The 56,180-nt window shown below is 69.1% G+C and carries 58 protein-coding genes (2 of these 58 cut by a window edge); 19 read left to right on the top strand and 39 right to left on the bottom strand.

Annotated elements, in window-relative coordinates; all coding sequences use genetic code 11:
- On the bottom strand, positions 1-292 hold the start of the coding sequence (locus tag OG555_RS31945; RefSeq protein WP_329476261.1) for a VOC family protein. It extends 689 nt beyond the left edge of the window; 292 of the gene's 981 nt are visible here — the first part of the coding sequence; its start codon is at positions 290-292; its stop codon lies off the left edge, out of view.
- A gap of 211 nt (positions 293-503) precedes the next feature.
- Here OG555_RS31945 and OG555_RS31940 point away from each other — a divergent pair, with 211 nt between their 5' ends.
- On the top strand, positions 504-1,151 hold the full coding sequence (locus OG555_RS31940) for an alpha-ketoglutarate-dependent dioxygenase AlkB (RefSeq protein WP_329476260.1): 648 nt from the start codon (positions 504-506) through the stop codon (positions 1,149-1,151).
- Positions 1,152-1,176: 25 nt separating this feature from the next.
- Here the strand turns inward: OG555_RS31940 and OG555_RS31935 are convergent, their stop codons facing one another.
- Positions 1,177-1,629: a hypothetical protein gene (locus tag OG555_RS31935; protein WP_329476259.1), complete on the bottom strand. Its 453-nt coding sequence runs from the start codon at positions 1,627-1,629 to the stop codon at positions 1,177-1,179.
- 142 nt (positions 1,630-1,771) lie between these two features.
- Between OG555_RS31935 and OG555_RS31930 the strand changes: the two genes are divergently transcribed.
- The 3 genes from OG555_RS31930 to OG555_RS31920 all read left to right on the top strand — a co-directional run bounded on the left by OG555_RS31930 (position 1,772) and on the right by OG555_RS31920 (position 4,965).
- On the top strand, positions 1,772-3,049 hold the full coding sequence (locus tag OG555_RS31930) for an MFS transporter (RefSeq protein ID WP_329476258.1): 1,278 nt from the start codon (positions 1,772-1,774) through the stop codon (positions 3,047-3,049).
- Positions 3,049-3,687, top strand: coding sequence for a pyridoxamine 5'-phosphate oxidase family protein (locus OG555_RS31925; RefSeq protein ID WP_329476257.1), 639 nt, complete (start codon positions 3,049-3,051; stop codon positions 3,685-3,687). Before OG555_RS31930 ends, OG555_RS31925 begins: the two co-directional genes overlap by 1 nt.
- A gap of 78 nt (positions 3,688-3,765) precedes the next feature.
- Positions 3,766-4,965, top strand: coding sequence for a sensor histidine kinase (locus tag OG555_RS31920; RefSeq protein ID WP_329476256.1), 1,200 nt, complete (start codon positions 3,766-3,768; stop codon positions 4,963-4,965).
- Here OG555_RS31920 and OG555_RS31915 read toward each other — a convergent pair.
- The gene (locus OG555_RS31915; RefSeq protein ID WP_329476255.1) at positions 4,912-6,123 is read right to left on the bottom strand and encodes an alpha-hydroxy acid oxidase; all 1,212 of its coding nucleotides are present in this window, start codon (positions 6,121-6,123) and stop codon (positions 4,912-4,914) included. The two genes, OG555_RS31920 and OG555_RS31915, sit on opposite strands and share 54 nt — an antisense overlap.
- Before the next feature lie 245 nt (positions 6,124-6,368).
- Here OG555_RS31915 and OG555_RS31910 point away from each other — a divergent pair, with 245 nt between their 5' ends.
- A complete protein-coding gene (locus OG555_RS31910) occupies positions 6,369-7,067 on the top strand; it encodes a FadR/GntR family transcriptional regulator (protein ID WP_329476254.1) in 699 nt (232 codons plus the stop codon).
- On the opposite strand, the gene OG555_RS31905 is transcribed toward OG555_RS31910, so the two are convergent.
- Positions 7,064-7,201 carry a DUF6069 family protein gene (locus OG555_RS31905; protein ID WP_329476253.1) on the bottom strand — a complete coding sequence of 46 codons (138 nt, stop codon included), beginning with the start codon at positions 7,199-7,201 and terminating at the stop codon, positions 7,064-7,066. The genes OG555_RS31910 and OG555_RS31905 overlap by 4 nt on opposite strands.
- Positions 7,202-7,285: 84 nt before the next feature.
- On the opposite strand from OG555_RS31905, the gene OG555_RS31900 reads away from it, so the two are divergent.
- The 3 genes from OG555_RS31900 to OG555_RS31890 all read left to right on the top strand — a co-directional run bounded on the left by OG555_RS31900 (position 7,286) and on the right by OG555_RS31890 (position 9,854).
- A complete protein-coding gene (locus tag OG555_RS31900) occupies positions 7,286-8,434 on the top strand; it encodes a sensor histidine kinase (RefSeq protein ID WP_329476252.1) in 1,149 nt (382 codons plus the stop codon).
- A gap of 76 nt (positions 8,435-8,510) precedes the next feature.
- Positions 8,511-9,167 (top strand): response regulator transcription factor, encoded by a 657-nt coding sequence (locus OG555_RS31895; protein ID WP_329476251.1) that lies wholly within the window; start codon positions 8,511-8,513, stop codon positions 9,165-9,167.
- Positions 9,168-9,188: 21 nt separating this feature from the next.
- Positions 9,189-9,854 carry a response regulator transcription factor gene (locus tag OG555_RS31890; protein ID WP_329476250.1) on the top strand — a complete coding sequence of 222 codons (666 nt, stop codon included), beginning with the start codon at positions 9,189-9,191 and terminating at the stop codon, positions 9,852-9,854.
- A 3-nt stretch (positions 9,855-9,857) separates the two neighbouring features.
- Here OG555_RS31890 and OG555_RS31885 read toward each other — a convergent pair whose 3' ends face one another.
- On the bottom strand, positions 9,858-10,442 hold the full coding sequence (locus OG555_RS31885; protein WP_329476249.1) for a GNAT family N-acetyltransferase: 585 nt from the start codon (positions 10,440-10,442) through the stop codon (positions 9,858-9,860).
- Positions 10,443-10,540: 98 nt separating this feature from the next.
- Here OG555_RS31885 and OG555_RS31880 point away from each other — a divergent pair, with 98 nt between their 5' ends.
- On the top strand, positions 10,541-11,449 hold the full coding sequence (locus tag OG555_RS31880) for an ABC transporter ATP-binding protein (RefSeq protein ID WP_329476248.1): 909 nt from the start codon (positions 10,541-10,543) through the stop codon (positions 11,447-11,449).
- Positions 11,439-12,284 carry an ABC transporter permease subunit gene (locus OG555_RS31875; protein WP_329476247.1) on the top strand — a complete coding sequence of 282 codons (846 nt, stop codon included), beginning with the start codon at positions 11,439-11,441 and terminating at the stop codon, positions 12,282-12,284. The genes OG555_RS31880 and OG555_RS31875 overlap by 11 nt, the downstream gene beginning before the upstream one ends.
- On the opposite strand, the gene OG555_RS31870 is transcribed toward OG555_RS31875, so the two are convergent.
- The 4 genes from OG555_RS31870 to OG555_RS31855 are packed head-to-tail and all read right to left on the bottom strand — an operon-like array spanning position 12,277 to position 17,628.
- Complete coding sequence (locus OG555_RS31870) at positions 12,277-13,563, bottom strand: glycoside hydrolase family 125 protein (RefSeq protein ID WP_329476246.1); 1,287 nt, start codon at positions 13,561-13,563, stop codon at positions 12,277-12,279. The two genes, OG555_RS31875 and OG555_RS31870, sit on opposite strands and share 8 nt — an antisense overlap.
- A complete protein-coding gene (locus OG555_RS31865) occupies positions 13,560-14,804 on the bottom strand; it encodes an ROK family transcriptional regulator (protein WP_329476245.1) in 1,245 nt (414 codons plus the stop codon). The genes OG555_RS31870 and OG555_RS31865 overlap by 4 nt, the downstream gene beginning before the upstream one ends.
- Positions 14,805-14,815: 11 nt before the next feature.
- A complete protein-coding gene (locus OG555_RS31860) occupies positions 14,816-16,387 on the bottom strand; it encodes a hypothetical protein (RefSeq protein ID WP_329476244.1) in 1,572 nt (523 codons plus the stop codon).
- Positions 16,388-16,425: 38 nt separating this feature from the next.
- The gene (locus tag OG555_RS31855) at positions 16,426-17,628 is read right to left on the bottom strand and encodes a cysteine desulfurase-like protein (RefSeq protein WP_329476243.1); all 1,203 of its coding nucleotides are present in this window, start codon (positions 17,626-17,628) and stop codon (positions 16,426-16,428) included.
- A 129-nt stretch (positions 17,629-17,757) separates the two neighbouring features.
- Here OG555_RS31855 and OG555_RS31850 point away from each other — a divergent pair, with 129 nt between their 5' ends.
- Positions 17,758-18,714: a DMT family transporter gene (locus OG555_RS31850; protein ID WP_329476242.1), complete on the top strand. Its 957-nt coding sequence runs from the start codon at positions 17,758-17,760 to the stop codon at positions 18,712-18,714.
- A 354-nt stretch (positions 18,715-19,068) separates the two neighbouring features.
- Here the strand turns inward: OG555_RS31850 and OG555_RS31845 are convergent, their stop codons facing one another.
- The 4 genes from OG555_RS31845 to def are packed head-to-tail and all read right to left on the bottom strand — an operon-like array spanning position 19,069 to position 22,965.
- Positions 19,069-20,058: a DMT family transporter gene (locus tag OG555_RS31845; protein ID WP_329476241.1), complete on the bottom strand. Its 990-nt coding sequence runs from the start codon at positions 20,056-20,058 to the stop codon at positions 19,069-19,071.
- Between the two features lie 47 nt (positions 20,059-20,105).
- Positions 20,106-21,491, bottom strand: coding sequence for an RsmB/NOP family class I SAM-dependent RNA methyltransferase (locus tag OG555_RS31840; RefSeq protein WP_329476240.1), 1,386 nt, complete (start codon positions 21,489-21,491; stop codon positions 20,106-20,108).
- On the bottom strand, positions 21,488-22,420 hold the full coding sequence (fmt, locus tag OG555_RS31835; RefSeq protein ID WP_329476239.1) for a methionyl-tRNA formyltransferase: 933 nt from the start codon (positions 22,418-22,420) through the stop codon (positions 21,488-21,490). The genes OG555_RS31840 and fmt overlap by 4 nt, the downstream gene beginning before the upstream one ends.
- Positions 22,417-22,965, bottom strand: a complete 549-nt coding sequence (gene def / locus OG555_RS31830) for a peptide deformylase (protein WP_329476238.1) — start codon at positions 22,963-22,965, stop codon at positions 22,417-22,419. Before def ends, fmt begins: the two co-directional genes overlap by 4 nt.
- Positions 22,966-23,160: 195 nt before the next feature.
- Here def and OG555_RS31825 point away from each other — a divergent pair, with 195 nt between their 5' ends.
- Positions 23,161-24,459 carry a hypothetical protein gene (locus OG555_RS31825; protein WP_329476237.1) on the top strand — a complete coding sequence of 433 codons (1,299 nt, stop codon included), beginning with the start codon at positions 23,161-23,163 and terminating at the stop codon, positions 24,457-24,459.
- Positions 24,459-25,589, top strand: a complete 1,131-nt coding sequence (locus tag OG555_RS31820; RefSeq protein WP_329476236.1) for a hypothetical protein — start codon at positions 24,459-24,461, stop codon at positions 25,587-25,589. The genes OG555_RS31825 and OG555_RS31820 overlap by 1 nt, the downstream gene beginning before the upstream one ends.
- 9 nt (positions 25,590-25,598) lie before the next feature.
- Here OG555_RS31820 and OG555_RS31815 read toward each other — a convergent pair whose 3' ends face one another.
- From OG555_RS31815 to OG555_RS31805, 3 genes are read right to left on the bottom strand one after another with little or no spacing between them, the layout of a single operon-like run.
- Positions 25,599-26,141 (bottom strand): DUF1707 SHOCT-like domain-containing protein, encoded by a 543-nt coding sequence (locus OG555_RS31815; RefSeq protein WP_329476235.1) that lies wholly within the window; start codon positions 26,139-26,141, stop codon positions 25,599-25,601.
- Positions 26,142-26,154: 13 nt separating this feature from the next.
- Positions 26,155-26,772 (bottom strand): HAD family hydrolase, encoded by a 618-nt coding sequence (locus OG555_RS31810; RefSeq protein ID WP_329476234.1) that lies wholly within the window; start codon positions 26,770-26,772, stop codon positions 26,155-26,157.
- Between the two features lie 47 nt (positions 26,773-26,819).
- Positions 26,820-28,034, bottom strand: coding sequence for an MDR family MFS transporter (locus OG555_RS31805; RefSeq protein WP_329476233.1), 1,215 nt, complete (start codon positions 28,032-28,034; stop codon positions 26,820-26,822).
- Positions 28,035-28,106: 72 nt separating this feature from the next.
- On the opposite strand from OG555_RS31805, the gene OG555_RS31800 reads away from it, so the two are divergent.
- Positions 28,107-29,096 (top strand): ArsR/SmtB family transcription factor, encoded by a 990-nt coding sequence (locus OG555_RS31800; RefSeq protein ID WP_329476232.1) that lies wholly within the window; start codon positions 28,107-28,109, stop codon positions 29,094-29,096.
- A 20-nt stretch (positions 29,097-29,116) separates the two neighbouring features.
- Here the strand turns inward: OG555_RS31800 and OG555_RS31795 are convergent, their stop codons facing one another.
- On the bottom strand, positions 29,117-29,716 hold the full coding sequence (locus OG555_RS31795) for a TetR/AcrR family transcriptional regulator (protein ID WP_329476231.1): 600 nt from the start codon (positions 29,714-29,716) through the stop codon (positions 29,117-29,119).
- Between the two features lie 107 nt (positions 29,717-29,823).
- On the opposite strand from OG555_RS31795, the gene OG555_RS31790 reads away from it, so the two are divergent.
- Positions 29,824-30,984, top strand: a complete 1,161-nt coding sequence (locus tag OG555_RS31790; protein WP_329476230.1) for an FAD-dependent monooxygenase — start codon at positions 29,824-29,826, stop codon at positions 30,982-30,984.
- A 170-nt stretch (positions 30,985-31,154) separates the two neighbouring features.
- Positions 31,155-31,397, top strand: a complete 243-nt coding sequence (locus tag OG555_RS31785; protein ID WP_329476229.1) for a hypothetical protein — start codon at positions 31,155-31,157, stop codon at positions 31,395-31,397.
- Between the two features lie 66 nt (positions 31,398-31,463).
- Here OG555_RS31785 and OG555_RS31780 read toward each other — a convergent pair whose 3' ends face one another.
- The 11 genes from OG555_RS31780 to OG555_RS31730 all read right to left on the bottom strand — a co-directional run bounded on the left by OG555_RS31780 (position 31,464) and on the right by OG555_RS31730 (position 42,095).
- On the bottom strand, positions 31,464-33,497 hold the full coding sequence (locus tag OG555_RS31780) for a primosomal protein N' (RefSeq protein WP_329476228.1): 2,034 nt from the start codon (positions 33,495-33,497) through the stop codon (positions 31,464-31,466).
- A gap of 62 nt (positions 33,498-33,559) precedes the next feature.
- Positions 33,560-34,753, bottom strand: a complete 1,194-nt coding sequence (gene metK / locus OG555_RS31775) for a methionine adenosyltransferase (RefSeq protein WP_329476227.1) — start codon at positions 34,751-34,753, stop codon at positions 33,560-33,562.
- Positions 34,754-34,932: 179 nt separating this feature from the next.
- Positions 34,933-36,042: a winged helix DNA-binding domain-containing protein gene (locus tag OG555_RS31770; protein ID WP_329476226.1), complete on the bottom strand. Its 1,110-nt coding sequence runs from the start codon at positions 36,040-36,042 to the stop codon at positions 34,933-34,935.
- A gap of 243 nt (positions 36,043-36,285) precedes the next feature.
- Positions 36,286-37,224 (bottom strand): type IV toxin-antitoxin system AbiEi family antitoxin domain-containing protein, encoded by a 939-nt coding sequence (locus tag OG555_RS31765; protein WP_329476225.1) that lies wholly within the window; start codon positions 37,222-37,224, stop codon positions 36,286-36,288.
- Between the two features lie 298 nt (positions 37,225-37,522).
- Complete coding sequence (gene coaBC / locus OG555_RS31760; protein WP_329476224.1) at positions 37,523-38,815, bottom strand: bifunctional phosphopantothenoylcysteine decarboxylase/phosphopantothenate--cysteine ligase CoaBC; 1,293 nt, start codon at positions 38,813-38,815, stop codon at positions 37,523-37,525.
- Positions 38,816-38,851: 36 nt separating this feature from the next.
- Positions 38,852-39,154, bottom strand: a complete 303-nt coding sequence (gene rpoZ, locus OG555_RS31755; RefSeq protein WP_325039561.1) for a DNA-directed RNA polymerase subunit omega — start codon at positions 39,152-39,154, stop codon at positions 38,852-38,854.
- A 3-nt stretch (positions 39,155-39,157) separates the two neighbouring features.
- Positions 39,158-39,796, bottom strand: a complete 639-nt coding sequence (gene gmk, locus OG555_RS31750) for a guanylate kinase (RefSeq protein ID WP_405072269.1) — start codon at positions 39,794-39,796, stop codon at positions 39,158-39,160.
- 44 nt (positions 39,797-39,840) lie between these two features.
- Positions 39,841-40,155 carry an integration host factor, actinobacterial type gene (mihF, locus tag OG555_RS31745; RefSeq protein ID WP_329476222.1) on the bottom strand — a complete coding sequence of 105 codons (315 nt, stop codon included), beginning with the start codon at positions 40,153-40,155 and terminating at the stop codon, positions 39,841-39,843.
- Positions 40,156-40,271: 116 nt separating this feature from the next.
- Positions 40,272-40,646 carry a hypothetical protein gene (locus tag OG555_RS31740; protein WP_328520041.1) on the bottom strand — a complete coding sequence of 125 codons (375 nt, stop codon included), beginning with the start codon at positions 40,644-40,646 and terminating at the stop codon, positions 40,272-40,274.
- A gap of 100 nt (positions 40,647-40,746) precedes the next feature.
- Positions 40,747-41,115 (bottom strand): hypothetical protein, encoded by a 369-nt coding sequence (locus OG555_RS31735; RefSeq protein WP_329476221.1) that lies wholly within the window; start codon positions 41,113-41,115, stop codon positions 40,747-40,749.
- An 8-nt stretch (positions 41,116-41,123) separates the two neighbouring features.
- Positions 41,124-42,095 carry an EamA family transporter gene (locus OG555_RS31730; RefSeq protein WP_329476220.1) on the bottom strand — a complete coding sequence of 324 codons (972 nt, stop codon included), beginning with the start codon at positions 42,093-42,095 and terminating at the stop codon, positions 41,124-41,126.
- A gap of 68 nt (positions 42,096-42,163) precedes the next feature.
- Here OG555_RS31730 and OG555_RS31725 point away from each other — a divergent pair, with 68 nt between their 5' ends.
- Entirely contained in the window at positions 42,164-43,033 is an 870-nt protein-coding gene (locus OG555_RS31725; protein WP_329476219.1) for a LysR family transcriptional regulator, read from the top strand.
- Here OG555_RS31725 and OG555_RS31720 read toward each other — a convergent pair.
- The 9 genes from OG555_RS31720 to pyrR all read right to left on the bottom strand — a co-directional run bounded on the left by OG555_RS31720 (position 43,006) and on the right by pyrR (position 53,750).
- A complete protein-coding gene (locus tag OG555_RS31720; RefSeq protein ID WP_329476218.1) occupies positions 43,006-43,968 on the bottom strand; it encodes a DUF4037 domain-containing protein in 963 nt (320 codons plus the stop codon). The genes OG555_RS31725 and OG555_RS31720 overlap by 28 nt on opposite strands.
- A 112-nt stretch (positions 43,969-44,080) precedes the next feature.
- Positions 44,081-44,917, bottom strand: a complete 837-nt coding sequence (gene pyrF, locus OG555_RS31715) for an orotidine-5'-phosphate decarboxylase (RefSeq protein ID WP_329476217.1) — start codon at positions 44,915-44,917, stop codon at positions 44,081-44,083.
- Positions 44,918-44,940: 23 nt separating this feature from the next.
- Positions 44,941-45,981, bottom strand: coding sequence for a quinone-dependent dihydroorotate dehydrogenase (locus OG555_RS31710; protein ID WP_329476216.1), 1,041 nt, complete (start codon positions 45,979-45,981; stop codon positions 44,941-44,943).
- Positions 45,974-49,279, bottom strand: a complete 3,306-nt coding sequence (gene carB, locus OG555_RS31705) for a carbamoyl-phosphate synthase large subunit (RefSeq protein ID WP_329476215.1) — start codon at positions 49,277-49,279, stop codon at positions 45,974-45,976. Before carB ends, OG555_RS31710 begins: the two co-directional genes overlap by 8 nt.
- Complete coding sequence (gene carA, locus OG555_RS31700) at positions 49,279-50,400, bottom strand: glutamine-hydrolyzing carbamoyl-phosphate synthase small subunit (RefSeq protein WP_329476214.1); 1,122 nt, start codon at positions 50,398-50,400, stop codon at positions 49,279-49,281. Before carA ends, carB begins: the two co-directional genes overlap by 1 nt.
- On the bottom strand, positions 50,397-50,888 hold the full coding sequence (locus OG555_RS31695) for a PH-like domain-containing protein (protein ID WP_328520032.1): 492 nt from the start codon (positions 50,886-50,888) through the stop codon (positions 50,397-50,399). The genes carA and OG555_RS31695 overlap by 4 nt, the downstream gene beginning before the upstream one ends.
- Positions 50,885-52,177 (bottom strand): dihydroorotase, encoded by a 1,293-nt coding sequence (locus OG555_RS31690; protein ID WP_329476213.1) that lies wholly within the window; start codon positions 52,175-52,177, stop codon positions 50,885-50,887. Before OG555_RS31690 ends, OG555_RS31695 begins: the two co-directional genes overlap by 4 nt.
- Entirely contained in the window at positions 52,174-53,115 is a 942-nt protein-coding gene (locus OG555_RS31685) for an aspartate carbamoyltransferase catalytic subunit (RefSeq protein ID WP_329476212.1), read from the bottom strand. The genes OG555_RS31690 and OG555_RS31685 overlap by 4 nt, the downstream gene beginning before the upstream one ends.
- Positions 53,115-53,750 carry a bifunctional pyr operon transcriptional regulator/uracil phosphoribosyltransferase PyrR gene (pyrR, locus tag OG555_RS31680; RefSeq protein WP_329476211.1) on the bottom strand — a complete coding sequence of 212 codons (636 nt, stop codon included), beginning with the start codon at positions 53,748-53,750 and terminating at the stop codon, positions 53,115-53,117. Before pyrR ends, OG555_RS31685 begins: the two co-directional genes overlap by 1 nt.
- 205 nt (positions 53,751-53,955) lie before the next feature.
- Between pyrR and bldD the strand changes: the two genes are divergently transcribed.
- A complete protein-coding gene (gene bldD, locus OG555_RS31675) occupies positions 53,956-54,468 on the top strand; it encodes a transcriptional regulator BldD (protein ID WP_134119831.1) in 513 nt (170 codons plus the stop codon).
- A 222-nt stretch (positions 54,469-54,690) separates the two neighbouring features.
- Here bldD and nusB read toward each other — a convergent pair whose 3' ends face one another.
- Both nusB and efp read right to left on the bottom strand, forming a co-directional pair.
- Positions 54,691-55,101 (bottom strand): transcription antitermination factor NusB, encoded by a 411-nt coding sequence (nusB, locus tag OG555_RS31670; protein WP_329476210.1) that lies wholly within the window; start codon positions 55,099-55,101, stop codon positions 54,691-54,693.
- Positions 55,102-55,127: 26 nt separating this feature from the next.
- Positions 55,128-55,661, bottom strand: a complete 534-nt coding sequence (efp, locus tag OG555_RS31665) for an elongation factor P (protein WP_328526983.1) — start codon at positions 55,659-55,661, stop codon at positions 55,128-55,130.
- Between the two features lie 165 nt (positions 55,662-55,826).
- Between efp and OG555_RS31660 the strand changes: the two genes are divergently transcribed.
- Positions 55,827-56,180 carry the start of a hypothetical protein gene (locus tag OG555_RS31660; protein WP_329476209.1) on the top strand. Its footprint extends 366 nt past the window's final position, so only the first 354 of its 720 coding nucleotides appear in the window; its start codon is at positions 55,827-55,829; the stop codon falls past the right edge of the window.

The following is a 56,180-nucleotide window of genomic DNA, read 5'->3' as shown; positions in this document are numbered from 1 at the left end:
GGTCGACCGACGTACCGACGACCTTTGCGGCCTCGTCGAGCACCACGCTCACGAGTGCCTGTCCACGGTTGCCGACCAGGACGACGCGGACCATGTGGTCGTTGACCTGCCGCGCGCTGCTCACCGTCCGGTCCGAACCCGCGAGCTCTTCCACATCTGGCTGCCACGCCTCGGCGATCCACGGACCTGGATCCCATCCGAGGAGACCGCTGACCACGTTGGCCGCTGGTACGTCCGCTTGCTCCAACGCGTCGACCCAGCGGCATGCGACTTCGACGAGGTCACGCGGCATCTCCGTAGTTTCATGCCGGCGGGCCACCCGATCAAGACTCGGCCGGCCCGGGGGTGCTGGACCTGGGCTAGCGAATTGGTCGGCGGTCTCGCGACATGGAACCGGACGTCAGGGGCGGTTTCGAACCGCCGATCTCCGCTTTTCAGACCTCGGGATCACAGCATCTGATCTTAAGGGAACGGGTGTTCGAATCCCGGGGTATGGTGGGGGCATGGGTGCTGACCTTCAGGGCTCGTTGCTGGATGCGTTCGAGGATCCGGCGTTGGGGTCTTTGGATGGGCTCGGGCGGACCGAGCTCGGGCGCGGTGCGTGGATCGATGTCCTGCCGGGATGGTTGACCGGGGCGGATCAGGTGTACGAGCGGCTGGCGCGGGACGTGCCGTGGCAGGCGGAGCGCCGGCAGATGTACGACCGGGTGGTCGACGTGCCGCGACTGCTCTGCTTCTACGGCGAGAACGAGGACCTGCCGCTGCCGATCCTGGACGAGGCCCGGGATGCGTTGAGTGCGCGCTACGCCGAGGAGCTGGGCGAGCCGTTCCGGACGGCGGGGTTGTGCTTCTACCGGGACGGCCGGGACAGCGTCGCGTGGCACGGGGACCGCATCGGGCGCGGGAACCACGAGGACACGATGGTGGCGATCCTGTCCGTCGGTGAGCCGCGGGTGCTCGCGCTGCGGCCGCGACCGGGTGGTGGTTCCACCGGGCCGGTGGGGTCGACTGTCCGATATCCGCTCGGGCACGGCGACCTGATCGTGATGGGCGGCTCGTGTCAGCGCACCTGGGAGCACGCGATCCCCAAGACGTCGGGACGGGTAGGTCCGCGGATCAGCATCCAGTTCCGCCCCCGCGGCGTGCGCTGACGGCCTCGCCTCAGCAGGCGGCCGGTCAGGCGGCTGCCGACGCTCGCACGGCTGGTTGGTAGATGTGGGTGGCTGAGGCTATGTAGAAGCCGAGGAGGCGGACTTCGGCCGCGGTACAGATGTGGGTGGCGGCTTCGGCCCATTCGGTGTCCAGGTCGGGCCAGACCGCCGGGCCGGGGCGGCCCAGAGCCAGGATGAGGGCGGCGCCGGGGGTGGTCCGGAGGGCGGGGATGATCGGGCTCAGGGCCGAGCCGCAGAGGCCATCGCTCCGCAGGGACGGCTCGAGGTGCTCGAACTCGGACGGCAGGTCGATGGCGACCGTGGCGATGTAGCGGTCGTCGTGGTCGCACAGCACGGCGGTGAACGTGCCGCTCCGGCGATCGCCGAGGCTGACCATCAGGTCGACGACATCGGTGGCGAGCGCGGGGTCGGAGAGGGGTTGAGTGGCCCAGGTCGGTGCCAGGTTCTGGAAGCTCATACTTAACAAGGTGCCGTGATTCCGACCCCGGATCTGAGTTGTCCACAGACCAATGTGGCCCATCATCTGAGGGTGAAAGTGGACCTGCCCGCTGGGCCGCCACGCTCCTAGGCTCGAGATACACCGAGCCGAGGGAGACCCGATGAGCCTCACCGCCGACCGCATCCGCAGCAAGCGTGACCGCGGGCCTTCCAGCATCCTGCCGCCGGCCGGAGCGGCCCGGGACCTGGCGATGGCGCAACTGGCGAACTCGGTGGGCGACGGAGCCTTCATCGTCACCTCAGCGCTGTTCTTCACCCGTGTGGTCGGGCTGTCGACCGCCGAGGTCGGACTCGGACTCACGGTCGCCTGGTTGATCGGCTTCCTCACGGGTGTCCCGCTGGGCAACCTGGCCGACCGGAAGGGCGCCCGTGGGGTCGCGGTCGCGCTGGCGTTGACCACGGCAGTCTCGGTCGGCTCGTTCCTGTTCGTGCGAAGCTTCCCGTTGTTCCTGGTTGCGGCGATCACCTACGCAAGCAGTCAGACCGGACTGACCGCCGCGCGCCAGGCACTGCTCGCAGGGCTGGTGCAGCCGGCCGAGCGCACCCGGATCCGCGCGTTCCTCCAGTCCACGGTCAACGGCGGACTCGCGGTCGGCGCCGCGCTCGGCGGTATCGCGCTCCGCTTCGACACCTCAGCGGCGTACCTGACGGTCTTCGCGATCGACGCGGTCAGCTTCCTGATCGCGGCCCGCCTGATCCACCGCGTCCCGCCGGTCGCGGTCAGCACAAGGGTCAAGGGCGAGCCCCGTCTCGCCGTACTGCGGGACCGGCCGTACGCCGTCCTCGCGCTGCTGAACGCGATCATGTTGCTCTTCATGCCGCTGCTCAGCCTCGTCGCCCCGCTGTGGATCGTCTCGCACACCGATGCGCCCAACTGGGTCGTCGCCTCGCTGCTGATCGTCAACACGGTGGGAGTCACACTGTGCCAGGTGCGGATCGCCAAGCGCGTGACGGACCTCCACACCGCTACCCGCTCGGTCCGGTACGCCGGAGTCGCCATGCTGGCCGCCTGCGGGGTCTTCGCGATCTCCGCCGCCAAGATGAGCGCGGCGACGGCTGCCGTCGTACTGGTGCTCGCCGCCACTCTGTTGACGCTCGGAGAGATGAAACTGGCGTCCGGTGCGTGGGAGATCAGCTTCGGTCTCGCACCGGCCGACAAGCAGGGCCAGTACCAGGGCTTCTTCGGCACCGGCCCCGCGATCGCCCGCATGCTCGGCCCGGCGCTGCTCACCACCGTCATCCTCGGTTGGGGTCCGATCGGCTGGATCGTCGTCGGTGCACTGTTCCTGGGGACCAGTTGCGCAACTGGTCCCGCCGTACGATGGGCAGCACGGACGAGGGCCGTCCAGCCGTTGCCGGCAAAGGAGAACGCCGCCTGATGGAGATCCCCGGACTGGTTGAAATCACATCCCACGACGAACTGCGGGACGTGGTTCCGCAGCCGCTGGCCGCCGCGGCCGGCAAGGCCCGCAAGGAGTTGCACGACCTGGACCGGCAGTGGCTGACCGCGTCGCCGTTCTGCCTCATCGCCACGTCGGCCGCCGACGGCAGCTGCGACGTCTCGCCGAAGGGCGACCCGGCGGGGTTCACCAAGGTCTTCGACGACACGACGATCGCGATCCCCGAGCGCGCGGGGAACCGGCGGGTCGACGGGTTCACCAACATCCTGAGCAACCCGCACGTCGGGCTGATCTACTTCATCCCCGGCCGCGGCGACACGCTGCGGATCAACGGACGGGCCCGGATCGTGAAGGAAGCGCCGTTCTTCGACGAGATGATCGTGAAGGGAAACCGCCCGCAGCTGGCGCTGCTGGTGGAGATCGAGGAGATCTTCCACCACTGCTCGAAGGCGTTCCTGCGCTCGCAGCTCTGGAAGCCCGAGACCTGGGAGCCGGACGCGATGCCGAGCCGCGCGCAGATCTCCAAGACGCTCGAACGGCAGGACACCGACCTGACCGAGCTCGAGCAGTACTACGGCAAGGCCTATGAGGAGAAGATCTATAACGTCAAGTACTGAACTACCGCGCAGGGAGCAGGTCGGGATACTCCGTGGCGACGATGACACCTGCCCCGCGGACCTCTACGGTTTCGTACTGTGAGCACGACTGAGCCGATCGCCGCACCCACCGTCGGGTCCCGGGTGCGCCGGCTCGCGCTGCCGCTGTTCCTGGCTGTTTTCCTGGTCGTCGGCTCGTTCGGAGCGGCCGACGGCCAGCCGGATCGCCGGCCGGCCGACTGGTTCATGGTGCTGCTGCTCCTGAAGGCGTCGCTGGCGCTGTACTGGCTCCGGACCCACCCGATTCCGGTGCTGTGGGCAACTGTCGTCGCGACGCTCGTCTACATGCTGATGCAGTACCCGTGGGGTCCGGTCATCCTCCCGTTCGTCATCGCCGTCTTCACGAGCATCCGGCTCGGGTATCGGCTCGCGGGCTGGTCGGCCCTGGCCGGTCTGTACCTCGGGCACGTCGGCGGGCGAATGGTGCTCGGCATCAACCACGACGGCGTGTACCAGGTCCTCCTGGTCGGCGCGTGCTTCATCGTACTGGGGTTCGTGGCGGAGCTCTTCCGCGCACACCGCGACCGGGTGATGGCGGCGGCACGGACCCGGAAGGAAGCTGAGCTGCGGCAGGCCGGTGAGGAGCGGCTGCGGATCGCCCAGGAGCTTCACGACGTGGTGGCCCACCACATCTCGCTGATCAACGTGCAGGCGTCGACCGCGCTGCACCTGGTCGATCGGCAGCCCGAGCAGGCCGGCCCGGCACTGTCGGCGATCAAGGACGCCAGCAAGGAAGCGCTGGTCGAGCTACGGTCGATCGTCGGGATCCTGCGGCAGTCCGACGAGTCGGCGCCCCGGCAGCCGGTCACCGGGCTCGATCGGCTGGAGCACCTGGTCAGCCGGACGTCCCGGGCCGGCCTCGAGGTGCACACGATCGTGCACGGCGACCCCGAGCCGCTGCCGATCGGGCTGGACCGGGCCGCGCTCCGGATCATCCAGGAGTCGCTCACGAACGTCGTACGGCATGCCAGGGCGACCGAGGCGACGGTGCGGATCCAGTACGGCGACGAGGCGCTCGTACTCCAGGTCGACGACGACGGCCAGTCGCTCACCGGCCCGCCGGCGGAAGGCAACGGCATCGTCGGCATGCGGGAACGCGCCACCGCTCTCGGCGGCACCCTCACCGCGACCCGCAGGCCGACCGGCGGGCTGCGGATCATCGCGACGTTGCCGCTGCCCGAACGGTCAGGGCAGGCGGACGTGGGACGGGTTGAGGTCGGCGACCCGGGACACGCCTAGCAGAGCCATCGTCCGCCGGACCTCCTTGGTGAGGATCTCAGCGGACCGGGCCACGCCACGCTGACCGCCGGCCATCAGACCGTAGAGGTAGGCGCGGCCGACCAGGCAGGCGTCGGCGCCCAGTGCGATCGCGGCGACGATGTCCGCACCCGACATGATCCCCGTGTCGAGGTAGATCTCGGCGTCAGTGCCCACCGCCTTGCGGACGTCGGGGAGGATGCGCAGCGGCGTCGGCGCCCGGTCGAGCTGACGGCCACCGTGGTTCGACAGCACGATCGCGTCGGCGCCGGCGTCGACCACCCGGCGGGCGTCCTCGACGGTCTGGATGCCTTTGACAATCAACGGCCCGGACCAGATCGAGCGCAGCCAGGTCAGGTCGTCGATCGTCATGGTCGGGTCGAACAGCTTGTCCAGCAGCTCGGCGACCGTACCGTGCCAGGTGGACAGCGATGCGAAGGTCAGCGGCCGCGTGGTCAGCAGGTTCGCCCACCAGGCCGGGTGCAGCGACGCGTCGAGCACAGTCTTCGCCGTCAGCGACGGCGGGATCGTGAAGCCGTTGCGTACGTCGCGCAGCCGCGCCCCCGCAACCGGTACGTCGACCGTCAGCATCAGCGCCTCGTACCCAGCGGCCGCGGATCGCTTGACCAGGTCCTCCCCCGCGTCCCGGTCCTTCCACACGTACAGCTGGAACCACTTCCGCGCGTCCGGCGCGGCCGCCGCGACGTCCTCGATCGACGTGGTGCCCATCGTGGACAGCGCGTACGGGATCCCGATCTGCTCGGCGACCTTGACGACCGCGCTCTCGCCCTCGTGGTTCATCATCCGGGTGAATCCGGTCGGCGCGAACGCGAACGGCAGCTCCGAGCGCCCGCCCAGGATCGACGTACCCAGGTCGATCTCGGAGACGTTGCGCAGGATCGACGGCTGCAGCTCCATCTCGGCGAACAGCCGGCGGGCCCGGCTCAGGCTGATCTCCGCCTCGGCGGCGCCGTCGGTGTAGTCGAACACCGACCGCGGCGTCCGGCGCTTGGCGATCGCGCGCAGATCCGCGATCGTGAGCGCCTTCTCCAGCCGGCGGTCGGTCGGGTTCGCCGTGATCGGCTTCGGCCGCAGCAGCGGCTTCAGCTCGGACCATTTGGGCAGCTGTCGATCGGTCATCAGTACTCCGGAACGGCCGGCGGAGACCAGGCGCGGTACGGCGAACCGCCCGACCTGATCTGTGGTCGGACCACAGCATAGCCTGTGGTCCGACCACACAGTAGAGTCGTCCAAGTGCACAACAACCCACCTCCCTCCCTGGCGTGGAGGCCGCGGGCTTCGGGGAGGTTTTCTGCCCGAATCGGGGGTAAAACCCTCCCCGAACCCCGCAGGAATCCTGCCCGCACCGGGTTGGGGTGGTGGGCGTGAAGAACTACGAGTTGGTGTTGCATCGGGTTGAGGCGGATCTCGCGGCCGGGCGGCTGCGGATCGGAGGGCGGCTGCCGGGCGAGCGGGTGCTGGCCGAGCAGCTCGGGATCAGCCGACCGTCGGTGCGGGAGGCGGTCCGGGTGCTCGAGGCGATGGGCGTGGTGCGGACCGCGACCGGGTCCGGGCCGGAGGCCGGTGCGGTCATCGTGGCGGAGCCGGTGTCGCCGCTGACCGCCGTACTGCGGTTGCATCTGGCAACAAATCATCTGCCGATGGGGGATGTCGTCCAGACCCGCCTGCTGCTGGAGTCATGGGCGGCCCGGGAGGCGGCTGGGCGGCAGGCGGAGCCGAGTGAGCTCGAGGTCGCCGAGGCGTTGCTCGACCGGATGGATCGCCCAGGCTTGTCACCCGAGGAGTTTCATCTGCTCGACGCGGAGTTCCACGTCGCGCTCTCGGGGCTGGCCGGGAACGTGCTGATCGCGGCGGTGATGGCGTCGCTGCGGTCGGCGATCCACGAGTACGTGCTGGCCGCCGTACCGAATCTGCCGGACTGGGAGGCGACCGCGGTCGGACTCCGCGCCGAGCATCGCGCGATCCTGACCGCGGTCCGCACCGGTCAGCCGGACAGCGCGGCCGAGTTGGTGACCGCGCATATCCGTGGCTTCTATCAGGCCGCCCAACTCCAGTTCCCTTAGCAGCGTTCGATGGCGGTGAGGGCGGTACGGCGGAGTCCGACGATCACCGCGGCGCCGACGACGAGGTGGAGCGAGGCGAGGCCGAGCTTGGCCTCGACGCCGATGCCGTTCAACAGCGGGCTGCCGAGGGACACGATGCAGGTGAGGTGGTCCGAAGTCGGCCAGGCATCGACTTTGGTCGGTGGTGACGGATGAGGGCAGGGCCTAGGGTCGGCGGCATGGTGAGTTGTCTGCCGGAGCGGCGCAATCTGGCGGCCGAGGTGTCAGGCGTCGCCGCGATCGGGTTGCTGTCGGCGCTGACGATCGTCGGCCGGATGTCCGATCCCGCGCACCACAAGTGGCTCGCGCTGGACATCGTGGTCGGCGTCGTCGCCTGCGGGCTGATGCTGGGGTTGCGCCGCCACCCGATACCGACAGCGATCGCGCTGGCAGTACTGGCCGCTGTCTCCCCGGCCGCGACGCCACCGTCGACGGCCGCCACGCTGACCGTCGCCCTGCGATTCCCCTTGCGTACGGCGGCCCCCGTCGCCCTCTTCCAGGCCACGGCGCACCTCGTCCAAGGTCTGTTGTGGCCGATCGGCAATCTCCCGTTCCTGTGGTTCGCCGTACTCGACTTCGCCGTCCACGCCGCATTGCTCGGCTGGGGTCAATGGGTCCAGGCCCGGCAGCAACTCCTCTCCTCGCTCCGGGAGCGGGCGCAACGGGCCGAGGCCGAGCAGGGCCGCCGGGTCGCCGAGGCGCGGACCCTCGAACGGACGCAGATGGCCCGCGAGATGCACGACGTACTCGCGCATCGCCTGTCCCTGCTCGCGACGTACGCCGGTGCCCTCGAGTATCGCCCGGATTCGTCGCCGGAGAAGCTCGCCAAGGCGGCCGGCGTGATCCGCACCGGCGTGCACCAGGCGCTCGACGAGTTGCGTGAGGTGATCAGCGTGCTGCGCGACACCGAGTTCGACGATCTCCCGGGCGGCCGGCCGCAGCCGACGTTCGGCGACCTCCGGGCGCTGGTCGAGGAGTCCCGCGAGGCCGGTACGGCGATCTCGTACGACGATCGTGTCGCCGACGCCACGTCGTTGCCGCCGGCAACGGGGCGGACGGCATACCGGATCGTGCAAGAAGGGCTCACCAATGCGCGCAAACACGCGGCCGGGCATCCGGTCACGCTGACGGTGGCGGGCCGGCCGGGTGACGGGCTGCGGATCGAGCTGACCAATCCGGCGTCCAATGGGACGCCGCTCACCCCCGGCAGCGGGACCGGGCTGGTCGGCCTGACGGAGCGGGTGCAACTCGCCGGCGGCACGCTGGACCATAGGCGGGTGCCCGGTGGCGGCTTCCGGCTCGAGGCCTCGCTACCGTGGCCCCCATGAGCGAGCGGAGCGAGTTCATCATCAAGCACAGGGCGACTTGTGCCTCAGCCGCGCCCGGAGCGAAGCGAGGACGCGGATGAGTGAGACGACCATCCGGGTCCTGGTGGTGGACGACGACGCGTTGGTCCGGGCGAGCCTGGAGATGATGCTCGACGGCGCGAACGGGATCGCCGTGGTCGGCCAGGCCGCCGACGGCGACGAGGTACCGGCCGCGGTGGACGCGCATTTTCCGGACATCGTGCTGATGGACCTGCGGATGCCGAGGGTGGACGGGATCGTCGCGACGCGGCGGCTGCGCGCGCGGACCGATCCGCCGGAGGTCGTCGTCCTCACGACGTTCGACACCGACGAGAACGTGCTGCACGCGCTCCGCGCCGGGGCTAGCGGCTTCCTACTCAAGGACACGCCGCCCGCCCAGATCGTCGAAGCGGTACGGCGGGTGGCCGCCGGCGACCCGATCCTGTCACCGGCGATCACCCGGCGACTGATGGACCAGGCCGCGACCCAGGCCGACGCGCACACGATCGCGCAGACGTCGCTCAAGCGGCTGTCACCCCGCGAGTACGACGTGATGCTCGCGGTCGCCCAGGGGAAGGCGAACGCGCAGATCGCGGCGGAGCTCTACATGAGCGTCGCGACAGTGAAGGCACACATCTCGCACATCCTCACCAAGCTCGAGCTCGGGAACCGTACCCAGATCGCGCTGCTGGCGCACGACGCGGGCTTGGCCTGACCGATGCTCTAGCGTGAGCGCATGATCAGGGTGCTGCTGGCGGACGATCAGGCGTTGGTGCGGGCCGGGTTCCGGTCGTTGCTGAATGCCGAGGACGACATCACGGTGATCGGCGAGGTGGCGGACGGAGCCGAGGCGGTCACAGCGGCGCGGGCCGAGAAGCCCGATGTGGTGCTGATGGACATCCGGATGCCTGGCACCGACGGGCTGGAGGCGACGCGGCAGATCGGCGCCGACGCGGAGCTGGCCGATGTGCATGTGGTGATCCTGACGACGTTCGACCTCGACGAGTACGTCTTCGAGGCACTGCGGGTCGGGGCCAGCGGGTTCTTGGTGAAGGACACCGAGCCGGTCGAGCTACTGCAGGCGGTCCGGGTGGTCGCGCGCGGCGATGCGCTCCTGTCCCCCGGGGTCACGCGCCGCCTGGTCGCGGAGTTCGCCTCCCGCAGCCGCCAACCGCACGCCAGCAAGGAACTCGACGTCCTCACCGAACGCGAGAAGGAGATCGTCGCCCTGGTCGGCGAAGGCCTCTCGAACGACGAGATCGCCGAGCGCCTCGTCCTCAGCCCGGCAACAGCGAAGACCCATGTCAGCCGCGCAATGATCAAACTCGGCGTCCGCGACCGCGCCCAGCTGGTCGTGGTCGCCTACCAGACCGGCTTGGTCCGGCCTGGTTGGCTCGGCTGAAGCTCAGTCCGGGGTGACCGTGCGGGCGACGACCCAGCGGTGCGGGGAGATCGGCCGGACCCGGGTGAAGCCGTGGGACTCGAAGGCGGGCATCGGGCCGGTGTGGAGGAAGGAGCCGGAGACCTTCCGGTCGTCGGTTTCCTCGGGGTAGCCCTCCACGGTGCCACCGCCATACTGGGCGATCTGGGCGAGAGCGCCCGCCAGGGCCGCGTCGGCGACACCGCGGCCGCGGTGCCCTTTGCCGGTGAAGAAGCAGGTGATGCGCCAGTCCGGAAGGTCGGTCAGGCCCTTCTCGTACAGGCGTTTGCTCTTGACTTCGGGCAGCTCCTCAGGCGTGCCGAACTGGCACCAGCCGACGCACTGGTCGCCGTCGAAGACCAGCGCGGCGTGGGTGCTCCCATCCCGGACGCGTTGCTCCTTCTCGGCGCGGTTCTGGGCCGCGGTGCGTCCCTTTCCCAGCTTCACATGGAAGCCCATGCACCAGCATCCACCCCAGACACCGTTGTTCGCCTCGACCAGCGCGGCGAACGCCGGCCAGGTCTCAGCGTCCAGCGGCCCGACCGACAGCACTGCTTCTCGACGCTCCACGATCACTCAGTATGCTCGGCAGTACTCCGAGTGGGGTAGCTGCGGTCACTCCTCCTGGGCGACGCGGTCGGCAGGCCCGCACCGGCACGCTCTGGGGTATGGATGCGCTAGTCGAGGTCCGCGGGCTGACGAAGAGGTACGGCGACACCCTCGCGGTGGATCGTGTCGACCTGACGGTTCTGCCTGGGGAGGTCTACGGGTTCCTCGGGCCGAACGGGGCTGGGAAGACGACCACGCTCAGGATCCTGACCGGGTTGATCGCGCCGACGAGTGGTGACGTCCGCGTGCTCGGCGGTCATCCTGGGCAGGCCGACGTACTGGGCCGGACCGGGTCGATGATCGAGTCGCCCGCGTTCTATCCGTACCTCTCCGGCTTGGACAACCTGCGTCTGCTGGCCGAGTACGCCGAAGTGCCACGACAGCGGACCGACGAGGTCCTGGAGCAGGTTGATCTCGCCGAGCGGGCGAAGGACCGGTTCTCGACGTACTCCCTGGGGATGAAGCAGCGGCTCGGCGTCGCGGCCGCGTTGCTGAAGGATCCGGAACTCGTGATCCTGGACGAGCCGACCAACGGGCTCGACCCGGCCGGGATGCGCGACATGCGGCGGCTGATCCGCGAACTCGGCTCAGACGGCCGGACCGTACTGCTGTCGAGCCACCTGCTCGGCGAGGTGCAGCAGATCTGCGACCGGGTCGGGATCATCAACTCCGGCCGGATGGTTGCCGAGCACAACGTCGACGAGTTGCGCGGCGAGCAGGAGCTGGTCGTCCGCGCCACACCGCGCGACGCCGCGCAATCGGTCCTCACCGGCTTCCTCGGCACCGGCACCGTGCACCTGTACGACGACACGCTCAGGGTAAAGGTGGACCCGGGCCGGGCCGCCGAGGTGAACCAGGTGCTGGTCCAGGCCGGGATCGCGGTGTCCGAACTGCACAGTACCGAACGAGCTCTCGAGGACATCTTCTTCGAGCTCACCACCAGCGGGAAGAAGACGGATGCTGGGTAGCTATCGAGCGGAGCTGCTGAAGCTCCGCAAGCGATCGGCCGTCTGGGTCCTGTTCGGTGCCGGGCTGGTGCTGAGCCTGATCTTCGGCTACCTGCTGCCGTACCTGGGCTACGCGACCGGCGACGACAACCCGCAGACCAGCGGGATCCCGCGCGCCGAGATCCTCCGCGGCATGCTGCCGGAACGCGTCCTGGACAACACGATCGGCGGCTACCCGATCTTCGCCGGCGCGCTCGCCCTCGTGCTCGGCGCGATCGTGATCGGTGGCGAGTACACCTGGGGAACGCTGAAGACGATCCTCACCCAGCGACCCGGCCGCGGCGCCGTACTCGCGGCGCAGTTCCTCGCACTCGCCACAATGATCGCGATCTGGGTGCTCGCCATCTTCGCGGCCTGCGCGCTCTGCAGCATCGGCATCGCGGCCGCCGAGGGCAGCGCGATGAACTGGCCCGGCCCGCTCGACCTGCTGCGAGGTCTCGGCGGTGGCTGGCTGGTGCTGATGATGTGGTGCCTGGCCGGCGCGGTCCTGGCCGTTGCCTTCCGCAACGTCGCGTTGCCGATCGGCCTCGGCGTGGTGTGGATTCTCGGCATCGAGACCTTGGTGGCCGGCGTGGTCAGCAGCCTGCTGCCGGATCTGAAGTTCCTCGCCAACGTGTTGCCCGGCACGAACGCGGGCTCGCTGGTGTTCAGCGTCACCGGCATGGCAGCCGACGACGCACCGCCTGGAGTCCGTGATGCGGTCGGTGGTGGGCGCGCCCTGCTGACCTTGATCGCCTACTGCGCGATCTTCGCCGTACTCGCGGTCTGGACGACGCGGCGCCGGGACGTCACCTGATCCCGGCGTGCACCAGCGCGAGCTCGCAGAACATCGCGTTCGCCCACGAGAACCACTCGCGGGTGAAGACGGCTGGATCCTCGACGTGGAACGACTCGTGCATGAGACCGGTGCCGCCCGTGGTGTCGCGGAGAAGCTCCAGCAACCGCTGGCGCTCCTCCGCCGACGTGCTCGTCAATCCCTGCACAGCAAGGGCAATCGGCCACACCTGGTTCGGCGGGGTGTGCGGGCTGCCGATGCCGGCGGCGTGCGTACCGCTGTAGTAGTACGGGTTCTCCGGGCTCAGCAGCAGCCCGCGAGTGGCGACGTACGTCGGATCGTCGGCCGCGGCGTACCCGGTCAAGGGGATCCCCAGCAGGCTCGGCATGTTCGCGTCGTCCATCAGCAGCGTCGCCCCGGCGCCGTCGACCTCATAGGCGTAGACGTGACCGCGTTCCGGATGATCGATCGTGCCGTGCCGTGCGATGCCGTCGTCGATGTCGGCCTTGAGTTCCTTGGCTCGCGCGGACAGCGGCTCGTCGTCCAGCACCTCGGCCGCGATCTCCTGCAGGTAGCCGAGGACGACGGAGGCGAACATGTTGCCGGGCACGTTGAACCCGAGCTCGGTCGCGTCGTCACTCGGCCGGAACGCGCTCCACGACATCCCGGTCGGCCGGGTCAGCCGGCCCCGCCCTTCGCGGACCAGCGTGTCCGACGGCAGCATGTCCGGCTCGTCCCGCTGGAACCGGTACGGCGACCTCGCCTCGTGATCCTGCTCGACGGTCCAGAGCTCGATGATCGCCGAGGCCGCCGCCCGGAAGCGCTCGTCGATCACGTCCGCCCGACCGGTGATCCGCCACAGCCGGTATGCCAACTCGAGCGGGAAACAGAGTGAGTCGATCTCGTACTTGCGCTCCCACACCCACGGCGACATCTCGGTCTCGTCGGTGGTGTGACCGGCGCCGTTCGCCCCGCGGTTGAACGCGTTGGCGTACGGGTCGAGGACGACGTACTCCAGTTGCCGGTGCAGGACGCCGATCAGGACCGCCTGCAGGCCCGGATCGTCCTTGCACAGCAGCAGGTACGGCCGGAGTTGGGCGGCGGAGTCGCGCAGCCACATCGCCGGGATGTCGCCGGTGAGCACGAACGTCGTCCCGTCCGGCAGCCGTTCGGCGACGGCGGGCAGGTTCTCGGCCATCGAGCGCCGGAACATCTCCGCGATCGTCTCGTCGCCGGTCGCCCGGTGGACCGCCGCGGTAGCCCGGGCGAGGACCTCGGGATCGATTATCAACACAGTCACCTATCTGCCACGAGTTCGCGGCTCTGCAACAGTACCGAGGGGTTCGGCGAGAAGGTCTGGTCGAGGACCAGGCTGGCCGCGCCGATCGCGCCGACGTCGACGCCGAGCGCCGTACCGGCGACTTCGAAGGGGTGGACGGAGCGGACCAGGAATCGTCCGTCCAGGGCGGCCCGGACCGCGTCGCCGAACAGGGGCGCGAGCCGCTCCCAGTGCGGGCCGCCGAACACCACCCGCTCCAGGTCGAGGAGGTTCGCGATGTCCTCGACCACCTTGGCGATCCGGACGGCCAGTGCGGCAACGATCTCCCGGGCCGGCCCGGGATCCGCCGCGGCCAGCGAACACAGCCGGGCGAACGCCGCGTCCACGGCCTTCCGGTCGTCCAGATCGATGCCTGAGGCAAGCACCCCGGCCCGGACCGCCTGCTGCACCAGGTACCGCGGCTGACTCGCCTCGCCGACGCAGCCGCGCCGCCCGCAGTAGCAGACCGGCCCGTCCGGATCGACGATGACGTGACCGATCTCGCCCACGTTGCTGGACGAACCGCGGACCACCTCGTCACCGATCACCAGGCCGGCCCCCACGCCGGTGCCCAGGTAGAAGAACACGAAGCTCCCACCTCCGCCGGCCCACTTCTCGGCCGACGCCGCAGCGGTCACATCCTTGTCGAGGAGCACCGGCAGCCCGGTCCGCTCGTGGAGCTCGTCCCGGATCGGGACCAAATGCCAGGCCGCCAGGTTGGGTGGGTCGACCACGAAACCACGCTCGGCATCGATCGGCCCGGGTGCGGCGATTCCGACACCCACCACGCGATCTCGTGGCGCGGCGGCGAGAGTCATGACGTCCTCGATCGTCGCCGCGATTCCGGCGATCAGTACGTCGGGATCGTCGGCGTACGGCGTGTCCACCCGCCGGCGAGCGACCACATCGCCGGTGAGGTCGAGCAGCACCACGGTCACGACGGCGGGGTCGAGGTGAACGCCGACGGCGTACTGGCCGGTGGGTTCGAGCTCGAGCAGAGTGCGCGGCTTGCCCAGGCCCGCGCTGCGCTGGCGGCCGGCTTCGCGGACGAGACCGGCGTCAAGGAGGCGGCGGGCGATGTTGGAGATCGCCTGACCGGACAGGCCGGTGACCTCGGCGAGCTCGACCCGGCTCAGTTGCTCGCTCCGGCGGATCGCATCGAGCACGACAGCGTCATTGAAACCGCCGACACGATCCAGGTTCGTGCCCCGGCGTACAGTCACAACTCCCCCACTCAGTCGGAGATCGGGTCCGCACCCCACGGACGTGACCAGTCGAACTGGATCGTCTCGGCGCCCGAGCGCCAGGAGGTCGGGGTCGTGTTCGTCAGCCAGTCCAGCGGCTCGATCCCGGACGCGTCACCACCACTGAGCGCCAACCGTATACCGTCGCTCAGCGCGCGGTCCGACCGCTCGGTGCGGGCTTGTGGATCGATCGACACGAACAGCGCCGTACCCGACCGTGCGACCAGATCCAGGAACCGCCGGTTCAGCTCCCACGGCGTCTGCGGCGTACACGGGACGCAGTCGGCGTCGACGGCGAAGAAGCGGTTGTGCTGCGGCAACCGGAATGCGAGCGTGTTGACGCCCATCTTGCGGGTCCGCTCCCAGTCCCGTCCGGACGTGTCGTCGCCGGTCCGCTGCACGTCGACCAGCCCGGCCGCGAGGTGCCCGACGGTGTTGCAGCCGATCAGTACGACGTCGTCCGCGGCCGCCCGGATCTCGCGATAGAACGCGAGCACGATCTCCGCCGTCGTCCGGGACGGATCATGCAACTGCCAGCCGCTGCTCGTCAGCCGCGATCCCATCGCGGGCCCGAACCGGCCGAACACGTCGTACGTGCTGAAGTCGTGCTTCACCAGCTCGAAGCCCCAGTCCTTGAACCGCCGCAGATCGGCGCGGACCAGGTCGAGCACCTCCGGGTACGACGGATCGAGCGCGCGACCGGGTTTGTCGTGCGGCCCGGGGCGACCCCACGGACCGGCCTCGCGAACCAGGAGCGGGCGGAACCACAGCCCCGGGCGGGCGCCGATCGCCGTGATCGCCGCGGCCGTGCCGGCCATGTCGTCGAAGACTCCCGGCGCACCCGTGTCCCACGGACCGCCCGACGCGATGCCGCCCGGGTACCAGCCGTCGTCGACGACGCTGAACGGCTTGACCGGGTGACCGTCGGCGAGCTCCACGATCGTCGCGGCGTCGACCTCTACTGCTTTCTGGTCGAAGTTCTCGCCGTACGCGTAGTACCAGTTGTTCGCCCCGACCACCGGCGCGGGCTCAGGTCGCGCCGGTAGCCGGGTGCTCATGGTGGCGACCGCTGCGTGCAGCGTCAGCCAGGGCGAGCCGGCGTCCTCGAACCGACGGACAGTCGCTGCGGCCAGCGTACGTCCGTTCAGCTGGGTCGGACCCCCGCCGTTGCGGAGATCGAGCCAGAGCGTGAACCCGTCGGCGTCGACGGTCCACGAGCAGAATGCGTTCGGCTGCACGTCGACGCCTGCGCCGGTCGTCGCACCGGTCTGCGGGTCGTGGGAGAGGAAGTACCACGGCAGCAGTCGCTCCGGTTGCTGGTGACGCCACTGCAGGTCGCCGTACGAGCGTTCCCAGGCGTCGCCGAGGATCAACGCGTCGGCGGGGAGCCGTTCGGACCAGCGGAGCGCGACGCGCGAGACGGTCGGCCCGGTGACGTCGATGGCGCCGTCCGACCAGCCGACATCGATGCCGTCGGCCGACCAGGTCGCGCCGGTCCGGACCGTGCTGGACAGCCCGTCCGAGAGTCCCGCCTGGACGAAAACAGCGTTCGGTTCTCTCACCTGACTCCCTCGGCGGCGAATTTCCCCACGGACTTTAGTTAATGGTCAGAAGAACCGTCAAGGCTCTCCACCGCCGCGACGAGACGGTCGATGTCGGACTGGTCGGAGTACGGCGCGAGGCCGGCGCGGACGGCTCCGGCAGCCCCCAGGCCCAGGTGGCGGGCGGCCTCGTAGGCGTAGAACGAGCCCGCCGGAGCGTTGACCCCGGCGGCGGCCAGATGCTCGGCCACCGCGGCCGGCGGATGGCCCTCGACGGTGAAGAGCAGGGTCGGCGTACGGCGAGCCGCGTGGCCGTAAAGGGTGACGCCCGGGATGGCGGCCAGCCGAGACTCGAGATCCTCACGCAGGCCGTCCTCGTACTCCTCGACCAGCTGCATCGAGCTGAGCAGGCGCTCGCGTCGCGTGGCTCCAGTCCCGCCGAGACCGGCAACGAAGTCGACGGCCGCGGTTGTGCCGGCCAGCAGCTCGTACGGGAGCGTGCCGAACTCGAAGCGCTCGGGTACGGCGTCCGACGACGGGAGCAGCTTGTCCGGCCGGAGCGTCTCCAGCAGCTCGGGCTTGGCGGTCAGCACCCCGAGGTGCGGCCCGAAGAACTTGTACGGCGAGCAGACGTAGAAGTCGGCGTACGCCGCATCGACCGGAGCGTGCGCGGTCAGGTGCACCCCGTCGACGTAGATCAGCACACCGGCCGCGTGGACCTGATCCGCGATCCGGGCGACGTCCGGACGGGTGCCGAGCAGGTTGGATGCGCCGGTGACGGCGACCAGGCGAGTCCGGTCGGTCAGGAGCGGCGCGATGTCGTCCAGCTCGGAGGTCCCGGGGTCGAAGCCGAGCCACTTCACGGTCGCGCCAACGGCCTCGGCGGCCTGCACCCACGGGCGGACGTTGGCGTCGTGGTCGAGGCGGGTCACGACGACCTCGTCGCCCTCGGACCAGGTCTTGGCGAGCGTGCGGGAGAAGTCGTAGGTCAGCTGAGTCATGCTGCGGCCGAAGACGATGCCATTCGCCTGAGTGCCGAGCAGATCGGCCATCGCCTCCCGCGCTTCGATGACGATCTCGTCGGCCCGGCGGTCGGCAGTCGTGAGTCGGCCGCGGTTCGCCAGCGCCGACGTCAGGGTCCGGGCCACCGCGTCGGCGACCACATGCGGGGTCTGCGATCCACCCGGACCGTCGAAATGCGCCGCACCCTCGTCGAGCGCGGGGAACTGCTTGCGGACGGACACGACCTCGAAGGCACCCATGGCTGTCATCCTCCCCCGGCGACCGCACTCGCTGCCATCGGTTGTCCATTTCTCACCAGGTTTGCCCGATCCCGGATAAAAATCTTCGGAATGTCGCAGCGGTAGTGCAGGATGTCAGGAGTGAGCACGGTGACGACTACTGACACGGCCGCCCCGGTGCGGGGCTGGCTTCCGACGATGCTGACCCTGGCCGCCATCTGGGGTTGCAGCTTCCTGTTCATCTCGGTCGGCGTGCGCGAGCTTCCGCCGCTCTATCTGGCACTCGGCCGCGTGATCGCGGGCTCCGTCGTCCTGCTGGTGATCCTGGCGGTGAAGCGCGAGCCGTTACCTCGCGACCGGCGGCTGTGGCTGCACTCGTTCGTGCTCGGCGCGATCGGCTCCGCGATCCCCTGGACGCTGTTCGGGTACGGCGAGCAGCGCATTCCGTCCCTCCTGGCGGGGATCTGGAACGGGATCACGCCCCTGGTCGTGCTGCCGATCGCCGTGCTCATTTTCCGCACCGAGACGTTCTCGCTGCAGCGGGTGCTCGGGCTGATCATCGGGTTCGCCGGCATGCTCGTCGTACTCGGTGCTTGGCATGTCGACGCCGGAGCGGATCTGACCGGGCAGGCGCTGTGCATGCTGGCCGCGGTCTTCTACGGGTTGGCGATTCCCTACCAGAAGCGGTTCATCGCCGGGACCACGCTGTCCGGGACGGCGCTGTCCGCGAGTTTGTTGCTGTGCGCAACGGTCCAGCTCGCGATCGTGGCGCCGATCGTCACCCGGCAGGCGCCGCCGGCCCCGTGGTCGCTGTCGATCGAGGTCGTGCTCAGTGTGGTCGCGCTGGGTGCGCTCGGCAGTGGGCTCGCGTTCGTGCTCAGCCTGCGGAACATCCGGCTGATCGGGGCCAGCCGGTCGTCGATGGTGACCTACCTGATGCCGGTCTTCTCGATCGTGGTCGGCGTGCTCGTGCTGCACGAGCACATCACCTGGTACCAGCCGGTCGGCGGTCTGGTCGTGTTGCTCGGGGTCGCCGTCTCGCAAGGGTTGCTGCGTCCGCCGCGGCGCAAGCCGATCGTCGCGGCCGAGGCGCCGGCGACGACCTAGCGCCGCGCCTGGTCGTCGCCGGCGCCGTCACTCCCCCGGCACACCAGTGGAGAACGGACCTCCAGGCCATCACAATCACCGAGACGTCGCGACCGCCCGCGGGAGGCCATCGTCCTCGCCTCGTTGTGATGGCCTGGCGATCCGGTCGACGGCATGGGCAACACCCACCGAACCGACCGGAGCGCCGGGTATCCCCGCGCGGAGTGTTGAGGGTTATCCCTGCGTGGTGCTGGTGCAGATGGACAGGAAGTGTCGGCTCGGGTCCGGCCTCACCCGGCCGGGTTCACGCCTGCGCACACCGCCCGACCACCACCCGCGGACCGACACCTCCTGTCGAACTGCACACCAACGGGACTAGCGGCGGAGGTTGGGGACGGCGGCGATCACCACGGCGGCGAGGGCCAGCACGGTCCCGGCGACGACCGGGAACGTGACCGCCTTGTCCGCGGCCGGGAGGAACAGGTCGATGAACAGGCTCGCGATCAACTGACCGGCGATGGTCCCGAGACCGAGCACGAACACGCCGACCACCCGAACCACGGCCGCCGCCGCGCTGATGAAGATCACACCGCACGCGCCACCGAAGTACAGCCACGGGTTGCTCGGCAGGTGATGCGGCGCACCCCGTAGCGCGAGGTCGGCGAGGAACACCACCAGCAACGCGGCGAGCCCGACCAGGAAGTTGACCACGCCGGCCGCGACTGCGCCGTACGCGTCCGGTGACGCGGTGCGCGCGACGCGTCCGTTGATCGCCTGCTGGACCGCGGTGAAGACGCCTCCGAGCGCGGGCAGTACAGCGAGGAGCAGGCCGGCGGGGTGATTCAGTTGGTCCGACACCGCGAGTACGACGGCCACCAAAGCGATGAGCGCGCCGACGACGCGCAAGCTGGTGAACGGCTGCGGGCCGGCCGGGCCGAAGCCGAGGCGGTCGACGACCAGACTGCTGACCGCCTGACCCGCGACGACGGCCACGGTGAAGACCGCGACGCCGATCACGGAGACGGTGATCGACTGGGTCGCGACGAGGTAGGCGCCCGCGAGTCCGCCGATGCACTGCCACCAGCGCAGGCCGCCGTGCGCACGCACCGGCTCGCGAATTGCCTCCCAGACCTTGCCGAGAGAGCGCCTTACCGCGGGGATGAGCGCCGTACCGATCAGCAGGATCAGCAGGCCGGTGCCGAACGAGATCAGCGCAGCCGCGACGCCGTCACCGAGGACATCGCCGAGTTCGCCGTTGATCCGGGACTGGATCGCGAACAGCATCCCGATGCCGAAGGCGGCCGTGAGCCCGATCAGGTGGTGCTGACGGGTCGAGGTCGGCGGGCGGGTCGCGGTCGTTGTCACGTCACCATCATGACCGTTCGCCGGATTGCGCCTGACACCGGTCCACCCTATGACCGGCGGATCAGTGCCAGGTACATCGCATCGGTGCCGTGGAGATGCGGCCACAACTGCACGTCGGGACCGTCGCCGAGGTCCGGTACGCCGGGGAACAGCAGTCGCGCGTCCTCGAGGGTCGCGTCGTCCCGTTCGCGCAGTACGGCGTCGACCACGGCGCGGGTCTCGTCGAGGTGCGGTGAGCAGGTGACGTACGCGACCACGCCGCCGGGACGCGCCGAGGTGATCGCCGAGTCCAGGAGGTCTTCCTGGAGTGGCCGCAGTTCCTTCACGTCGTCCGGCGTACGGCGCCAGCGGGCTTCCGGGCGACGCCGGAGCGCTCCCAGGCCGGTGCACGGCACATCGGCCAGCACGCGGTCGAAAGATCCGGCCGGCCACGTCGGCTTGGTCCCGTCACCGACGAGAACCTTGTGTTCTCCGGGAATCGCCCGCAGGTTCGCCCGGACCAGCTCGGCCCGATGCTTGAGTGGCTCGACCGCGGTCAGTTGGCCGTCACGTTGTTGCACGAGCGCTGCGAGCAGCGCCGACTTGCCGCCTGGTCCCGCGCAGAGGTCCAACCACTTGCTGTCCGATTCTTCGATCGGAGCCGCGGCCAGGGCGAGCGCGACGAGCTGCGATCCTTCGTCCTGCACGCCGGCCCGACCGGTGGCAACCGCGTCGATCCGCCCGGGATCGCCACCACCCTGCAGCACGGCCGCATACGGCGACCACTTCCCCGCAGTGGCCCCAGCGGCGACCAACTCATCCACCTCGGCCAGCCCCGGCCGGGCCACCAGCGTCACCCGAGGCGGCTCGTTGTCCGCCTCAAGCAACCGCTCCAGCCCACTGCCGTCACCCAGTGCCTGGGCGAAGGCCTCGATCACCCAGCGAGGGTGCGCTTTGGCGATCGCCAGGTAGCCGTAGGCATCCTCGGCGGCCGGCGGCGCCACCGCGGCGATCCACTGGTCGAGAGTGCGTTGGCTGATCTTGCGGAGGACGGCGTTGACCAGACCGCTGCGTTTCTGGCCGATCTCGGCCCGGGTGAGCGTGACCATCTCCGAGACGGCAGCGTACGAGTCGACGCGCATCCGGAGGAGCTGGTGGCTGCCGAGCCGGAGGAGGTCGAGGAGTTCGGGGTCGAGATCCTCGAGTGGGCGGGACACGCTGCGCGCGAGGAAGGCGTCGTACGTGCCTTGCCAGCGGAGCGTCCCGTGCACCAGCTCGGTGCAGAACGCGGCGTCGCGACCGCCGAGGCGCGACTCACGCAGAGCCTTGTTGAGGACGAGGTTCGCGTAGCCGGCCTCGCCGTTCACCTGCCGGATGACCTGGTACGCGACCCGGCGCACCCGGTCCGGGCGGCGCTGCGGCGTCCGATTGCGCGGCGACCGGTCGCTGCTCACGCGGACGGTCCCAAGCGGTCCTCATCGGTGAGGCGGACACCGCGAGCCCAGTCGGCGGCGGCCATCGGCTTCTTGCCCTGCGGCTGAACCGTCACCAGCTCTACCGCCTTGCTCCCGGTGCCGGCCTTCACGCTCGACTTGGTCGCCTGAAGCTCACCAGGCTTCAGCTCCTCGTCGGTCAGCCGTACGGCGAGAACCTTCAAGCGCTCGCCCCGGAACATCGTCCACGCCCCCGGCGCCGGGTTGCACCCACGCACCAGCCGATCCACCCGCTGCGCCGGCGCGGCCAGATCCAGCTCGGCGTCCTCGACGGTGATCTTCGGCGCCAGCGTCACGCCGTCGGCCGGTTGCTCGCGAGCCTCCAGTACGCCGGCCTCGACCCCGTCCAGCGTGTCGACCAGGAGCTTCGCGCCGGACACCGCGAGCCGGTTCAGCAGGTCACCCGAGGTGTCCGAAGGACCGATCGGCTCGGTGAGTACGCCGTACACCGGACCGGCGTCGAGCGCCTTCACGATCTGGAACGTGCTGGCCCCGGTCACGTCGTCCCCGGCGATGATCGAGTGCTGCACCGGCGCGGCGCCACGCCAGGCGGGCAGCACCGAGAAGTGCAGGTTGATCCAGCCGTGCCGCGGGATGTCCAGGGCCGCCTGCGGCAACAGGCCGCCGTACGCGACCACCGGACAGCAGTCCGGCGCGATCTCGGCCAGCCGCGCCAGGAAGTCGGGGTCCCTCGGCTTCACCGGCTTGAGGATCTCGATCCCACCGAGCTCCTCGGCGTACTGCGCGACCGGCGAGGCGACCAGCTTGCGGCCACGGCCCGCCGGGGCGTCCGGACGCGTGACCACGCCGACGAGTTCGTGGCGGCTGGCAACGATCGCCTTGAGGGCAGTGACGGCGGGCTCCGGCGTACCGGCAAAGACGACTCTCACAGGCCGAATCCGTTCGTCGGGTGTGGCGAGACCCTGATCTGCGGGGGGCCGGACAGGCCGGACCAGTCGGCCTCGCGGATCGCCTTCATCGCCTGCTTGCGGGTGTCGGTGTCGAGCCGGTCGACGAACAGGATGCCGTCGAGGTGGTCGGTCTCGTGCTGGATGGCGCGGGCCAGGAGCTCGGAGCCCTCGATCACGATCGGGTCGCCGTACATGTTGAAACCCTTGGCGATCACCGAGAGCGCCCGGCGGCAGTCGAACGTCAGGCCGGGGATCGAGAGGCAGCCCTCCGGGCCGAACTGCTCGTCGGCCGAGAGCGTCAGCTCCGGGTTGATCAGGTGCCCGAGCTCGCCCTCCACGTGGTACGTGAACACGCGCAGCCCGACCCCGATCTGCGGCGCGGCCAGGCCGGAGCCGGGTGCGGCCTGCATGGTGTCGGTGAGGTCCGCGACCAAACGGCGCAGCTCGGCGTCGAAATCGACGACCGGCTCGGCCTTCGTGGTCAGGACGGGGTCGCCGAACAGGCGGATGGGTTGGACCGACACAGACTCTCCACAGCATTCCACGGACCAGGACCGGCTAAGTCTAGTTGGCCGCGGGCGGAGGCCCAGGGGGCAGGGCCCTCCACATTGTTGCCATAAGCACGTACTGTGGTCTCAGGCGTACCTACAGTCACTGCCGTCACACGCCCAACGGGAGACCCAATGCCCACAGCAGCACGGGGGGCAACTCTGATCCTCATGGGTGCACTGCTTGCACAGGCACCCCTCACAGCCACCGCCTATCAGCCCCGCGATCCTGAGCCGGCCGGCGTGGCTCCTCCGGCCGAGCCTGTCCCGAGTCCTACCGAGGCCCTCACAACCGCCCCCAGCGAGCCGGTGCTTGAGCAGCCGGCGGCGCGGTCGTGGAGCGAGGTGGTGGCGCAGGTGACCGAGACGTCGCCGGGTGATCTGCAGGTGCGGTCGGCGGACACGTCCGCGCAGGCCGCATCGATGATGCGGTGCTTCAAGCTCGAGACCGAGAACTACTGTCTTGGGCTCGGGTTCGTCGACCAGATCCCGACCGGGGCTCAACTGCGGGCGACGCTCAGCCCGCCGGAGCGGCATACCGACGGCGAGGTGGCGGTCGAGCAGGACATCCCCACGGGCGATCTCACGCCTGCCGCCTTCGTGGCGGAACGTGCGGCCATGCCGAAGAGCACCCGCGTGAACGCCGAACTGGACGAGATGCAGACGGCGTGGGACGGACGGGCCAAGGCAGGTGAACTGCGCCTGCTCGCCGAGTCCGCTGCACCTACGGAGAGCGGGGAGCCGTCGACCGCTCAGCCGACTCCGGTCAGTCCGGCGACGCCTCAGCCGACTCCGGTTGGGCCGACGCCGACTGCTACGCCGCCTACTCTGCCTCCGGTTACGCCGACGCGGACTACGCCCACCCAGGAGACGCCGACGCCGGTGCCCCCGCCGGTGAATCCGCCGGCGGCGCCGGTGAAGCTGCCGGCTTCGGCGTACATCATGAAGGGGTTCCAGACCTCGCAGGAGAAGGGGTACTGGTGTGGTCCGGCCACGTTCCAGTCGATCGACTGGGCGGACGACAACCAGAAGGACACCCAGGCGTCGTGGGCCAAGGATCTCGGCTCGACCACGTCCGGGACGGCGATCTCCGCGATGGTCCAGCAGACCAACCTGAAGACCGACTGGGACAAGCCGGCCGGCGCCTACATCGTGCAGAGCGTGTCGCACTGGAACGCGCAGACCTTCTTCACCGTCCACCAGCAGCACCTTGGCGTCTACAAGGCGCCGGTGATCGAGCACGTGCAACTGCTGAAGCGGTACTTCCCGTACCTCGCCTTCAACCACAGCGGCCACTACCAGGTCGGCCGCGGCTACGACCGGGCCAAGGGCACGATCGGCATCTACGAGGTGTTCAACGAACGCCGCTCCAACAGCCGCGGCAACGTGACCGACGGCCCGAAGAACGTCCCGGCGAGTGCCCTCTTCAACGCCACCCTGGCCAACTCCTTCCAGAACATCGGGCTCTGATGCGCCGTACCACCGTTGCCGTAGGCACCCTCTTCGTCCTGCTCCTGGCCGGCTGCTCGTCGCCGTCGAGGGAGGCGGGCCCCACCAGCTCGCCGGCCACCACACCGATGGGCAGGCCGTCGACCCCGGCGCCGCCGACCGATTCCGGTACGGCGATCCTGGCCTGGGCGAAGGTGCTACGGCAACCGGTGGACGGGCAGCATCTCGTCACCCAGCAGCGCAAGTACGTCGTCACCCGCGGCAGCGACGAAGCCGGCACGACAACGGTCGCTGACCGGACCACCAAGAAGGTCGTGGTCCGGCACACCCCCGCGACCGGGTTCGTCGCGCAGTCCCCCGTCGTGATCGACGATCACTGGGCGCTCATCGAGGACATCCGCTCCGACGGACCCGACCCGCAGATCAAACTCTTCCGCTACGACCTCACCACCGGCCGCCCGGCCGGCCCGACCGGACTCCCCCAGATCTCCGAGCCCGAGATCGGTGCGTACGACGGCACCTTCGCCTACTCCTCCACCGACACGAAGAACCGCTCGTGCCTGATCGTCGCCGACCTGGCGACCCTCAAGTCGCGCACCGTCACCTGCGTCGCCGCCCCCGGCTACATCGCCGATCCGGTCGTGTCGGCCGACACCGTCACCTTCAGCGAGATCACCGCCCCCGAGACCGCGCGCCGCTGCAAGCGCCTCCTCACCGCATCGCTCACCGCCGGGTCCGCCCAACCGGTGCCAGCGGCAACCAACTGCATCCAGTGGAGCGGTGCCTCGCTGCGCGGCGCGACCGTCTGGTCGGAGGTCGCCGCGTCCGACCCGGACCAGTACCAGAGCAAGGCGTACGTCCGCCCGACCGGCGACTCCCCCGCCCGTTCCCTCGGCACCGTCGTCACCGACACGATTCTTGCCTGCGGCAACTGGATCCTCTGGGAGACGCGCACCGTCACCGCCGGCACCGAGGCCTATCAGATCAACCGGTGGCGCCCCGACCTCGCCCAACCCCAGCGCATCTACACCAGTCCGGCCGGTGCCGTGCTCACTCCCCTCACCTGCCAGGACGGCACGGTGTACGTCGAGGCGGCGTACCTCTCGAACTCACCGGCGTACACGGAAACCATCGCGGCAGCCGTCGCCTGACGACAGCTCTCAGCGCCGCGCGTGGCGGATCCTCAACCGTCCGAACCCCATGATCCCGGAGATCCGGATCGTCGGCCCGCCCGGGCGCGGCTGCCGCCGCGGCGTGTAGTGCGAGTCCTTCCAGCCGGTGCGCAGACCTTCGAGATCGACGATCGCGTCGCGTGGCACCGTGATCTTGGCGCCGCCGGTGCCGAGGTGCAGTTCGAGGTCGACGACCCGGTGCTCGAAGACCGCCCGGGACAAGTCCAGCTGCACCCGGCCGAAGGCGGACTGAACCTTGAGGGTTCTGGGCACCCGCCACTCGCCACGCCGCTGGATCCGGCCGGCAGCCGCGGAGATCGTGGACGTGGTGCCAGGGTCCTCCGCCGGCAGCGAGGCCAGCGCCGACGCGATCTCGTGGCGGGTCGTGGCGGTGAGCACCTGGTGGAGGCGCCGGTCCATCTCCTCGTACGAGATGTACCCCTCGGTGTAGGCCTCCTGCACGCGTCGGACGGCCGTGTCCCGGTCGGTATCCCTGACCAGGGACGAGCGGTCTTCGGGCCGGATGCTCACCGTTCCACTGTAGCTACACGGAGAGGCCGCGGCTGCGGAGCTGCGTGCGGAGTTCGGTGGCGCCTGAGAAGAGTTCGGCGTCGAGGCCGACCGTACGGGCGCCGTCCACGTTGTACTGCATGTCGTCGGTATAGAAGGTGCGCGCGGGGTCGAGACCGTAGCGATCGATCAGGATGCGGTAGATCTTCTCGTCCGGCTTGACGGTCTGCTCCACGCCCGAGACGACCTCGCCGTCGAAGTGGGTGAGGATCGGGAACGCGTCCTTCGCGACCTCCCACTTCTCGCCGGAGAAGTTGGTCAGCGCGTACGTCGGGATGCCGAGAGCCCGCAGGTCGGTGAGAACTGCCGCAGTGTCCTCGAACACGCCCTTGACCATCTTCAGCCAGCCCGTGTCGTAGGCCTCGATCCACTCGGAGTGCTCGGGATGCAGGCTGGTGAGCTCCTCGATCGCCTCGGCCCAGGGGCGACCCTCGTCCTGCTTGTGGTTCCAGGCCGGGGTGGTCACGTTGGTCAGGAAATGTGTCCGCGCCTGCTCGTCGGGAATCAGGTCGGCGTACAGGTAGGTCGGGCTCCAGTCCAGCAGCACCCCGCCGATGTCGAACACCACCACGTCGATCGTCCGCTCAGTCATGTCTGCAACCCTACGAGACCGGATGTGACGGGGCCGGACGACTCAGCTCAAACGGTCGCCGCGTTCGCCGCGGCCCGGGCGTGCAGCGCGGGAGCCAGCGAGTACTGCCCGATGAAGATCACCACGCCGAGCAGGGCACAGCCGATCCAGGTCACGGTCGGGCCGAGATGCTCGAGAGCGTTGGTCCCGGCCAGCGGCCCGATCACCGTGCCGACGCCGAAGGCCATCCCGGACAGGCCCATGTAGCGCCCGCGCAGGTCAACCGGAGCGAGATCGGCGAACACCGCGCCGATCACGGCGGCGAACCCGATCTCGCCGATCGTCCACACCACGACCGACAGACCGTAGCCCCACCAGCTGTGCACGACCGCGCCGAGCCCGAACCCGAGACCGACCACCAGCATCGACGCGGACAGCAGCTTCGGCCGGTCCATCTTCACCAGCCATTTGCCGAGGAACGGCTGGATCAGCACGATCACGACACCGTTGAGCGCGATCACCAGTCCGTAGGTCTGCGACGGCAGACCGTCGGCCGCCATCGCCAGCGGCAGCGTCGAGTACCCCTGGAAGTAGATCGTCGCGTACCCGATCTGGATCAGGATCATCAGCAGGAACACGGTGTCGTGCAGAGCCACCGCCAGCAGCGGACGACGAGGCGCGTCCTCGTCCAGCACCGGGCGGCTCTCCGGCACCATCGCCCAGATCACCACGCCGGCGATCACCGACGTACCGGCGTTCAGCCAGAACAGCAGGCCGTAGCCGATCGACGCCAGCACCCCCGCACTCACGGTCGAGACCGAGAATCCGAGGTTGATCGCCCAGAACAGCAGCCCGTACGCACGGACCCGTTCGCCCGGCTGGAGCATGTCGGCCACCGTCGCCTGCACCGCCGGCCGGAACAGGTCACCGAGCAGACCGACCAGGAACGCGGCCACCCAGATCATCACCATCGCTCGGGCCGAGCCGAGCAGGATCAGCGCCGCCGCAGTGCCGAAGAAGCAGATCAGCATGGTCAGCCGGCGACCGACCCGGTCGGCCAGCCAGCCGCCGGCGAGCTGCGCGGCCACGGTCCCGGCACCGACCGCGGCCGCCACGGCACCCGCCGTACCGGCGGAGAGGTGACGGTCGTGAGTGAGGTAGAGGACCAGGAACGGCTGCACGAAGCTGCCGAGCCGGTTGACCAGTTGGCACACCCACAGCGCCCAGAAGGCCCTGGGCAGAGCAGTCGGAGCGGGGGCTTCGACAGCAGCGGCAGTCGTCATGCGCACAACTCTCGTGGCCCACCCGGCCGGTGTCGACGATTAGGCACAGAACTAATCAGCTAGACTGGTCCCGTGATCACGATCAGGCTGAACGCGGAGGACGTCGGGCGGATCCGGTTCGCACTGTCGCCCGTATGGGAGGCCGTCACCAGTGTGCGGGCGCTCAGCAACAACACCGCGCGCAGCGTGCACGGCCCGTGGCTGCAGAAGGTCCGGCCGATCATCGAGGGCCCGGACCTGACGTTGCTGAAGGCCCTCATCCCGTCCTTCGGCTACATCCCGGACTTCATCACGCCGGCCCCGCCGCGGCGCTCGACCAGCCTGGAATCCGGTCTCGCCGCGATCGCGGCAACGCCGCACGACCTGGTCGTGAACGAGATCGGCAGGCTGCACCGGCACAACCCGCACCCTCTCCTGCCGGACCTGATCGACAATCCGGCCAAGGCCCTCGACCTGATCACGTCGGCACTGGAGACCTATTGGCAGCGCGCGCTCGAGCCGGACTGGCGCCGGATGCGCGCACTGCTCCAGGAGGATCTGGCGTTCCGGCTGGACGAGTTGGCCAGCGGTGGGATCGAGCGGCTGTTCCGCAACCTGCATCCGTCGGTGCGGTTCAGTGGCGATCGGATCGAGATCGATCGCCCGTTCGCGTGCGACGGTGAACCGCTGGCCGGCCAGGGGGTGTTGCTGGTGCCGTGCGTGTTCACCTGGCCTGCCGCGCTCCCGGTGTCCGAGGCACCGCACGTGCCGACCATCACGTATCCGCCGCGTGGCCTGGGGCGGCTGTGGGAGGACCGGCAGGACGCGACCGAGTCGCCGCTCGCGGACCTGGTCGGGCGAACGCGGGCCGCGATCGTGAGTCATCTGGATCTGCCGATGTCGACGACGCACCTGGCGCATCAACTCGGGGTGTCCGCACCGACGTTGAGCGTGCATCTGAGCATCCTGCGCAACGCCGGTGTGGTCGACTCGCGGAGGGATGGCCGGGCCGTGCTCTACTACCGCACCTCGCTCGGCAACCAGCTGCTGACCGCGTCCACTCCCCTCGCTTCCACCGCCTGACCAGCCGAAGCTCGGTGGGTCTACCTGCACCCGGACCGAGCCTGGGTGGCTTTGCGCGGGTCCGGCTCTCGTCCGGTTCGTAATCCGTCCAGCACGATGTCGACAACACGGCGCATGGCTTGGTCGTCGGACATGTCCGACGGCGTGTAGATCCGAACGGTCATCAGGAGGCCCACCTCTGCTGGGCTGACGTCGGGACGCATCGCTCCGTCCGCTTTGGCCGCCGCCGTCATCCGCTCGACGAGGTCACTCACCGTCTGCCGTGAACTGCGCAGCTCGGGATCGGACTGGATCGAGGCATGCAGGCGGGGTTCAATCGCCGATGCCAGCGCGCCCAGCCGTCGCTCGGCACAGCCACGCAGGAACCGACAGAGCGCGGCCCAGGCGTCGGGCTCTTCGCGCCAGGCGGTTTCCGCCATGTCCGCCAAGTCGCGCAAGACCGCCTGAGCCGTCGCCCAGATCAACGAATCTCGATCAGGGAAACGGCGATAGAGCGTGCCTACGCCGACGCCGGCACCCCGGGCGATCTCCTCCATCGGCACGTCGAACCCGGATTCCCGGAAGTGGATCTGGGCCGCAGCGACGATCTGGTCCCTGTTGCGCTGGGCGTCGGCGCGCAACCCCAGCTCTTTCGACATCGGAGCTCCCACAGTCAACTGGACGAATTTCCTCCGGATAGTGTAGCGTGCCGTAACCGGACGAAATTCGTCCAGATAGCGAGGAGAGCATGAGAGACCAAACGGTGCTGATCTCCGGAGCCGGCATCGCCGGATCCACGCTGGCGTATTGGCTGGCGCGGCACGGGTTTCGTCCCACCGTGGTCGAACGCGCGACGGGGCTTCGCTCCAGCGGAAATCCGGTGGACGTCAAGGGGCCGGCGATGGAGGTGGCACAGCGGATGGGCCTCATGCCACGCCTGCGCGCGGCCGACTCCGCTGTGACGCACATGAGTTTCGTCAATGCCACCGGTCGCCGCGTCGGGCGGATCAACCTGCAGGCCTTTCAGATGTCAGCTGGAGATCGCGAACCGGAAGTGCCACGCGCAGAGCTTGCCTCGATTCTGCTCGAGGCAAGCCGCGACAGCGCCGAATTCTTGTGGGACGACGCCATCGTCGCCCTCAGCCAGGACAAGGACGGAGTAAACGTCACCTTCGACCGCGCCGAACCCCGCCGCTTCGACCTGGTGATCGGAGCCGACGGGCTGCACTCGGCGGTCCGCCGACTGACGTTCGGCCCCGAGAACGACTTCGTTCACCACATGGGAATCTATGTCGCGACACTGCCGATCGACGGCTCAGTCGACAACGACCGGGAAGTGACCCTGTACAACACCCCCGGCCGGGTGGTCTCTGTCCACCCCTCGCGCGGCCACGCTGTCGCCGCCTTCATGTTCCGCAGCCCGGCGCTGCCCAACTTCGACCATCGCGACACCGAGCAACACAAACAGCTGGTGACGACCATCTTCAGGGACGGTTCCTGGCGGATACCCGAACTCCTGGAACGCGTACAAGCCGCCGACGACATCTACTTCGACTCCGTCAGCCAAGTCCGCCTGCCCCAATGGTCGAATGGACGCATCACGGTACTCGGCGACGCCGCCTCATGCATGTCGCTGTTCGGAGACGGCTCCACCCTCGCGATAGCGGGCGCCCACACCCTCGCCGAGGAACTGGCCGCCAACCGTACCGACCCGGCAACCGCTTTTCGCCGATACGAAACCCGGCACCGTACCCTCGTGGACTCCAAGCAGCGGGGCTTCGCCTCAGCCGCCGCCCTGATCGTCCCAGCCACCCGAAAGGGAATCGCGGCCCGGAACATGGCAACCCGCCTGTTCTTCCCCGTCATGACCGCCGCCGGATCGCTGCGCCGCCGCCTTCGGCCCACCTGAGCGCGTGGTGCACGCACATCACGACACGCGACCAGGAGATCAGAACAGTGCAAACACCAGCACATCGAGACCGAGTTCGCACCACCTTGTCAGACGGCGCAAGCGACGTGAATTGGCACAGTTTTCTATCGCGTTGGGCACCGTTGACAGGACTTGCCTACCTGGCTCTCATGGTCTTGTTCATCACCCTCATCCTTCCGTTCGGTACGACCAGTTCCTTGCCAGCGACCTATCTCGAACTCATAGCGGCAGGCCGCAAGCCGGTGCTTTACCGGGTGACGATCGCATTCGACGTGACCGCGTGGCTGACGCTTGGTGGGTTTCTGATCGCTGATTATCAGCCTCTTGGAATCACCACTAAATTCTCGCGGCGAGCAAAAGCCACGACGTCGCTGCGTAGCCGTCCACAATGATCCGACCGGACCTCGCTCGGCAACCAGCTGCTGACCGCGTCCACTCAGCTGGCTCCCACCGCCTGACTAGCCGAAGCTCGGTGGGTCCACCTGCACCCGGACCGAGCCTGGGCTCTTCTTCGCGCTGCGGGCGGATTGCGCCTCCTTCAGCGCGCGAGCCAGGGTCGAGCCGGCCGGCCGCGGAATCCTGACAACAGCCCTGACGGTCTCTTCGTCAACATCGACCGGCCCCAGGACTTCCAGCCCAGCGTTGGCCGGGATCAACTCGCGAACGCGAGCGATCAGGTCGGCCACGGCCTCGGACGAGCCGGTCAGCTCGGCGAGTTTGCCGGCCGGGGCGAGGCGGGCAGCCCGGCGGTCCTCGACCTCGCGCGAGGCAAAGCCCTCCGGGCTCCAGCGGACCACCGCCTGCAGCGGAAGCGCGGAGGGCTCGCCAACCAGGATCACGGTTCCGCCGTCGCGGGCCGGGCGGACCAGCGCTGCCGCGTTGAACCAGCGTCGTACTGCCTCCTCCGGCGCACGCAGATCAGGACGAGCGAGCATCAGCCACGTGTCGAGCAGCAGCGCCGCGCTGTAGCCGCCGTCCGCGACCGGCTCGGCTCCGGGGGTGCTGACGATCAACGCCGGGCTGTCCGACACGACGTCGAGCACGTTGTCGCCCCCCGACGTACGCACGACCACGCCGGGAAACGCGCGGCCCAACTCCTCCGCCGTACGACGAGCTCCGACGACCGCGGCGCGCATCCGGGTGTCGCCGCACTCCGGGCAGCGATGGTCCGTCGCCGGTCGACCGCACACGCTGCAACTCGCCGGCCCGGATCCACCTGTACGACGCAGCGCCCCACCGCACGTCGCGCACCGCGAAGGGGCCCGGCAGGTCTGACACACCAGGCTCGGCAGATACCCGGCCCGCGGCACCTGCACCAGCACCGGCCCCGACCGCAGCCCTTCGCGGGCGATCTCGAAAGCGCGATGTGGCAACCGCGCCGCCCGAGCCGCCGGATCGCGGGCCAGGTCCGTGTCCGACTCCCCCGCGATGTGCACCGCCGGAGCGGCTGTCCGGATCACCGCCCGATCCGCGATCAGCTCGTTGGCGTACCCCGACTCCACCAGCGCGGCGGATTCCGCCGTACGCGCGAACCCACCGAGCAGCACCGCACACTTCTGCCGGAAAGCCCTGAGCAGCAAGACTTCCCGCGCATGCGGGTACGGCGCCCGCGGCTCGGCGTACGAGTCGTCGCCGTCGTCCCACAACGCGACCAGCCCGAGCTCCGCCACCGGCGCGAACGCGGCCGCCCGCGTCCCGATCACCACCCGCGCACACCCGCGCAGCGCCGCGAGGAATGCCCGGTAGCGAGCCGTCGGCCCGAGGTCCGCGGACAGGGTGACGAACCCCGCCTCCCCGAGCACCGTCGTACAGGCCGCTGCCAACCGCTCGAGGTCACGCGCATCCGGCACGAGCAGCAACGCGCCCCGACCGGACGCCGCACACACCGCCGCCGCCTGCGCGAACGCGAGCGCCCAATCGGCCCCTGGTACGGCGGTCCAGATCGCCCGCGGTGATTCCGACCGGGCGATCGCGTCGAGGAAGCCGGTCGGGTACGCCGACCACTCGGAACGCGAGGTGGACAGCGGCGGGGGCGCGGGCTGGTTGCAGCGCAGCGGCTCACCCTCGACCTTCGCGTGCCGGGGCGGGACGGCCAACCGGGTGACGTCCGCGAACACTCCGGCATACCGGTCGGCGACCGCGCGGCAGAGGTCGGCGATCTCCGGCGTCAGCACCTGCTCGGGCGAGACGACCTTGCGGATCCGGGCCAGCTTGCCGTCGTGGTCGGACGATTCGAGGCGCTCCAGGACGAAGCCGTCGAGGTCCTTGCCGGCGAAGCGGACCTTCACGCGCGCGCCGGGTTGAGCGGCCGCGGCCAGATCCTCGGGAACGAGGTAGTCGAACGGCCGGTCGAGATGTGGCAACGAGACGTCGACCGCGATCCGGGCCACCGGGAGCGACGACGTGATCCCGGCCGGCTCCTTGGTCCGGGACTTGCGAACGGTGTCCCGCAACAGCGTCAGCTGCTCCGGTGAGTCCCCGTTCGATGTCACTGGGGAATGCTAGTCCGGTGGGACGACAGTGCGGGTGCGCACTGCCGTCCCCCTGTGGACAACTACTTGTTGACGGCTGCCTTCAGCGCCTCGACGCGGTCGGTGCGCTCCCAGGTGAAGTCCTCGCCGGTGCGGCCGAAGTGGCCGTTGCGGGCGGTCTGGGCGTAGATCGGCCGGAGCAGGTCCAGGTCGCGGATGATCGCGGCCGGCCGCAGGTCGAACACCTCGCGGACCGCCGCGGTGATCTGCTCCACCGGCACGGTCTCGGTGCCGAACGTGTCGACGTAGAAACCGACCGGCGCCGCCTTGCCGATCGCGTACGCGACCTGGCACTCGGCCCGCGCGGCGAGCCCGGCGGCGACGATGTTCTTCGCCACCCAGCGCATCGCGTACGACGCCGAGCGGTCCACCTTCGACGGGTCCTTGCCGGAGAACGCGCCACCACCGTGCCGCGCCATCCCGCCGTAGGTGTCGATGATGATCTTCCGCCCGGTCAGCCCGGCGTCGCCCATCGGGCCGCCGACCTCGAACCGGCCGGTCGGGTTCACCAGCAGCTTGTAGCCGGCCGAGTCGATGTCGAACTGCTCGAGCACCGGGTCGACCACGTGCTTCTTGATGTCCGGCGTCAGCATCGTGTCCAGGCTGATGTCGGACGCGTGCTGGCTCGACACCACCACGGTGTCGATCCGGACCGCCTTGTCACCGTCGTACTCGACCGTGACCTGGGTCTTGCCGTCCGGCCGCAGGTAGGCCAGCGTGCCGTTCTTGCGGACCTCGGACAGCCGCTCGGACAGCCGGTGCGCGATCGTGATCGGCAGCGGCATCAGCTCGGGCGTCTCGTCCGACGCGTACCCGAACATCAATCCCTGGTCGCCCGCCCCCTGCAGGTCCAGCTCGTCCTTCGACGCGTCCGACCGCGTCTCGTACGCCGTGTCGACGCCCTGCGCGATATCCGGCGACTGGCTGCCGATGGCGACCTGCACCCCACAGGACGCGCCGTCGAAACCCTTCAGCGACGAGTCGTAGCCGATCTCCAGGATGCGCGCACGCACGATCCCCGGGATATCGACGTACGCCGTCGTGGTGACCTCGCCCGCGACGACGACCAGACCCGTGGTGATCAGGGTCTCGACCGCTACGCGGCTCTTCGGGTCCTCGGCCAGCAAGGCATCGAGGATGGAGTCGCTGATCTGGTCAGCGATCTTGTCCGGGTGACCCTCGGTCACTGACTCGGACGTGAAAAGGCGCCTCGCCACAGTTCTCCCTCGGATTCCTCTTGTGCCGCGCGACCGAGGCCGCACGATCCCCCCATGCACCGGCGGTTGGCGATGCATCTCGGAAAGTATGCCAGCAGTTTTCCCCGGAGTCCCGGTGACGCTCCGAATTCGCCCACTATCCGAGACTCGCGGTCATATGTTGGACAGGCGGTCCGGATTCAGGCGTGCGGACCGACCGCCACGTCGCCCAGGGTGAGCGACGGTGTGCAGGCAAGGATCGCAGCCAACCGGTCCACCTCGGCGTCCAGCAGCGTGCGCCTGCGGCGATTCAGGGTGCTCAGGGTCTCGACGGTGACCTGCAGTGTCCGGCCGGCCTTCTTCTGGTGCCAGACCCCGGCGACGATGCCGTCGATCAGCAGGAGCGGGTAGTTGCCGGCCTGGCCTCGCGCGGTCGCCCTCGTGAAGGCCTGGCCGGGGAAGAGCCGCTCCCTGGGGTAGCTGCCGACGCCGTACGCATCGAAGTACGGCAGCAGCCGCACACCGTCTGCCCGGTCGTCCGGGAACTCGTCGCCCGGCGCATGCCACACGGTCTGCCCGTCGAGCTCGGCCTGCGGGAGGTCGTCGAAGTACGGCTTGACGAACGTCGGCGTCGTCTTCAGCCAGCGGGCGAAGTGCTGCGGCGTGGCCGGTCCGTAGGCGTAGAGGTAGCGGTGCAGGAGTTCGGTGAGCGCCTTCTCGGCCGGCAGCGGTTCGAAGGGCTTGATGCGGTGCGGGTTCGAGTACGTCGTGACGCGGCCGCGCATCGGGCCGTAGCAGAGGACACCGGCATTCGCCGCGTCCGAGATCGCCTGCCGCCAGCGCGGCCAGTAGCCCTGGAACGCCGGCATGACGAGATCGCCGGCCCATGCGCCAGTGCGCCGTACGACTTCGACCGTGAGCTCGTCTGCGGTCAGGTCATCGTGCGTGAGGGCAGCACCGATCGCGGCGATCACCTCGGCAGTCTGGCCGGGAGTCATCCGCATCACCTCAGGCGCCTGGGCACCCCGCGGCAACGCGGACAGCGCACCGGTCCACAACGGCAGGTCCTCGAGGGGCAGCAGGTGCACCGTCCCGCGTGGTCCGAACGTCTTCACCAGCCCGTCCGCCTGCTGCACGCTCTCCCGGGTAGCGCCGGCGACCCGCAGCGCCACCGACAACTCCCCCGCCGCCAGGATCTGCGCATGCGCCCCAGACATCGCACGTACGGCGTCAACCGGTGTCGCAGCGGACTCGGTGAGGTAGTGCCGCCGCATCCGCTGGGCAACAACGGCCTGCCAGGTGATCTCCATTCCTCCGACCCTAACCACAGAAACGGACAACTCCTGTCCTAACCACGGCATCCCCCCTCACACCCGGAGCCCACCCCTGACCCCGCCGATCCACCCACCCCTGACCCCGCCCATCCACCCTCCCCGCGCCGATGCACCCTCCCGCCACGGCCATTTGAGGGGAGGACCCTTCAAGATGCCCCTTCTCCCTACCGCATCCGCAGGGAGAAGGGGCAAGGTCAGGGGTTAACCCGAGGAAGGGCGTCAGGCGGCGCGTTGTGACCTGGCGAAGGCTTGGTGGATTCGGGCCAGGAGAAGATCGGGCCGGTTGAAATCCGTCCAATCGGATCGAACGACCTGCAGGCCGAGCGCCCGTAGCCGGTCCTCGCGGATCTTCTCCCGCACCAGTACATCGGCGGAAGCATCGCCGTACTTCGCTCTCCCGTCGAACTCCACCACGGTGTGAAACTCCGGGAAGTAGAAGTCGACTCGAGCCACGAACCCATTGGCATCGTGGAACTCGTATTGCAGGACCGGCGCCGGCAGTCCGTGATTGTGCAGAAGAACCCGGAGGCGTGACTCGCCGACCGACTCCGACCGAGCGTCGCTGAAGCCGAGTGCAGCGCGAACCGTCGCACTGCCGGGCCAGAACTCGGTGACATCGAGAAGTCGGACAATGTCATCCGAGCTGATCAGACGATCGCGCAATGCCGCATCGAGGCTGACCACCGCCACCTCGAAGGACGTCGTACAGGCCGTCTCGAAGACGGCACGAGCAACGGAGGTTGCCGTCAGCCCCTCAACCTCGGTGAGGTCGGACTCAGCCAGCTTGCCGACGTGGTGGCGTACGCCAGAGACGGTGCCACCGGTCAGGTCGTCCAACCGCGTGACGTGCACCTGCAGCAGATCGAGCCCCCACAGCGGCAGGCCGTGCACCGCCAGAGCCGACTGATGACTGACCGCGATGGCGCTGCGCCGCCACGAGTTCACCACGGCATGGACCATGCGCCGATGCTCCTGCCGGATACGAACCCAGGGCTCTAGTGCACTCAGATCCTGCTGCTCGGCGTACTGCCCGTGCCGGATCCGGACCCAGCGACCGTCGTCGAGGCGCGACCGGACCTGTTTCGCCGTGTAGCCACCGGAGATGGCCTGCTGACGACTGAACACACCGCCCTGCTGCTCGGCCAGCAGCTTCAACATGGGGTTCACCCCACCAAGCATCACCGCTCCGGGCACCCCACAAGCCCTCAACCATCAACCTGTGGATAGCCATTTCAGCGGTTCACCCCTGAAATGGCGGGTTCGCCCCTTGCATGCGCAAGGCGAACGGGCGAGGTCAGGGGTTCACCCCTGAAATGGCCGCCAGCTGAGCTGGGTGCGCTGACCGAGCCGGTGTGGGCGCCGGCGGTGGGGTGGTCAGGCGGCGGTGGTGTGGCGTGGCGGGGGCGTGGCGTGGCGGTGGTGTGGTGTGGCGGTGGTGGTCAGTCGGCCAGAGAGGTTAGTGCCAGTGGGCGGCGACCAGGTTCCAGATCACGCCGGCCAGCGCGTCCTTCGAGCCCGAGGGCACCGGGAGGGCGTTGCCGTCGCGGTCGAGGATGACGGCCTCGTTCAGGTCGCTGCCGAAGACCTTGCCGCCGGAGACGTCGTTCACCACGAGCAGATCACAGCCCTTGCGCTCGAGCTTGGCGCGGCCGAGCTCCATCACGCTGTGCTCCGCGTCGCCGGTCTCCGCCGCGAAGCCGACGATCACCTGGTCGGCGCGGGCGCGGTCGTGCGAGATCGTCTGCAGGATGTCCGGGTTCTGCACCAGGTTGACCGCGGGGACCGAGCCGTCGGCGGTCTTCTTGATCTTGTGCTCGGCGACGTCGGCCGGGCGGAAGTCGGCCGGGGCCGCCGCCATCACGATCGCGTCCGCGTCGCCCGCGCGGGCGGTGATCTCGTCGTACAGGTTCCGCGTGCTGGTCACCGGGACGACCTGGACGCCGGCCGGGTCGGGCAGCTCGGAGTTGGCGGCGACCAGCGTGACCTTGGCGCCCCGGGCGGCCGCGATCCGGGCGAGCGCGTAGCCCTGCTTGCCGGAACTCGAGTTGCCGAGGTACCGGACCGGGTCGAGATGCTCGCGCGTGCCGCCGGCGCTGATCAGGACGTGCTTGCCGGTCAGATCGGCGACCGACTGACCGGCCGCGCGGGCGGCCTCGTCGGCGAGCATCAACTGGCTGATCGCGAAGATCTCGGACGGCTCGGGCAGCCGGCCGCGCCCGGTGTCGGCGCCGGTCAGGCGGCCGACGGCGGGATCGAGGACGGTGATGCCGCGGGACCGCAGGGTCGCGACGTTGGCCTGGGTGGCCGGGTGCTCCCACATCTCGGTGTGCATCGCGGCCGCGAACAGGATCGGGCAGCGGGCGGTGAGCAGCGTGTTGGTGAGCAGGTCGTCGGCCAGGCCGTGGGCGGCCTTGGCGATCAGGTTGGCCGTCGCGGGGGCGACCACGACGAGCTCGGCCGCCTTGCCGATCCGGACGTGCGGGACCTCTTCGACGTTGTCGAACGGGTCGGCCGTCACCGGCTGCCCGGACAGCGCCGCCCAGGTCGCCGCGCCGACGAACTCCAGCGCGGCCGCCGTCGGCACCACCCGCACACTGTGGCCGGACTCGGTCAGCCGCCGGAGCAGATCACAGACCTTGTACGCCGCGATCCCGCCACCGACCCCGAGCACGACATTCGGCCGGGTCCTGGGCACGACGACAGCCCCCGGGCCGGTTGCGGCTCCGGGGGTTTCACCGGTTGCGGACATCTCCGTGGACTCCGTTTCCCGGTCGCCGGGTCAGGACTACTCGGACTTCTCCGCCGCGGCGGCTTCCGCCTCGGCCTCCGGGTCGATGTCGGTGCAGGTCAGCACGCCCTCGTTGATCTCGCGCATCGCGATCGAGAGCGGCTTCTCCTGCACGTGCGTCTCGACCAGCGGCCCGACGTACTCCAGCAGGCCCTCGCCGAGCTGGGAGTAGTAGGCGTTGATCTGCCGCGCCCGCTTGGCCGAGTACAGCACGAGCTTGTACTTGGAGTCGGTGTGGGTGAGCAGGTCGTCGATCGGCGGGGAGGTGATGCCGATGGCGACGGGCTGGTTGCCAGACAAGTGTCAGCTCTTTTCAGAGATTTTGGGTGATCGAATCAACTTTACCAACTGATCGGCGGCTTCCCGAACCGACGCGTTCACGATCGTCACGTCGAACTCCTTCTCGGAGGCCAGTTCGAGGGTCGCGGTCTCCAGCCGGCGCTCGCGCTCCTCGACCGTTTCGGTCCCGCGGCCGACCAGACGCCGGACGAGCTCGTCCCAGCTCGGCGGGGCCAGGAAGACGAACTGCGCCTCCGGCATCGTCTCGCGGACCTGGCGGGCGCCCTGCAGGTCGATCTCCAGCAGCGCCGGCCGGCCATCGGCGAGCTTGTCGAGCACCGGCTGCTTCGGCGTCCCGTACCGGGCCGCCTTGTGCACGACGGCCCACTCGAGCAGCTCACCGTCGGCGATCATCCGGTCGAACTCGGCATCGGACACGAACAGGTAGTGCACACCGTGCACCTCGGCCGGCCGGGGCTTGCGGGTCGTCGCGGACACCGAGATCCAGATGTCCGGGAATCGCTCACGGATGTCCGCGGCGACGGTCCCCTTCCCGACCGCCGTCGGGCCGGCCAGCACGGTCAGCCGCGCGGGCCGCCCACCGCCGGCCGCGGGTCCTCCCGTCGCCGGCTCGTTCGTGGTGTTCTTCGGGTGCGTGGTCATCGTCACACCAGTGTCCAACGAGCCGGTCAGGGTTTCGGTCTGGCTCACTCGGCGAATTCGCGCTCGAGCGCGGCGATCTGGTTCGAGCCGAGGCCGCGCACCCGCCGCGTCTCCGAGATCCCCGCCCGCTCCATGATCTGCTGGGCGCGCACCTTGCCGACGCCGGGGATGCACTGCAGCAGCGCGCTGACCCGCATCTTGCCGATCACGTCGTTCGTCTGCCCCTCGTGGAGCACCTCCGTCGGAGACGCTCCCGAATGCCGGATCCGGTTCTTGATCTCGGCTCGCTCACGCCGCGCCGCCGCGGCCTTGTCCAGAGCCGCCGCTCGCTGCTCCGGGGTCAAAGTAGGAAGTGGCACCGTCTCACCTGTCCCGTTGTATGGCTTCGCAAGGGAACCTAACACGGGTCCAGCCTCTGATCCGGCGCTGGTGAGCGGAGTCGGACACCAGGTGGCGGATTGGAACGATCGTATGATCAGTTCAGGGCGGGAACGTCGACCTTGCAGGAGTCCTTGGCGTGGCTGCTGATGGCCTTGTACGCCGTCATCACGCCGCCGGTCTCCTTGCTCAGCTTGGCCAGCTCGACCCGGTCCGAGCCCGCCTTCTGGGCCTTCTCGGCGAACGCCACCACGACGCCCCAGTCGTCCTTCACCGCGTCGGGCGCGGAGTCCTGCAGTTTCTTCGCGTCGTCGAGGATCTTCACGTAGTCGGCCGGCTTCTGCGGGTCGACGTTCACCGCACCGGCGGCGTACTTGGCGAGATCCACACAGTAGGCCTGTTCATCGGTGCAGGCGGTCAACGTGGCGGCACCGGCGATCACGGTCAGGGCGAGGGCGAGTGTGCGCTTCACAGGCCCGACGCTACCGGCGGTCACCAAACCATCCGAAACGAATACTTTCCGCAGCGCAGTAGCAGGGCAGGACGGCGGGGACGGCCGCCGTCCTGGCGGGTCAGGCCCCGAGGTCCACCTTGCAGGTGTCCTTGGCCTGCTTGGTGATCGCGTCCATGGCCGGCGTGATCTTCTCGCCGTCGTTCTTGGCCAGCTCGGTCAGCTTGCCCGTGTCACCCTTGGCGTCCTGCGCCTTCTCGGCGTAGTCGATGACGGTCTTCCAGTCGTCCTTCAGGTCGTCCGGCGCCGACTTCGAGACGCTCTTGGCCTGGTCGAGCATCTTGCCGACAGCGTCGGAGTTCTTGATGTCGAGGTTCTTCGCCGACTCGGCATAGTTCTTCAGGTCGCCGCAGTAGTCGCCACCTGAGCACGCCGTCAACAGGCCGGCGCCGATTGTCACTGCCGCCGCGAGGGCCGCCACCTTGCGCATTCCGATCCTTACTGTGTCGCGCGGGAAGCCCGTCGCTCCCCGTCCGCGGACACCTTTCCGAACCGCGGGGTCAACGCCCCGGCCGGCACGCCGTGAACAACGTCGCAGCGGCCGACTGGAACCGGGCTGTGATGTGGCGCGTCGCGCCGTACGCCGAACGAGATCGCGACCGCGTTGGCTGCCACGATCACCGCGATCGCCAGCCAGTCGAGCGTCCCGAGGTGCTGGTTCAGCACGACGAGCCCGACGAGGGCCGCGAGAACCGGGTTGACGCTCATGAACACCCCGAAGAACTGGGCCGGCACCCGCCGGAGCGTGAGCAGATCGACGAGGAACGGGACGGCGCTCGACAGCACCCCGGCCACCAACGCGTACGCCGCGGCCGCGAGTGTCGGCGGGTGATGCCACAGCACGATCACGCCGACCGGGACGTAGACCAGCCCGGACACCCCCGCCGCCGCGGCCGACCCCGTTGCTCCCGGCAACTCCTGTCCGACCACCCGGTTGAGCAGGATGTAGCAGGCCCAGCACACCGCCGCCAGCAACCCGAGCCCGACACCCAGGTAATCCGTCGTCGCCTCAGGTCGCGTCAACAACACCACCGCAGGCGCAGCCGCGAGCGCACACATCAGGTCGAGCAGCCGCCGCGACCCCAGCAGCGCCACCGCCAGCGGCCCGAGAAACTCCAGCGTCACTGCCAGCCCGAGCCCGATCCGGTCGATCGCCGTGTACAGCGACACATTCATCACCGCGAACACGGCCGCCAGTCCCAGCACCACCCGCCACTGCCGAGCCGTGAAACTCCGCAGTCGAGGCCGGCCGACCGCCAGCAACACAGCCCCAGCCATCCACTGCCGGATGGCCACCACACCCACAGGCCCGATGACAGGGAACGCGAGCGCGGCCACCGACGCGCCCACCTGGTTCGAGAGCCCGCTCCCGAGCATCATCAGTACCCCACCGAGCTTGCCTCTGCGCATGCTCCGAGCGTCAGGCCGCGGAGGTCATCCGCAAAATGCATCGGTCGGGCGATCTATACGCTGGGGTTATGGATCTCGAGGTCAGGCAGTTGCGGTGTCTGGTCGCGGTGGTGGATGCGGGGACGTTTACGGATGCGGCCATCGAGTTAGGGGTGTCGCAGGCGGCGGTGTCGCGCACCGTGATGGCGCTGGAGCGGGAACTGGGCGTGCGGTTGCTGCATCGGACCAGTCGGTCGGTGACACCGACGACCGCGGGAGTGCGGGTGCTGGCGCGGGCGCGGCAGGTGCTTGCCGAGGTCGACGAGTTGGTGATCGAGGCAACGAGCGGGCATACGCGGTTGCGCATCGGGCATGCGTGGTCGGCGTTGGGGCGGTTGACGACGGAGTTTCAGCGGCGGTGGGCCGGCGAGCATCCGGGGATCGAGTTGCAGCTGATCCGGACCAACACGGCGACGGGCGGCCTGGCGGAGGGATTGTGTGATCTCGCAGTGGTGCGGACGCACATCGATCTGCGACGGTTCGCGCACGTCACGGTGGCTCAGGAGCGGCGGTACGCCGCGTTGCCCGCCGACGACCCGCTGGCCCGGAAGCGAACGCTCACGCTCGACCAGCTGCGCGATCGCACGCTGTCGATCGACCGCCGGACCGGGAGCACGACTGTGGACCTCTGGCCGGAGGAGGCGCGTCCGAAGGTCGAGTACACCCACGACGTCGACGACTGGCTGGCCGCGATCGCCTCCGGGCGCTGCGTAGGTGTGACCCCGCAGGCGACGACGACGCAGTACCGGCGCGACGGCGTCGTCTACCGTCCACTCCGTGACGCTCCGCCGGTCGACGTACACCTGATCTGGCACCGTCAGGACCCGCACCCGGCGACAGAAGCCGCCGTCGCCCTGCTCACCAGCCTCTTTCAGGAGTCGAGGAGCCCGACCAACTGACGGAGGTCCTGGGCCCTCCAGAGAATCACGTTGCGGATGTGGTCGATCCCGCCGACCGGCCAGTGTTCGGCGATCCGCCGTACCTCCGGATCCTGGATCTCGGCCGCGAGCGCGCCGGGGAAGTCACCCCACACCACCTTGAACGGCCGGCCGCACATCTGCTCGATCCCGAGCTCCACCGGCGCTGTGATCTCCAGCCGGTTGTGCAACTCCCCCACCAGCCGATACGCCGCCATCAGCGCCTGCTCGCGCTCCTGCCACGTCTCGGCTCGCAACACGTCGCGCAGCACCGGCTCCATCGTCGAACCACAGGACAGCCGGCTGAACGCCGTACCGAACCACTTCGAGTACGGCGCGTACTCGCGCTCCATCAGGAAACACAACCGCATCAGGTCCTGCACGAGTTGTGCGCCGATCAGCGCGGACCCGAGTTCGTCGCCGACATATCCGGACCGGCCGACCAGATTCATCTCCGGATGCACGCGCCACCACGCCGCGATCATCAGATAGCGCCAGCCATCATCCGGGTAGTACGCCAGCCGATCCCGCACGGATTGCAGCCCGAGATCGTCGTGGAAGACCGCGCCCGCGGTGAACATGCGGAGCTTGTGCTCAGGGAACGTGAACCAGTCCCGCACCGCGAGGTCCTGGGCCGGATCGAATCCCAGTTGCTGCTCGAAATACGAGCGGATCGTGTGCACCTCGACAAAGGCCGGACGCCCGGCGAAGCGATTCGGCACCTCGGGTTGACACGCGACTCCCTCCGCGACGAAGAGCAGGGCCCGCGCCTCGCAGTTGTGGTCCGTCGACATCTCGTCGTCGAACCCGAGCACCTCGGAGCCGCGGCCCATCAGTGCCGCGCTGTGCGGCACCGTCAGGAGCGGACGCACCACCTCGCCGTAGAACCGCCGACACAATTCCAGACCCGGAGACATGTTGAGAAAGATCGCATGCGCAATCCGGTCAATGCAAGAAGAAACACCAAATGGCGCGAAATTGATCGCGCCATTTGGTAAATCAAATCCTACCGGATTTCACCGGCCTTTGTCAGTACCCCAGGACGGCCCGGAACCCGTCATTTGCCCGATCGGCCGCATCCTGCAGCGCGACGGCCGACGGCCCCGCGCCGAGGATCTCGCGCGAGCTCGACGGTACGACGTTCCGCACCGCCGGGCCGAACACCTTGACCAACCCGTCCGCCGTGCCGCCCTGGGCGCCGAGGCCCGGCGCGAGGAGCGGACCACGAATGTCGAGGTCTTCATCGGTCGAGGCGATCGTCGCGCCGACGACGGCGCCGAACGACCCGAGGTCGTCGGCGTCCGCATTGAGCGCACGCAGGCCGTCCAGCACTGCGCCGGCGACGGTCGGACCATCGACCGTCCGCGCGGACTGGAACTGCGGCCCCTCCGGATTCGACGTCAGCGCCAGCACGAACAACCCCGCACCAGCCGAGCGTGCCACCTCGATCGCCGGCTGCAACGACCCGAACCCGAGGTACGGACTGACCGTCAGCGCGTCACACGCCAGCGGCCCCTTCTCCGCCAGGTACGCCGCCGCGTAGCCGGCCATCGTCGACCCGATGTCACCGCGCTTCGCGTCGATGATCACCAGCGCGCCGGCCTCCCGCAGCCGGATCGTCGCCTGCTCGAGTACGGCGATCCCGGCCGACCCGAAGCGCTCGAAGAACGCGGACTGCGGCTTGAACACCGCAACCCTGTCGGCCAGCGCGTCCACTACGCCGTACGTGAAGGACGCCAGACCCTCCGCGGTGTCCGGGAGGCCCCACTGCTCGAGCAGGTGGGCGTGCGGGTCGATCCCCACGCACAGCGGGCCACGGGTGTCCATGGCCGCCCGGAGCCGGGTGCCGAAGGGTTCGTTCCTCATGTCACTCCCGATGGGTCGGTGGCTCATGTCAGTCCTCGGTTGATGCGGCGGATCAGGCCGGGCCCCCGGTAGATCAGTCCGGTGTACACCTGGACCAAGCTGGCCCCGGCGTCGAACAGCCGCATCGCGTCGGCGGGCTCGAGGATGCCGCCGACCCCGATGATCGGCAGCGCTCCCCCGGTCTCCGCGTGGATGTGCGCGACCGTCTTGGCCGCGATCTCGGTCAACGGACGCCCGGACAACCCGCCGGTCTCCGCTGCCAGTGGATGGGATTCGACCCCCGGCCGCCCGATGGTGGTGTTGGTCGCGATGATCCCCGCCACGCCGACCTCGGTGCACACTGCGAGCAACTCGTCGATGGCGGACGGCGTCAGGTCCGGTGCGATCTTCACCAGGATCGGCTTCCCGCCCAGGCCGCCGACGCTCAGCGAGGCCGCCTCGGCGTGCAGGGCGGTCATCAGTTCACGCAGGTGTCCGGCGTCCTGCAGCGACCGCAGTCCCGGCGTGTTCGGCGAGGACACGTTGACCGCGAAGTAGTCGCCGTACGCCGAGAGCCGCCGCAGTGAGGTCACGTAGTCCTCGACCGCGTCCTCGAGCGGAGTCACCTTCGACTTCCCGATCGAGATCCCCAGCGGGTAGCCCAGGTCGCCGTACGCCGCCAGCCGGTCGGCCAGCGCGGACGAGCCGAGGTTGTTGAAGCCCATCCGGTTGATCACGGCCTCGTCCTCGACCAGCCGGAACAGCCGCGGCTTCTCGTTCCCCGGCTGCGGGTGGGCGGTCACGGTGCCGACCTCGACAAAGCCGAAGCCGACCGCGCGCCAGGCAGGCAGGGCGATCCCGTTCTTGTCCATCCCTGCAGCCAGACCGACCGGGGACGGGAAGCGGACGCCGAAGACCGTCCGGGGCGATCCGGTCGGCAGCGCGCCGTACGTCCGGGACAGTGCCGCGACCGCGCCGGGGATCCGGCCGAGGCGGCGGAGGCCGTGCAGCGTCTGCTCGTGCGCGACCTCCGCGTCGCCCTTTCCCAGCCGGTACAGGACCGGCCGGACGACCCGCCTATACACCGCGGATCCTCGGCACCCAGTCCTGCAGCGACCGGACACCGATGTCTCCCGCCTGCTGCGCCTCGATCCCCTGGACGGCGGCCGCCAGCCCCTGCACCGTGGTGATGCACGGGATGTTGCGCGCCACCGCCGCACTCCGGATCTCGTAGCCGTCCAGCCGCGGCGACCCGCCCTTGGTGATCCCGATCGGCGTGTTGACGATCAGGTTCAGCTCGCCGTCCTGGACCATCTGCACGATCGTCGGCTCACCGTTCGGCCCCGGACCCTGGCTGCTCTTGCGGACCGTGACCGCCTCGACCCCGTTGCGCCGCAGGACGTCCGCCGTACCCTCGGTCGCGTAGATCTGGAAGCCGAGATCAGCGAGCCGCTTCACCGGGAAGATCATGTGCCGCTTGTCCCGGTTGGCGACCGACACGAAGACCTTGCCCGAGCTCGGCAGCGGCTGTGACGCCCCGGCCTGCGACTTGGCGAACGCGGTCCCGAAGGTGTCGTCGATGCCCATCACCTCGCCGGTGGACCGCATCTCCGGCCCGAGCACGGTGTCGACCGACGCGCCGTCGATGGTCCGGAACCGGTTGAACGGCATCACGGCTTCCTTCACCGCGATCGGCGTCGAGGTCGGTAGGGTCCCACCGTCGCCCTCGGCCGGCAGCAGTCCCTCGGTCCGCAGCTCGGAAATGGTTGCCCCGAGCATCACTCGGGCCGCCGCCTTGGCCAGCGGAGTCGCGGTCGCCTTCGACACGAACGGCACCGTCCGCGACGCCCGCGGGTTCGCCTCGAGCACGTAGAGAACGTCCCCGGCCAGCGCGTACTGCACGTTCAGCAGCCCCCGTACGCCGACGCCACGGGCGATCGCCTCGGTCGACGTCCGGATCTTCTCGATGTCGGCGTTCCCGAGCGTGATCGGCGGCAGCGCACACGACGAGTCGCCCGAGTGCACCCCGGCCTCCTCGATGTGCTCCATCACGCCGCCGAGGAACAACTCGTCGCCGTCGAACAGCCCGTCGACGTCGATCTCGACCGCGTCGTCGAGGAACCGGTCGATCAGCACCGGATGCTCCCACGACCCGTACCCCGCGCTCAGCCGGTTCAGCGCCGCGGTCAGCTCCGCCTCGCTGTAGACGATCTCCATGCCCCGACCGCCCAGCACGTACGACGGCCGCACCAGCACCGGGTAGCCGATCTCGGTGGCGATCAGCTGCGCCTCGTCGAAGGACATCGCCGTACCGTGCTTGGGCGCCGGCAGCGCCGCCTCGGCGAGAACCTTGCCGAACGCACCCCGTTCTTCCGCGAGATGGATCGCGGCCGGCGAGGTCCCGACGATCGGTACGCCGGCATCCGCCAGCCGCTGCGCCAGACCCAGTGGCGTCTGCCCGCCGAGCTGCACGATCACCCCGGCGACCGGGCCGGCCTGCAGCTCGGCGTGCACAATCTCGAGAACGTCCTCGCAGGTGAGCGGCTCGAAGTACAGCCGGTCGGAGGTGTCGTAGTCGGTCGAGACTGTTTCCGGGTTGCAGTTGACCATCACCGTGCAGTAGCCGGCCTCGCGCAGCGCCATCGACGCGTGCACACAGGAGTAGTCGAACTCGATCCCCTGGCCGATCCGGTTCGGCCCGGAGCCGAGGATCAGCACGGCCGGGGTCTCACGCGGTGCGACCTCCGTCTCCTCGTCGTACGACGAGTAGTGGTACGGCGTCTCGGCCTTGAACTCGGCCGCACAGGTGTCGACCGTCTTGTAGACCGGGCGGATCCCGAGCGCCTGCCGGACCCCGCGGACGACGTCCTCGGTCAGCCCGCGGATCTCGGCCAGCTGCAGATCCGAGAACCCGTGCCGCTTGGCCAGCTTGATCACCTCCGGGGTCAGCCGCGGTGCGGCCGAGACCTGGAGAGCGGTCTCGTGGATCAGGTAGAGCTGGTCCACGAACCAGGGATCAATGCGAGTGGAGTCGAAGATCTGCTCCGGCGTGGCCCCGGCCCGGATCGCGTCCATGATGGTCCGCAGCCGGCCGTCGTGCGGCGTCTTGATTGCCTCCAGCAACGGCTCGAGGTCGGTCGACGGCGCTCCGGCCCAGGAGAACCGGGCCTCCGGCTTCTCCAGCGAGCGGAGCGCCTTCTGCAGTGCCTCGGTGTAGTTGCGGCCGATGGCCATCGCCTCGCCGACGCTCTTCATGTGCGTGGTGAGCGTCGCGTCCGCGGCCGGGAACTTCTCGAACGCGAACCGCGGCACCTTCACCACCACGTAGTCCAGCGTCGGCTCGAAGCTGGCCGGCGTCTGCCGGGTGATGTCGTTCGGGATCTCGTCCAGGGTGTAGCCGATGGCAACCTTCGCCGCGATCTTGGCGATCGGGAAGCCGGTCGCCTTCGACGCCAGCGCGGACGAGCGCGACACCCGCGGGTTCATCTCGATCACGATCAGCCGGCCGTCGTCGGGGTTCACCGCGAACTGGATGTTGCAGCCGCCGGTGTCGACCCCGACCTCGCGAATGATGCCGATGGCAAGGTCCCGCATCACCTGGTACTCGCGGTCGGTCAGCGTCATCGCCGGCGCGACCGTGACCGAGTCGCCGGTGTGCACGCCCATCGGGTCGACGTTCTCGATCGAGCAGATGATCACGACGTTGTCCGCCTTGTCGCGCATCACCTCCAGCTCGTACTCCTTCCAGCCGAGGATCGATTCCTCGATCAGCACCTCGGTGGTCGGGCTGGCGTGCAGTCCGGCGCCGGCGATCCGGCGCAGGTCGGCTTCGTCGTACGCCATCCCGGAGCCGACGCCGCCCATCGTGAACGACGGCCGCACCACCAGCGGGTAGCCGAGCTCGGCGGCCGCACCCATCACGTCGTCCAGGGTGTGACAGATCCGCGACCGCGCGACGTTCGCGCCGAGCTTCTCGACGATGTGCTTGAACGACTCCCGGTTCTCGCCGCGCTGGATCGCGTCGACGGACGCGCCGATCAGCTCGACGCCGTACTTCTCCAGGACGCCGTTGTCGTGCAGGGCGATCGCCGCGTTCAGCGCGGTCTGGCCGCCCAGGGTGGCGAGCAGCGCGTTCGGGCGCTCCTTCTCGATCACCTTCTCGACGAACTCCGGCGTGATCGGCTCGACGTAGGTCGCGTCGGCGAACTCCGGATCGGTCATGATCGTGGCCGGGTTGGAGTTCACCAGCACGACCCGGAAGCCCTCTTCGCGCAACACGCGACAGGCCTGGGTGCCGGAGTAGTCGAACTCGCAGGCCTGCCCGATCACGATCGGGCCGGAGCCGATCACCAGGACCGACTCGATGTCTGTACGCCGCGGCATCAGACCCGTCCTTCCATCAGTTCTACGAACCGGTCGAACAGGTAGGCCGAATCATGCGGCCCTGCTGCCGCTTCAGGGTGGTACTGCACAGAGAACGCGAGCACCCGGCCGTCGCGGCCGGTGAGCTTGAGCCCTTCGACCACGTTGTCGTTCAAGGACACATGCGACACCTCAGCCGTGCCGTACGGCGTCTCGACCGTCTCGTCGAGCGGCGCGTCCACCGCGAACCCGTGGTTCTGCGCGGTGATCTCCACCTTGCCGGTGGCCCGGTCGAGCACCGGCTGGTTGATCCCGCGGTGCCCGTACTTGAGCTTGAACGTGCCCAGGCCGAGCGCCCGGCCGAACACCTGGTTGCCGAAGCAGATCCCGAAGTACGGCTTCCCCCGCTGCAGCAGGGCCCTGAGCAGCTCCGTCGGGTGCTCGGTGGTCTCCGGGTCGCCGGGACCGTTGCTCATGAAGATGCCGTCCGGGTCGACCGCGAGCACCTCGTCGAGCGTCGCGGTGGCCGGCAGCACGTGCACCTCGATGCCGCGCTCGGCCATCCGCTTCGGCGTCATCGACTTGATCCCGAGGTCGAGTGCGACGACGGTGAACCGCTTCTCCCCTTCGGCCGGGACGACGTACGTCTCGGCCGTGGTGACCTCGTCGGCGAGGTCCGCCCCGACCATCGGCGGCTGCTCGAGCACCTTCGTCAGCAGCTGGGCGGGGTCCAGGATCTCGGTCGAGATCCCGGCCCGCATCGCGCCGCGTTCGCGCAGGTGCCGGGTCAGCGCGCGGGTGTCGATACCGGAGATCCCGACGATGCCCTGGCCCCTGAGCTGGTCGTCGAGGGACCGGGTCGCGCGCCAGTTCGACGGCACCCGGGCCGGGTCGCGGACGACGTACCCCGCGACCCAGATCTTCTGTGATTCGTCGTCCTCGTCGTTCACCCCGGTGTTGCCGATGTGCGGCGCGGTCTGGGTGACGATCTGACGGTGGTACGACGGGTCGGTCAGCGTCTCCTGGTAGCCGGTCATGCCGGTGGTGAACACCGCCTCGCCGAAGGTCTCCCCGGTCGCCCCGTACGACGTACCGGCGAACGACCGGCCGTCCTCCAGGACCAGCAATGCAGGCTGGCTCATGTCTGCTCGGCTCCGATCAGAGTTGCGATGGATTCGGTCAAGGGGGCGGTGTCGGCCTTGCGGCGGGGCCGGAAGCCGGTGTCCAGCGCGCGGCCGTCGTGGTTCCAGGTGACCACCACCAGGCCGGACTTCTCCGCGGTCACCTTGCCGGCGATCCCGCGGTCGGTCCGGACGCCGGTCAGGTGGTCCGCGGGAATGAACACATCCGCCGCACCCTGCCGATGGAAGATCAGGCCGGCCTCACTGACGGCCAGGTCCGCGGTACTGCGGACGCCCAGTTCGTGCACGGCGATCCGGTCCATCCAGTCGCCGGCCGACGTGGTGGCGACGTACACACCCTCCACGCCCCGCGTCCTGCCTTCCGGCACCGCGGGCAGCGGCGCGAGATCGGCCTGCCGGGACTTGCGGTTCCGCCAGCCCCGGTACATGCCGTAGTAGGCCGCCGCCAGGATCAGCAGCGTGCCGAGAATGCCGAGGAACGCCTTCACCTGGCCAGCTTCCCGTCCAGGACGGTCGCCGTACCCTTCCGGAACGTCGCGACCACCTTGCCCGGCAGCGTCATCCCGTCGAACGGCGTATTCCGCGACAGCGACGCCGTCTCCCGGGGGACGACCGTCCGCACGACCGCCGGATCCACCAGGACAAGGTTGGCCGGGCTCCCCGCCTCCAAGGGCCGGCCGTGGTCGCCGATCTGGCCGATCGCGGCCGGCCGGTAGCTCATCCGTTCCGCGACCTCCGCCCAGGTCAGCAGCTTGGTGTCGACCATCGCGTGCTGGACCACGCTGAGCGCGGTCTCGAGACCGAGCATGCCGGGCGCGGCCGCGCTCCACTCGCAGTCCTTGTCCTCGACCGGGTGCGGCGCGTGGTCGGTGGCGACGATGTCGATCGTGCCGTCGGCCAGGCCCTCGCGGACCGCCTCGACGTCCTCCTTGGTCCGCAGCGGCGGGTTCACCTTGAAGACCGGGTTGTACGACGCGGCCAGGTCCTCGGTCAGCAGCAGGTGGTGCGGCGTCACCTCGGCGGTCACGTCGAGCCCGCGGCGCTTCGCCGCCCGGACGATCTCCACCGAGCCCTTGGTGGACAGGTGGCAGATGTGCAGCTTGGAGCCGACGTGCGCGTTCAGCAGGACGTCGCGGGCGATGATCGCCTCCTCGGCGACAGCCGGCCAGCCGGTCAGCCCGAGGACGCCGGACAGCGCGCCCTCGTTCATCTGCGCGCCCTGGGTGAGCCGCGGCTCCTGTGCGTGCTGGGCGATCGTGCCGCCGAAGGCCTTCACGTACTCGAGGGCGCGCCGCATCAAGGCGGCGTCCCAGACGCAGTCGCCGTCGTCGGAGAACACCCGCACGCGGGCCGCCGAGTCCGCCATCGCGCCCAGCTCCGCGAGCTGCGTCCCCTTCCGGCCGACCGTGACCGCGCCGATCGGGTAGACGTCGGCGTACCCGGCTTCGCGGCCGAGGCGCCAGACCTGCTCGACGACCCCGGCGGTGTCGGCCACCGGGTCGGTGTTGGCCATCGCGAAGACCGCGGTGAACCCGCCCAGCGCGGCGGCCCGGGTGCCGGTGAGGACGGTCTCGGCGTCCTCACGGCCGGGCTCACGCAGGTGCGTGTGCAGGTCGACCAGTCCCGGCAGCGCGATCAGCCCGGCGGCGTCGATCGTCTCGACGTCGCCCGGCGCCTCCAGGTTGGTGCCGATGGCAACGATCTCGCCGTCGTCGATCAGCAGGTCCGCCACCTCACCACCCAGGATCTTCGCTCCGGTGATCAGGTACGCCGTCATGCGGTCTGCTCCTCGTTCGTGTCGTTGCTGCCGGAGAGCAGCAGGTAAAGGACGGCCATCCGGATGGCCACGCCGTTGGTGACCTGCTCGACGATGACCGAGCGGGTGGAGTCGGCCACGTCGGCGCTGATCTCCATGCCGCGGTTCATCGGGCCGGGGTGCAGCACGATCGCGTCGTCCGGCAGTTGCGCCATCCGGTGGACGTCGAGACCGTAGCGGCGGGTGTACTCGCGGGCGCTCGGGAAGAACGCGTCGTTCATCCGCTCCCGCTGCACCCGCAGCATCATCACCGCGTCGCTCTTGGCCAGCGCGGCGTCCAGGTCGTACGACGTGGCGCACGGCCAGTTCGTCATGTCGACGGGCAGCAGCGTCGGCGGCGCGACCACCGTGACCTCGGCGCCGAGCGTCGACAGCAGCAGCACGTTCGACCGGGCGACGCGGGAGTGCAGGACGTCGCCGACGATCGTGATCCGGCGGCCGTCCAGCGCACCGAGGTGCCGCCGCATCGTGAACGCGTCGAGCAGCGCCTGGGTCGGGTGCTCATGGGTGCCGTCGCCGGCGTTGACCACCGCCCCGGTCATCCAGCCCGAGGTCGCCAGCAGGTGCGGCGCTCCAGAGGATCCGTGCCGGCAGACCACGCCGTCCGCGCCCATCGCCTGCAGCGTGAGGGCGGTGTCCTTGAGACTCTCCCCCTTGCTCACACTGGAGCCCTTGGCGGAGAAGTTGATCACGTCCGCCGACAGCCGCTTGGCGGCGGCCTCGAACGAGATCCGGGTCCGGGTGGAGTCCTCGAAGAAGAGGTTCACCACGGTCCGGCCGCGCAGGGCCGGCAGTTTCTTGATCGGGCGGTCGGCCAGCGACCGCATCTCCTCGGCGGTGTCCAGGATCAGGTTCGCCTCGTCCCGGCTCAGATCCCCCGCACTCAGCAAATGCTTCATCACGACCTCACCCCATCCCTTACGTCCGAAGAACCGTGGGTCCTGAACCTCGGATCTTCGGACGTCGGCGTCGTTTTGTCGGCGATCAGCACCGCGTCGGCACCGTCGTACTCGGTCAGGTGGACGGTGACCCGCTCGACCAGGGAGGTCGGCAGGTTCTTGCCCACGTAGTCGGCGCGAATGGGCAGTTCGCGGTGGCCGCGGTCGACGAGCACCGCGAGCTGGACCGCGCGCGGACGGCCGATGTCGCCGATGGCGTCCAGGGCCGCGCGAATGGTGCGGCCGGAGAACAGCACATCGTCGACCAGCACGACGACCTTGCCGTCGATACCGCCCGGCGGGATGTCGGTGTGTTCCAGGCCGCGGGGTGGTTTGAGGCCGATGTCGTCGCGGTACATCGTCACGTCGAGTGACCCTGTCGGCACACTCTGCCCCTCGACCGCCGCGATCCGGGCGGAGATGCGTGCGGCCAGGCCGACGCCTCGGGTGGGGATGCCGAGCAGGACGACCGGGTCGGCACCGCGGTTGCGCTCGAGGATCTCGTGCGCGATCCGGGTCAACGCCCGGGAAATGTCGGAAGCGTCCAGGACCTCGCGCGGCGCCGGTTGGGGCGCGGCGTTGTGGGCATGGTTCATCGCAACCGTTCCTCCTTTCCCGCCTCTCTGGACGGGTCTTTAAAGCAGGTTCGGACCGCTTGACATGGTATCGGATGTGACACGCCGTCTTGACGCTGGCCTCCGGCCCAGAATATTGTTACTCTCAGTAATCGAGGGGGTTTCACCGACCGGCCCGTTCCGGCGGGCCGGACATGACGAAATCTAGTCGGAGGGAAGAACCAGCGTGCCTAGCGAATACGCGAAGACACTGGGTGGCAAGCTACGCGCCATCCGCCAGCAGCAGGGGTTGTCGCTGCATGGCGTGGAAGAGAAGTCCAAGGGTCGCTGGAAGGCGGTCGTCGTCGGCTCGTACGAGCGCGGCGATCGAGCCGTCACGGTCCAGAAGCTCGCCGAGCTCGCCGATTTCTACGGCGTGCCGATCCGTGAGTTGCTGCCTGGTAACGCCAGCGCGGCCGCCGCGGCTGCCGCTCCTCCCCGGTTGATCCTCGACCTGGAGGCCCTGCAACACCTCGACGCGAGCGAGGCCGGTCCGCTGACGCGGTACGCGGCCACGATCCAGGCTCAGCGTGGGGACTACAACGGCAAGGTGCTGTCGATCCGTCAGGACGACATGCGGACCCTCGCCGTGATCTACGACGAGTCGCCGACGACTCTGACCGAGCGCTTCATCTCCTGGGGTGTGCTGAACCCAGAGGCGAAGGGCGACGTCGAGGAGTCCGAGGCAGCCGGCGCCTGACGCCGGACGGAGGCAGCAGAGACGGTCGGGGCTCGTAGCAGCTGGCCCACGGCCGCCCGCCTCGCAGTACCGCAGTAGGTCACAACAGCACCATCGACGCCGGGGCCGTTCCCCCCGCGCCATCACTACGGGGACGTAGACCCGGCCCGAGACCGTACCGAGACGGTTTCGGGCCTGACTTCCCGGAGGGCTCGCCCCCTCGTTCCTCAGCTCGAAATTTCTTCAGACGCCGAGGGTGGGCTTCAACTGCAGCAGTCTGGCCAGCAGCCCGTTGACGAACGCCGGCGACTCGTCGGTGGACAGGTCCCGCGCCATGGCCACCGCCTCGCTCACCGCGACCACGTCCGGCACCTGGTCGTCGAACAACAGCTCGTAGGTCCCGATCCGCAGGATGTTCCGGTCGACCGCGGGCATCCGGTCCAGCGACCAGCCCACCGAGTGCGTCTCCAGCAGGCCATCGATCACGTCGATGTGCTTCGCGACACCCTCGACCAGCGCCACGGTGAACTCGTTCACCGGCGGATCGTTGTCAGCCACCCGGTCGGCCAGGGTGCCGCCGACCGGCAGTCCCCTGACCTCCGACTCGAACAGCACGTCCAGTGCGCGCTTGCGGGCCTTGCTACGGGCAGACATGTTCTGTTGTCAGCTCTCTCAAAGCCTCAGGAGGTGACGCGGCCGAGGTAGTCCCCGGTGCGGGTGTCGACCTTGACCTTCTCACCAGTGGTCAGGAACAGCGGGACCTGGATGTCGTAGCCGGTCTCCAGCTTCGCCGGCTTGGTGCCGCCGCTGGAGCGGTCGCCCTGCAGACCCGGCTCGGTGTACTGCACCGTGAGCTCGACCGAGGCCGGGAGCTCGACGTACAGCGGGAGGTCGTCGTGCACGGCGACGATGGCGTCCTGGTTCTCCAGCAGGAAGTGCACGGCGTCGCCGACCACCTCGGGCTGCAGCTGCAGCTGGTCGTAGGTGCTCTTGTCCATGAACACGTACGCCGAGCCGTCGTTGTACAGGTACGTCATGTCACGCTTGTCGACCGTGGCCACGTCGACCTTGACGTCGGCGTTGAAGGTCTTGTCGACCACCTTGCCGGACAGCACGTTCTTCAGCTTCGTCCGGACGATGGCGCCGCCCTTGCCCGGCTTGTGGTGCTGGAACCACACGACGGACCACAGCTGCCCGTCCAGGTCGAGCACCATGCCGTTCTTGAGGTCGTTCGTCGTTGCCACGCGGGTATGCCCTTCGAAATCGATCAGCGGTAACACCGGATTGTAGCGGTCACCACCGCTTTCCTCCGATTCCGTGGCGGCCGGCGGCCCTGGCGGCGACTACGCTGGCAGTCCCGAGCACTACGGAGGCACCCGGTGGCCGAGTTCGCGATCTTCATCGTCATCATGATCGTGCTCAGCGTGATCGGGAAGCTGAAGCAGCAGTCGACCAAGCGCACCGGTACGCCGAGCCCGCGGGTCCAGAAGCTGATCGAGCGGATCCAGGCGCAGCAGGGGACCGCGCCGGGCAGTCAGCAGGTGGCCGCCGCGCTCCAGCAGAGCATGCAGGCCGGCCGCCAGCCGCGGCACCTGGGTGAGCGGACGTCACCCGGTCAGTCCAATCAACTGCCGACCCAGTCGGCCCCGCAGAACCAGCCGGCTGAGATCTGGTTGCCGACCAATCAGCCGCCCGCGCATCGCCCGCCGCAGAACAACTTGCCCGCACCGAAG

Source organism: Kribbella sp. NBC_01484 (genome assembly GCF_036227145.1).
Classification (GTDB): domain Bacteria; phylum Actinomycetota; class Actinomycetes; order Propionibacteriales; family Kribbellaceae; genus Kribbella.
The sequence above is the reverse complement of the archived record's forward strand: the minus strand, read 5'-3'. Positions and strand labels throughout refer to the sequence as shown.

Coding starts and splice junctions, on each gene's coding strand:
- OG555_RS31940 (WP_329476260.1), top strand. CDS start 504: ATGGGTGCTGACCTTCAGGGCTCGTTGCTGGATGCGTTCGAGGATCCG.
- OG555_RS31935 (WP_329476259.1), bottom strand. CDS start 1,629: ATGAGCTTCCAGAACCTGGCACCGACCTGGGCCACTCAACCCCTCTCC.
- OG555_RS31930 (WP_329476258.1), top strand. CDS start 1,772: ATGAGCCTCACCGCCGACCGCATCCGCAGCAAGCGTGACCGCGGGCCT.
- OG555_RS31925 (WP_329476257.1), top strand. CDS start 3,049: ATGGAGATCCCCGGACTGGTTGAAATCACATCCCACGACGAACTGCGG.
- OG555_RS31915 (WP_329476255.1), bottom strand. CDS start 6,123: ATGACCGATCGACAGCTGCCCAAATGGTCCGAGCTGAAGCCGCTGCTG.
- OG555_RS31900 (WP_329476252.1), top strand. CDS start 7,286: ATGGTGAGTTGTCTGCCGGAGCGGCGCAATCTGGCGGCCGAGGTGTCA.
- OG555_RS31895 (WP_329476251.1), top strand. CDS start 8,511: ATGAGTGAGACGACCATCCGGGTCCTGGTGGTGGACGACGACGCGTTG.
- OG555_RS31890 (WP_329476250.1), top strand. CDS start 9,189: ATGATCAGGGTGCTGCTGGCGGACGATCAGGCGTTGGTGCGGGCCGGG.
- OG555_RS31880 (WP_329476248.1), top strand. CDS start 10,541: ATGGATGCGCTAGTCGAGGTCCGCGGGCTGACGAAGAGGTACGGCGAC.
- OG555_RS31875 (WP_329476247.1), top strand. CDS start 11,439: ATGCTGGGTAGCTATCGAGCGGAGCTGCTGAAGCTCCGCAAGCGATCG.
- OG555_RS31855 (WP_329476243.1), bottom strand. CDS start 17,628: ATGGGTGCCTTCGAGGTCGTGTCCGTCCGCAAGCAGTTCCCCGCGCTC.
- OG555_RS31825 (WP_329476237.1), top strand. CDS start 23,161: ATGGGTGCACTGCTTGCACAGGCACCCCTCACAGCCACCGCCTATCAG.
- OG555_RS31820 (WP_329476236.1), top strand. CDS start 24,459: ATGCGCCGTACCACCGTTGCCGTAGGCACCCTCTTCGTCCTGCTCCTG.
- OG555_RS31810 (WP_329476234.1), bottom strand. CDS start 26,772: ATGACTGAGCGGACGATCGACGTGGTGGTGTTCGACATCGGCGGGGTG.
- OG555_RS31805 (WP_329476233.1), bottom strand. CDS start 28,034: ATGACGACTGCCGCTGCTGTCGAAGCCCCCGCTCCGACTGCTCTGCCC.
- OG555_RS31790 (WP_329476230.1), top strand. CDS start 29,824: ATGAGAGACCAAACGGTGCTGATCTCCGGAGCCGGCATCGCCGGATCC.
- OG555_RS31785 (WP_329476229.1), top strand. CDS start 31,155: ATGGTCTTGTTCATCACCCTCATCCTTCCGTTCGGTACGACCAGTTCC.
- OG555_RS31770 (WP_329476226.1), bottom strand. CDS start 36,042: ATGGAGATCACCTGGCAGGCCGTTGTTGCCCAGCGGATGCGGCGGCAC.
- OG555_RS31765 (WP_329476225.1), bottom strand. CDS start 37,224: ATGTTGAAGCTGCTGGCCGAGCAGCAGGGCGGTGTGTTCAGTCGTCAG.
- coaBC (WP_329476224.1), bottom strand. CDS start 38,815: ATGTCCGCAACCGGTGAAACCCCCGGAGCCGCAACCGGCCCGGGGGCT.
- gmk (WP_405072269.1), bottom strand. CDS start 39,796: ATGACCACGCACCCGAAGAACACCACGAACGAGCCGGCGACGGGAGGA.
- OG555_RS31735 (WP_329476221.1), bottom strand. CDS start 41,115: ATGCGCAAGGTGGCGGCCCTCGCGGCGGCAGTGACAATCGGCGCCGGC.
- OG555_RS31730 (WP_329476220.1), bottom strand. CDS start 42,095: ATGCGCAGAGGCAAGCTCGGTGGGGTACTGATGATGCTCGGGAGCGGG.
- OG555_RS31725 (WP_329476219.1), top strand. CDS start 42,164: ATGGATCTCGAGGTCAGGCAGTTGCGGTGTCTGGTCGCGGTGGTGGAT.
- OG555_RS31720 (WP_329476218.1), bottom strand. CDS start 43,968: ATGTCTCCGGGTCTGGAATTGTGTCGGCGGTTCTACGGCGAGGTGGTG.
- pyrF (WP_329476217.1), bottom strand. CDS start 44,917: ATGAGGAACGAACCCTTCGGCACCCGGCTCCGGGCGGCCATGGACACC.
- carB (WP_329476215.1), bottom strand. CDS start 49,279: ATGCCGCGGCGTACAGACATCGAGTCGGTCCTGGTGATCGGCTCCGGC.
- carA (WP_329476214.1), bottom strand. CDS start 50,400: ATGAGCCAGCCTGCATTGCTGGTCCTGGAGGACGGCCGGTCGTTCGCC.
- OG555_RS31690 (WP_329476213.1), bottom strand. CDS start 52,177: ATGACGGCGTACCTGATCACCGGAGCGAAGATCCTGGGTGGTGAGGTG.
- OG555_RS31685 (WP_329476212.1), bottom strand. CDS start 53,115: ATGAAGCATTTGCTGAGTGCGGGGGATCTGAGCCGGGACGAGGCGAAC.
- pyrR (WP_329476211.1), bottom strand. CDS start 53,750: ATGAACCATGCCCACAACGCCGCGCCCCAACCGGCGCCGCGCGAGGTC.
- nusB (WP_329476210.1), bottom strand. CDS start 55,101: ATGTCTGCCCGTAGCAAGGCCCGCAAGCGCGCACTGGACGTGCTGTTC.
- efp (WP_328526983.1), bottom strand. CDS start 55,661: ATGGTGCTCGACCTGGACGGGCAGCTGTGGTCCGTCGTGTGGTTCCAG.